Raw genomic sequence first — 57,671 nt, forward strand, 5'->3', positions numbered from 1 at the left:
CCTGTTACTCCATGAACTTCTGCTGTGACATAACTTGATTCCTGCGAAGCAAGATAGACATAAACAGGTGCCAGTTCGGCAGGCTGACCTGCTCTTTTAAGCGGGGTTTGCTGTCCAAACTGAGGTATCTTTTGCTGAGGCTGCCCGCCTGATATTTGTAAAGCAGTCCATATGGGGCCGGGAGCAACACAGTTTACCCTGATACCTTTTTCTGCAACCTGCTTCGCCAGTCCTCGTGTAAAATTGAGGATAGCTGCTTTTGTCGAAGCATAATCAAGCAAATGTGCGCTGGGCTGATAAGCCTGAATGGAAGAAGTTGTTATAATACTGGTCCCGGCAGGGAGCACAGGAAGAGCCTGCTGAACCATCCAGTAAAGAGAAAATACATTCGTTGCAAAGGTTGTCGTCAGTTGTTCCGTCGACAGATTTGCCAGAGATTCCACTGCGACTTGTTTACCCGCAACAAACGCAAGAATATCCAGACCTTCCAGCTTTTTTCCTGCCTCTTCAATGACTTTACGGGCGATAATTTCATCACTGAGATCACCCGGCAACATGAACACCTTTTGACCCGTATCTTCAATCAGGCGAGCAACTTCCTCTGCATCAGACTGTTCAGTTTCAAGATAGTTAATGGCCACATCAGCGCCTTCACGGGCATAGGCTATCGCGACCGCACGACCAATTCCGGAATCGGCACCGGTTACCAGTGCTTTACGTCCCTTCAACCTCCCGCTTCCCCGATAGGTTTCTTCGCCACAATCAGGAACCGGGTTCATTTTATGCTGTAATCCCGGTGAGGGTTGCTTCTGTTTCGGATAGTTACCATTGTCATACTGCGTTAATGGGTTTTGCATCTGATACTGATCTTTCTTTGACATTTTTCACTCTCTTCAGGAACTGAATACCCATTAAGCATAGTCACTGTCGGAAGATATCGCAGGTCCTGAGTTATTTCCCACGTAAAAAACCGATGCCGTCTGGTCAACGATAATATCGGCACGGTAACTATTTAAATTCATCTTATCGATAGTGAGACTATTCTTAATATTCATCATGTGTTTTATCGAAGAATATTTAACACTGCATGTTTCTAATTACCCTGAAAACGTTGGAGAGTAAAAATGACAAATTATCATGCTCCGGATGAAAGGCATTACGACACAACCTACAACACTTTGAATGAGGTGTCTTTAAAACGTATTTCCTGGAGTGCAATTTTCGCCGGTGTGGTTATTTCTATGGTTGTTTATTTATTACTGGCGATACTCGGGACAGCAATCGGTGCCAGTACCATCGATCCCCTCAAAGAACAGGACCCACTGGATGGTATTGCAACCGGAGCTGCAATCTGGACGGGTCTGAGTATGCTGCTTGCTATTGCCGTAGGGGGGTATGCCAGCGGTCGACTTGCTTTTCGTGAAGGAACCATGCATGGCGTACTGATGTTTGGCGTTAACACTCTTATCTGTACCGGTTTTTTGCTCATTGTCGCCAATAGTGCATTCACCGGCGCGGTAAGTGCGATCGGAAGTGGCATACAGACGCTGGGTAGTGGTGTTGCGGCGGTAGCGCCTTCTGTCACGCAGATGGCAAAAGAAAAACTTAACGACAGCGATCTCAATCTAGATGATTTACAGAATCAACTGGAAACCACTTTGCGCCAGACCGGGAAACCGGAGCTACGACCCGGGGCCTTGCAGCAACAGGTACAAACTGAAGGGAACAATGCGCAGAGCCAGATGGCTCAGGGCGGAGACCTCACGCAGTTTCTAAAAGGCCTTGCTGACAGAAACAGTGCAACTTTCCAGGCTGCCGACCGTGATGCGCTGAAAAATATCATTGTCGCCCGCACTGGTAAAAGTGATGCTGAGGCTGAACAAATAGTCGCTCAGACAGAGAAAAATTATCAGGCGGCCCAGGCAAAATATGAAGAACTGAAAAAACAGGCGGAACAAAAAGCACGTGAAGCGGGAGAGAAAGCCGCAGCCGCTACTGCTAAAGCGAGCTGGTTTACCTTTTTCATGTTAATTGTTGAGGCTGTGATTGCGGGTGCCATGGGGATGTTGGGTTATCGTCATCAACCTCGTCGCCTCGTCCTTGATAAGCGTCCGCTTTGAATTTTCAGTGACTATTTTTAAGATATTTAACCTGCTCTCCGGTGAGCACTGGAACCCGCATCAGGTTCATAACCGTGGTCACCGGATTCTCCTATGAAACAGCCTGCTACGTGATTTCTCCCATTCTTGTGCACAGTGTTATGCACCCTTTCTGGGGATAACTAATGTCTGATGTCCTTGAGCCGCCCCAGCATTCTCGTCAAGAACAACTACACTTTTGCTGTGCCTGAACCGGCTTGCGCAGGAGAAATTATGAAAGCACTGACCTATCACGGCCCCCATTCAGTAAGCGTTGATAATCATCCCGACCCCGCCATAGAAGCATCAGACGATATTATTCTGCGGGTGACGGCTACAGCGATTTGTGGCTCGGACCTTCACCTTTATCGAGGCAAAATTCCCACGACAGAACAGGGTGATATCTTTGGGCACGAGTTCATGGGCGAAGTTGTGGAGACCGGAAAGGATGTGACTGCGGTGTCAAAAGGCGATCGTGTTGTCATTCCCTTCGTTATTGCCTGTGGGGAGTGTTTTTTCTGCCATATGCAACAATATGCCGCCTGTGAAACGACGAACTCAGGAAAGGGATCGGCGCTGAATCGAAAGCAAATTACGCCACCGGCGGCCTTGTTTGGTTACAGCAAAATGTATGGCGGCATACCTGGAGGCCAGGCAGAATACGTTCGTGTACCTAAGGGGAATACAGGTCCATTCAAAGTCCCGGATTTGCTGGCAGATGATAAAGTTTTGTTTCTGTCAGATATTCTTCCTACTGCCTGGCAGGCAGTTAAAAATGCCGGCGTAACGCAGGGTTCAAGCATCGCTATCTTCGGTGCAGGTCCGGTCGGTCTTTTGAGTGCAGCCTGTGCGCGCCTGGCAGGTGCGGAACAAATTTTCATGATTGACCATCATCCCTATCGGCTTGCCTTTGCGAAAGAACGTTATGGGGTTATTCCCGTTAACTTTGATGAAGTTGACGATCCTGCTGGTTTGATTATTGAACAATCCGCAGGGCAGAGAGGGGTTGATGCGGTAATTGATGCCGTCGGCTTTGAAGCAAAAGGTAGCCTGACGGAAACAGTTTTGACCAGTCTGAAATTAGAAGGGAGTAGCGGCAAGGCGCTCAGACAGTGCATTGCCGCTGTCCGGCGAGGTGGCACCGTCAGCGTTCCGGGTGTCTATGCCGGTTTTATTCATGGTTTTCTGTTTGGTGATGCTTTTGATAAAGGGTTGACCTTTAAAATGGGCCAGACTCATGTGCATTCATTTCTGCCTGAGTTACTTGAGTTGATTGAAAATGGGTTGTTGCATCCTGAAGAAATAATTACTCACCATCTTCCCCTGAAAGATGCAGCTCGTGGTTATGAGATGTTTGAAAAGAAACAGGAAGATTGTCGCAAGGTTATTCTCATTCCCGGAATGAGAGAGGCTTCCCCTGAACTCTCAAATAAATTTTATAAACCCTGAACGCCTCATTAACGTCTATGAGGCGTGGGATTTAAGTAATAAACCTCAACTGTGGAGAACAAAAAATGCAACTTAAAACTCTCGAAGAGTTATTCAGACACTTGCTTTCAGATACTTATAGTGCTGAGAAGCAGTTAACACGAGCGCTGCCAACACTCGCCCGTGCAGCAGCTGACCCTTCACTTATTGAGACATTTCGCAATCACCTTGAAGAGACCCGCGGACAGATTGAACGTATCGATCAGGTTGTGGAAAGTGTCGAGGGACTTAAACTCTCCAGGATCAAATGTGTGGCCATGGAAGGGCTGATAGAAGAGGCGCAGGAGGTTATTGACGGGGTGGATAAAGGGGCTGTCCGTGACGCGGGACTGATTGCCGCAGCCCAGAAAGTGGAGCATTACGAAATTGCCGCATATGGCACATTATGTACTCTGGCACATCAGCTGGGTTATTCTGAAGCCAAAAAGTTGCTGGGTGCGACACTTGAGGAAGAAAAAGCTGCGGACAGCAAGCTGAGTACAATTGCGGAATCCACGGTCAATCCGGATGCTGAGAAACACCCCGGTTAATACATTAATCGGATTTTATCATCATGGCAAAGTAAGAAATGCCATGCCAGATTTTGAGGCATGGCAATGAAAAGACCTTCAAGCCGCTAGCGCCGTCTTAAGAGAAAAAACGGGTTGAATCCTCGTTCAGGTAAGCAAATTCCCTGCTTTTTCCATGACTTATACAATTTTGATCAGATTGTTTATTGATATTATGATAATGAGATGCCATCCAGGTTTTAAAAAACGGGTTATGGATCATAACACTGAAACTGTTAAACGTTGAACAGCCAAACTTCTTTAAGACACTGAGGCGCAGATCGTAAATGGTTTTAATGTGAAGTTCCATTTTCACACTGATTTCAGCAGGTAACATCTCCATTGTAGAAAAAGCAATAAAGGTGGCTTCTCGTTCAGTGAGGTGAAAATGTGGGTTCTGACTTTCTAAAATAAAACGAGATGTGTCTATGTTATCAAGTAAGCCAATCAATTTTTGAAGTGAGACTGAGATGGATACACGATGGGCAGGAAGCTCGCTGAGAAATGAATAGGGGTTGTCTCTGATAAAAAGAATGAATACCGTATCATAAAAGGAGTCTTTTCTTTCCAGAACCTCGTAATAGTATTCGGCTGTAAAAAAAACAAAATTGGCTTTTAATCTTTTATTATGGACATACTCTTCAACTAAGTTTAGTAATCCTAATCTTAGCCATGAATCCTTGGTCAGAAAAGAAGTCGTATAGGTACATGGATAGTCGTTTATAATAATGTTCACCATGCTTGCTCCTGATAAAAACAGCGTAATAAGCTACATACTCGTTTTTTACGCTCCTGTAGTCTCAACCACCCCTAAGACTAAAAATCGACAGCCTGATAAATTTTACTTAACGTTACATTACGCTTATTTGCATTTTAAAAAATGAAATTTTCTTACACAGCGTCCACTAGGGAATATTACACACTGGCATGCATATTACGCACGAGTGGGTGGTGATATAGAATGGCAGACGTACAGGCGCGGGTCTGCATATCTCTCATGCCAGTTACTTAGCGTTAACTTTGGCTGAATTAATATCCTATTTTCATCATCCTTTCTTCATGCTTCCTGAGCTTGGCTCACTAATTATGTCAATAACACACTACTCACTAATAAGTATATACCATTCCAGTTTGGGCGCACCTGAAACAGCGTATCTGTTACATTTTTTTGCAGTCTAGATGGCACAGTTAAAAATGCCCCCTGAAATACATTAAAAAAATTAACTTAATTTCCTGTGAGGAGCGTATTAGTAAAATGCATGCCCCTGATAATCAGGCATTCGTATGAGTTAAATAAATCATCACACAAGCCTGGACGTATAATAAAGGTTAATGTTTTTAAATACGTACAGGAATTAACTGTTATTAAGGGAGTAATTCATAGAAGAGAATTTTTACACATCAAGTTCTGAATGGATACGCCCGGTGCATCAAGGATGCATCACATGAAGTTATCATAATAACTGAACAGGGTATGAGAAAAGATGAGATGCGGGATTGATAGCTTATAAAGTCCTAGTTGGGGTCCGCTGGGAAAACGGAATCTATGGTCACTCCCGTTTTTGCAACACCGATTTTGACGATAAGTTGGCTTGCTTGAATCTATCCGGCGTCTGAATGGGATTTTATTCCCGCGCCTCGATGAGTTCCGCGCCTGATGAACCTCCAGAAAATATACGGCTTCAATGAGCCTTTCCGTTTTACAGGTTCCTCAACAGGCCGGTGGGCCGTTAGTATCATCAATATCAGTATTCGCAAAACCAGATCAGTGATTCTTTAAACCGGTGTATTTCTGCCGTTATGCTACATAAGTTTGCTGTCGTGCCGTTAGGGCCCAGGCTATTCTGGCCAGCTTGTTTGCCAGAGCACAAGTGACGACAAAGTTGCTTTTCCGGCACAGTAAATCCCTGACCCAATCGGCCAATTTGCCGGACTGGTGTTCCAGTTTTTGTATGAATACCCTGGCACATTGAACCAACAAAGTTCGGATCTTTTTGTTACCTCGCTTACTAATTCCCAGCAATGTCGTCCGACCTCCCGTGCTGTACTGTCGAGGCACTAGCCCTGTTGCCGCCGCAAAGTCACGACTGCTGGCGTACTGCTTCCCGTCGCCAATCTCAGTTGAAATAGTACTCGCTGTCAGTTTCCGACGCAGGGAATGCTCAGCAAGCGCTGTCCAATCTCATCTTCGTCCAACTTTCGTTTCAACTGGGATTCCAAATCTTTAATCTGCTCAACAAGATAGTGATAATGCTGTTGTAATTTCAGCAATAACTGGCTGAGGTAAAGAGGCAAACTATTGTCCTCAAGAATGGTACTCAGTCGGCTAATAACGGCAGCTCCTCGGGGAACGCTAATGCCAAATTCCAGCAGAAAAGCATGCATTTGATTGGTTGTTTTTACCTTATCCTGAACCAGGGACTCTCGGACACGGTGCAGAGCCCGCATTGCCTGCTGAGATTCCGTTCTAGGTTGCACAAAACGCATAGACGGACGCGATGCAGCTTCACAAATAGCTTCGGCGTCGACAAAGTCATTTTTGTTACTTTTAACGAATGGACGGACAAATTGTGGTGATATCAGCTTTGGAAAATGCCCCAACTCTTCCAACTTGCGTGCCATAAAGTGAGAGCCTCCGCAGGCTTCCATTGCGATGGTCGTTGCCGGGCATGTCGCCAAAAATTCGATTAACTTTGGCCGGGTAAATTTTTTACGGTAAACAGCCTTGCCGCGACGATCCTGGCAATGAATATGGAAAGAGTTTTTACCCAGATCGATACCAATGAGCGCAATGTTTTCCATGATAGTTCTCCGAATGAAAGCCTATCCTCAGCATAGTTCCGGGAAGGAGGGAGTGACCATCTCATTAAATATCCTACGCTAAGCCTGTTTTTTAAGTAGGCATGGCAGGCAGCTTTGAGCGAGTGTAGTGGATCGGTAATTCAGGACACCTCGAAATCCTGTTAATGTTAAAGCAGTGAATGTGAGGTGATGCATGATCAAAACTCGTCGGACTAAACTCACATTTTCCCCAGAGTTCAAACTCGAAGCTATCGAACAGGTTGTTAAATACCAGCGAGATGCACGGGAAGTTGCTCAGGCGCTCGAACTCAACCCTGACCATTTGCGCAAATGGATACGTCTGTACAAGCAAGAGGTTCAGGGTATTGAGCCCGTCGGCAATGCCATTACCCCTGAACAGCGCGAAATTCAGCAGCTTAAAGCGCAGATAAAGCGTCTTGAAATGGAAAAAGAAATACTAAAGCAGGCTGCCGTGCTGATGAGCGAAGCTCCCGGAAAGTTATCGCGCTAATCACACGGCTGAAAGCAAAGTGGCCTGTGCAGATCCTTTGTCATTTATTCGGTATTCGCCGTAGTGTTTATTACGCGCAGGTGAAGCGTCCTGTTAAGGTGCAAAGAATTGCACTACGAAGTCGGGTGAGAGCATTCCATGCTCTCAGTCGTGGCGCTGCAGGGAGTCGGGCAATCAGTCAGATGTTGCGCCAGAGTGGCGTTAATGCAGGCCGGTGGCTGGCGCGCCGACTGATGCAGGAATGTGGGCTGACCAGTCTCCAGCCTGTTAAACATCGCTACCGGTTAAATGAAGACAACAGCCCGGCATTACCGAACTTGTTGAACCGGCAGTTTAACCCCTACGCACCAAACCGCGTCTGGTGTGGTGATATCAGCTTTATTCGCCTGCAGGACAGATGGTGCTATCTCGCACTTGTTGTTGATTTATATTCACGCCGGATCATCGGTTCAGCCCTCTCATTAACCGCTGATGCTGATTTGGTGTGCAGGGCTTTGCGTAATGCCCTGGAGACACGGCCGCGTAATGAACGTCTTCTGTTTCATTCCGATCAAGGTGCTCAATATAAAAGCAATAAATACACAACGTTACTCTGGCGCTATGGGGTAATGCAAAGTATGAGTCGCAGAGGGAACTGTCTGGATAATTCGCCGATGGAAAGAGTCTTTCGCAGCCTTAAAAGTGAATGGTTACCAAAAGGTGGTTATGGTGATTTTAGTCTTGCAGTACGCGATATAAACCAGTGGATAAATAGTTATTACAACGTTTATCGCCCTCATACGAACAACGGTGGTTTACCGCCTTGTTTGCATGAAGAAAAGTGGAAGCAGGTTATTCCGGTGTCCTGATTTTGTGATCCACTACAGTACCGGAACAACGTGATTGAGTATGACCACGGCAAACTGAAACGGATAATCAATGCCACACTGGGATTCAAATCAATGAAAACGGCTTACGCCACGATAAAAGGGCTCGAAGTCATGCGAGCGCTGCGTAAAGGACAGGCTGAATCATTTTACTTGGGCCATCCCCTGGGCGAGATGCGTCTGGTGAGCAGAGTGTTTGAAATTTAAAGTCCTTCAGCAACACCAGAGGCTTCACTATCACGATCTTTGCAACAGTGCCGTGAAAATTATGAGTGTTGTAATAGTAGTTTATTTATTTCCTCACTAGGCATAGGGCGGTAAAATAAAAAACCCTGTATTGAGTCAATGCCGGATTTGACGCATTCAGTATATTCCAATTCGGTCTCAACACCCTCAATTAAAATATTGGAACAGGATGTGCGACAAAGGTTAACTACTTGGTTCAGGAATTTCCCTCCATGTGGCAATGATAATCCATTAACTAATGTTCGATCTAGCTTTATTTTATCAAGTTGATATTTTAATAAATATGATAAGGTTGAATATCCACTACCAAAATCATCGAGAGCTATTTTTACTCCTTTTTCTTGAAGATTTGATATTATAGAACCTAGTTTTTCAGGGTTGGATATTTTTTGAGATTCAGTAATTTCAAGCTCCAAATAGCAGCCCGAAGGAATGCCTTGACGCAATAAATCATCCACGATAACCAATAATCTTGGGTCGGTAATTGTTTGTGGAGATATATTAACAGATAAAGTCATTCCTGGCAGAAATGTAAGTTTTTCCCGTGCGTGGGAAATGGCATTTTCCAAAACCCAGAAATCCATCTCTGGCATTATATTTAATTTTTCATAATGAGACAGGAAATATGGAGGCGTTATTTTGCCGTCATGTCCCTTATGACGCAATAACACTTCTAATGCTGTAATTTTCTTGTCAAAAACTCGAACCTGAGGTTGAAAGAAAAGTATAAAATCACCTGATTTAGTTAGTTTTTTGATCTGTAGCTGCGCTTCGATGATTTCATCCAGCTCGTTTAGGTGATGGCTTTTTGATATTAAACCCACATCTAACGATGATTTTGTTATATTGCTACTTGGTAATATTTCTGGTATTGCATCAATAATATTTAAGGTGGTGATTTTTTCCATGATACGGAAAAATGGGTAATAAATTAGAGCGCCAAAAAAAATAATGGAAATATGTAATGCAACGGCGGTTATATTACCACCAGTGGCAACCCAAGAATTAATTAGTGGCGGCGTGGCCCATCCCACAAGGTTATGCATAGGTTCTATCACACCATATGCTGTTGCTGCATATGCGATGTTATAATTTACTAACGGTGTTAATAAGAATGGAACTATCATAATAGGATTCAAAACTATAGGAAACCCAAATATAAGAGGTTCATTTATATTAAAGAAAGCAAGTGGAAGAGATGTTTTGATTAGTTTATTATATTGCTTTGCTCTGGAGAATATTAGGCATATCAGTAAGCTTAAAGTAGATCCTGTGCCACCAGTTGAACACCAAACATCATAAAATGACTGGTTAAGAATATTTAGGTGTGATGTTCCATTCGCCCATTGGGTTATATTTATATTCGACTCCCTAATAAATTCATATCCAATATCTTGAAACATAAGCTGCCCATGAATCCCTAAGAACCAAGAGAAACCTCGGGCTAGCTCATAAAGCATTCCGCTAGAGTAACTGTCAGGATAAATTAAAGATGAAATATATTTAGGGGCATTTGATAGATTTGTCGGCATCAATACCTTGATAGCCAAGCTGAGAAATAAAATAGAAATTAAAGGTGTCACTACAAGCATCATATTGAGTAGAAATTTGTTTGGAAATTTTTCATTCCTCCATGATATTTTTTCAATTATAACATTGACTATTATGGATAAAGCTATTGATATTGGAATGCTTGTATTAAGATAAAATGTTGTTTCATTGGAGAACATCCCTGTAACCATCATTAATGCGGTTAAGTTTGTAGCTATTGATAGGATAAGAGGAGTTTTATTTCTCGTGGACCAATGGAAAGAAAATAACATGTTTATTATTATTGGCATCATAGTTAGCATGCTGAGCTGGAGGTTATTTAACCATTCAGATTCTTTTATATAGCCTAGGTGAAATACTACAGTTGAAATAACAACAATGATCGCTCTAATCATAGAGTATGGCATTATTGACATAGTGCTTGCCACGGTGTTATGAGCTACTCTGCTCTTAGATAAATGTGCGAGTAATGTTATCAATTTATTTCTCTTATTCTCTTAATTTGCTTTTTTATGAGGTTGTTCTTCATCAATGAAATATGCGGTTTTATAATACAATAATTTTTATTCGAATATTTTCATGTGAGTTACAACTACTATTAAACGTATCTTTTTATCTCAAATCTGGAAGTATGTGCTTGAGATCCCCTTTGGATCATCGTAATCTCTTGCTCTGTAAACGAAAAAACCGCGTTGCTGGGCGGTTTTTTCGACGGTTCTCCGTGTCAGCAAACATTTTGAACCGAGGTAACTGGCTTGGAGGAGCGCAGTAACCAAAACAGTTCTTCTAGTTTAGCCTCAACAGGGCTTAAATATCAAGACTCAACTCCTCTAACCAGTTACCAATGGCTACCGCCAGTGGCGATTCGTCGTGTCTTTCAGGGTTGGACTCAAGTGAACAGTTAACTGAAATGGCGTGGTAGTCGGACTAAACGGGGAGTTCGTGCATATAGTCCAGCTTGGAGCGAACCACCTGTCATGAGCTCACTCTATGCTTTCTGAACAATTTAAAATAATATGTTTATATTATTAATAAACCTCTGAATATATCTAATATGAGAAAACTGAAGGTTGTTTTTTAAGCATTTATTTTTTAATGCAGTAAGTCATCATATCATTCTGGCATGATATATTATTCAGCAATGAGATAACAATTCCTGCCATTTTGCTTTGCCTTATAAAGTGCTTTATCAGCGCGGGTTATTATGTTGTTTATGTTGTTTATGTTGCTTCCTGCGTTGCAAATAGAGGCTCCTTGCGTTACTGAAATGGGTTTGTTTCCTATAGATTTAAGGCTGTTTTCATTGATAGCTGTTTTTATTTGATCACAAATCATATCGACCTTCTTGTTGGTTGCATTATTTATTATGATAGCAAACTCATCTCCGCCATATCGAGAAATACTTGCGGCAAAACATTTAATGCAATCCTGAATTTTATCAGCAACAGTTATAAGACACTCATCGCCAGCAACATGACCAAAAATGTCATTTATAGTCTTAAAAAAATCAATGTCGACAAGTATGATTGCAAAAGGTTCTTGTTGAATTACAAATTTTGATATTGCTCTTTTAGTTCATTCTCAAAGCCTCGGCGATTTAAGACATTGGTCAAATAATCAGTCTGAGCATGATAACGCGCATTAAATACTTTTTTTTCTAAAGTTAAAGAATTCGCTACTTCTCTTTTTATTCTTTGTTTGATTAATGAATCACTCGTTTTCACAATAAACCAAATACCTAATATAATAATGAAAATATTCAGGGTTTGGAGTGATCCATTTTTTAGAAATGTAGATAACAGTAATGAGCTGAAAACAGGTAGGCTATAAATGGAAATTAGTTTTAAGGTATAGCCTGATACAACTCCGCAAAATAATATAATGATACAAAGGAAAATAGGTCCGAGAAGACGATTTTCCATAACATAGCAAAAAATAACCCCCCCCAGATTAACCCATTAGTAAAAATAAGAACTGATGCATTCCGCATCCAATTTTTGTCGAGATAAAAAGGATTTAATGTTCGGATGAGCCATAATGTGGAAATGAACAAAATATAGACTAATGCAAATATTTCACTTTGATTTTTGGCTAAAATATTTTGACTTCTATCCAGAAAAATCGCATAAAATAAAACGAAAATAGATAATGTCAATGTAACCATAATAAACCATGTGCCACTACGAGAAATCATGTTACGTCTCTCTTCATCCATGGCTGCATCAGTGTTCATAATATTATAACTCTCTTTACTTGTGCTAATGGTTGTTAACATTTGAAGTGCTTTTATGTTTAAGATTTTTATGCTATCATAAACCCCTTCTATTGGTAATAATTCTTTACACGAATACATACACATAGAATCTTTTCACTCGAGCATTATCCTCGCTATGCAAATAATTACGGTATGCTATCCTGCACGAAGCCGAAGCAGTCAAAAATGAGTATTCTGACACCCTGATATTGTTATCCAATATGTTTTTATAAGCTAAGGTTCATGGCTGTTTTACGACCCCATATAGCGTTAAGATCAGCATTGAGGTCAAATGAGGTTTTAGGCTATGAGCTAATTTAATCTCATGAATGCTGAGCTATTATTGAGCTTTTCACATACTGGAATAAGTATATCATTTATAGAAAATTACAATATCAAAAAACCGCCAACTCGAAACGAGTCAACGGCATTTTAAAATTGATATCAAATCACAAAATCTTCCAAACTCTTGCCACTATCCAAAGCAACCTTCATTGCTTTAGGAGTGCGACCCTGACCAGTCCATGTCTGTTTAATACCATTTTCATCAAGGTATTTGTATTTAGCTGGGCGAGGCTTGATCCTGCCCACGTAATGTGGACACGGCCCTAAGCGAGGTTCTGGTTTTCAAATTGTTCGGGACTGAGACCGCCACAGGCACTGTGTCGGCGCCACCGATTGTAATCACACTCGATATAATTAAACACCGTCGTCCGCATGATTTCCCGGCTGATAAAGCGTTCCCCGTGGATACATTCCACCTTTAGCGAGTGGAAGAAGCTTTCCGCGCAGGCATTGTCGTAACAACATCCTTTGGCACTCATGCTACCGTGCAGATTATGTCGCTTCAGCAGCGCCTGATAGTCCGCCGAACAGTATTGCCCGCCGCGATCTGTATGGACAATGACATTTCCCGGTCGCTTACGTCGCCAGAGTGCCATCTGCAGCGCATCGCAGGCCAGCTGCGCTGTCATCCGCGACGACATCGACCAACCGATGACAGCCCGCGACCACAGGTCAATCACCACCGCGAGGTACAGCCAGCCCTCGTCGGTGCGAAGATACGTGATGTCTCCTGCCCACTTCTGATTCGGGCCACTCGCGTAAAAATACTGTTTCAGCAGATTTTCAGACACCGGCAGGCCATGTTCTCTGTAGCTGACCGGGCTGAACTTCCGGGCACCCTTTGCACGAAGTCCCTGACGTCGCAGGCTGGCGGCAATGGTTTTGACGTTGTACTCAGGCAGTTCGTCAGCGAGACAAGGCGCACCATAACGCTGTTTTGCCTCAGTGAATGCCTTACGGACAGCAGTATCACAGACGAGTCGGAACTGCTGACGTGATGTTATCTGCTGACGACGCAGACGCCATGCATACCAGCCGCTGCGGGCGACCCGCAGTACTCGGCACATGGCTCTGATGCTGAACTCAGCCCGATGATTTTCGATGAAGACATACTTCATTTCAGGCGCTTCGCGAAGTATGTCGCGGCCTTTTGGAGAATGGCCAGCTCGGGGATGCGGATGTTTTCCTGGACTGTTTTATTGTGTGATCTCAAGTTGCTGGCGATATCTTTCCGGACTGATTGCGCCCAGCGACAGCTTTATACGCCGTTCGTTATACCACCTGATGTAAGTATCTACATGTTGCATGAAATTATTCAGCGTCACACCTGACCAGTCCCGACCATAGTACATTTCATTTTTCAGACGGCCGAAGAACCCTTCGCATGCCGCATTATCCGGTGAACAACCTTTGCGAGACATTTAGCGGATAAGACCCGCTGCATTCACTCGCGCCAGCCATCCTGGCCAGCGATAATGCCCACCCCGGTCGCTGTGGATAATCGGACGATCGCTTGTTTTTAGCGTATCGATCGCGTCTTCCAGCATCGTATTAGCCAGCTCTGCATTTGGGTGCGTGCTCAGTGACCAGCTCACAACTTTGCCATCGAAGCAGTCTAACACGGGTGACAGCCACTCTTTTCCCGCTGAGAGTTGGAACTCCGTAATATCCGTCAACCATTTTTGGTTCGGCAAAGCCGCTTTAAAATCTCTGGCGATTAGATTGTCGGGCGCAGAGCCGATTTCTCCGCAGTACGAGCTGTAACGTCGGCGGCGGGGACGACTCACCACAAGCTGTTCCTCGGCCATCAGCCGACGAACAACTTTTTCTGAGAGCAACAGACCTTCGTGTCGTAACATTGCATGTAACCGCCGATAGCCATAACAACGGTAGTTACCATTGAAAATCTCTGCCAGTGTAGTGCGAATGGCCGCATATTTATCACCCTGGCACAGTGCTGCACGATGGTAAAAATAGCTACTGCGGGCAAGCTGTAGAGCACCGAGCAACCTGGCCGTCGGATGTGCGTGTCTCAGGGCATCAACAACCTGTGTCTTTTCCCTGTTTGTCAGGGATTGAGCGCTGATGCCCCGGTCTTTTTTTATCAGTTCTTCCGCTTTATTCAGGATATCCAGTTCCATCTGCTGGCGGAGGATCTGTTGTTTAAGGCGAGTGAGTTCATCAAGCAGTGAGTCACGATCCTTCTCAGTGGAAAGCCCCTTGCGTTTACGCATGGCGAGATAATCCTCGTTACCGATCAGTTCATCCTTCCATTTATATAGCTGCTGGCGGCTGACACCAACCTTTTGCGCGATTTCGCGCGCAAATGCAGGCCGGGTGCAGAGATCGCTGACGGCCTGGCGTTTCACCTCAGCATCAAAGGGAGCATCCAGATTTTTTATACTGGAGAGGATCTGACGTCTACCGGGATGAAGTTCATCCACCCAGCGACTCAGCAACACGTCACTGGGATACCCCAGCGGGCACAGTTGCAAAGATCGTCGCATTGATAAACTTAGCACCCATTTTCACCAGTCATCACGCTACTCATGAACGTATTTAAAGGCCGGCATTTTCAGCGAGACATCATCCTCTGGGCAGTACGCTGGTACTGCAAATATGGTATCAGCTATCGTGAACTGCAGGAGATGCTGGCCGAACGCGGCGTGAATGTCGATCACACCACCAGTTATCGCTGGGTTCAGCGTTATGCACCCGAAATGGAAAAACGGCTGCGCTGGTACTGGCGAACCCCTTCCGGGTTTTGTTTATGGCATCTGGATGAAACCTACATCAAAGTGAACGGCAGATGGGCTTATCTGTACCGCGCAGTCGACAGCAGAGGTTGTACCCTCGATTTTTATCTCTCGCCACGCCGCAACAGTAAAGCCGCATACCGCTTTATGGGAAAGCTCCTGAATAATACGAAGCGCGGGCAAATTCCCCGGCTGATTAATACTGATAAAGCCCCGACATACGCGCGGGCGCTGGCGTTGCTGAAGCGCGAAGGAAAATGTCCGCCGGATGTGGAGCACCGGCAGATAAAGTACCGGAACAACGTGATTGAGTGTGACCACGGCAAACTGAAACGGATAATCAATGCCACACTGGGATTCAAATCAATGAAAACGGCTTACGCCACGATAAAAGGGATCGAAGTCATGCGAGCGCTGCGTAAAGGACAGGCTGAATCATTTTACTTTGGCCATCCACTGGGCGAGATGCGTCTGGTGAGCAGAGTGTTTGAAATTTAAAGTCCTTCAGCAACACCAGAGGCTTCACTATCACGATCTTTGCAACAGTGCCCTGGCGTTCACGTAAGGAAAATCGGGACAAAAGCCGAAACAGTTGGCATATGTCGCTGGAAACTGCGTTATGAGAAGTTTGCCGGGTAACAATAATTGCCTTTGAGAGGCTTGAGCGGAGTGCGGTGAAAGTCGCACGCTCCGTTCTTAGGAGAGCACAGTCAGGCAACTGGCTGTGCTTATCCGACATAACCGCAATGTCCGGGTTCTCCGGGTTCGGTGCATAGATCATGTTGAAGGTGAACAGCTCGTATCCCTGCAGGATGAAACCGATATGCTCAATGACCTGGGTGTAGCCTGGCTGTCTTTTGTCTCTGCTGCTATATTCCCATTCCTCTCTGAGGATAACCGCCCGTTCCTTTTCCCGTTCTGTATCCCAGGCACCGAAGATAACCTGCTGTTCATCATGATTGATAAACGACCAGCTCAATGTCCAATTCCGACAGGTAGCCCCCCGACTCTGAATAAATTGTTTTCGATTCAAAAATCACCTCATGGAGTTGTACGTCGGAATAATTTTTTATTCAGCTGGCGCAAAACTGGTTCTTGTTTAGTGGAACGGGAATAATCATGAGCTGGAGCCAGACGGTAATATGCGCCCATCAATAGCTGTTCCATTGATGCTTTCTCGTTATCTAACTGATATGCCACAAGCCGAAGGTGCTGCATAATGGGAAGATATGCGCTACCTTCACTTTCGGTGTCCGCACTGGGCTCGCTCATCGCTATTTCTTAACCAATTCAATTCGCCCGATGTTTGGGGTCAGTTTGGAGATAGAGAATTATTGTACGGTAAGCCTGTTTTTTGAACAGGGTTACCTATCGCAATGGGGTGTACTCCCGCGCTATACGGCGTTTTCAGGAGATTTGACCTTAATCGGATAACCTAAATGCGATACCGCAAGGGCGACAACTTAAAAGCGATAGCCGCTGACGCAAAATCAATCCGTTACGCATCTCGATTGGTTAAATGATGCGCTTAACGTACAAAAATTTCCGATCTCCAAACAGACCCCAACATATAACCTCTTAAGCGCCTTGGCGGATCAGCGCTGCGGCCATTGGGCTGGCCAAACCATTAAAAGTGGCACTAAACCCCGCCAAACCCGTTGCATAAAACGGGCTAAAATTGCATAGCCCGTTTTCATGGCCAAACGGCTAAAAGTAGCGGTTATTTCATATAGGTATCAAAGCCGAGCTTAAGTGCCACCTGGTTTTCATCCGGAATGCTTTTTCATGTTAATTGTACGCACATCATTCCCCACATACACTTTGCAGATATGGCGATTTGGCCATGGTTCGGATTCCACAATACCGCCGTTGGTTAGATTAAAATCCATATGCCCGGACACGGCAGCGCTGAGAGTGGCGGGAGAGCCATCAACCGAATGGATCACGCAATCCGCGTCCATTTCTATAATGTGCGCGCCAACTTTGTATAGCTGATCGGTGGACTGGTCATCGTTAGCTATTGCTGGCGTAATACCTGCCGCCACTAGGGCGGCTAGCAGAAAATTCTTTTTCATAACTGGTTTCCGGTTAGGCTTCTTCTGACTTCTGTTTTTCTAACTGCTTTTGAAGGCGCGCCAGGCGCTTGGCCTTACGGGCTTCCGCCTCCGCTTCAGCTACACCCCATTGCGATAGGTAACCCTGTTCAAAAAACAGGCTTGCCGTACAATAATTCTCTATCTCCAAACTGACCCCTGTTTAACAGATTCTGGTGCATTTGGGCCGCAAAAACAAAAATCACAGGAAGCCGCCATTTTTTGGCGACTTTTGAATTTGCATGAAGTGCAGTACTGCCAGTTTCAGCCCACATGGGGTTACGAAGTACAATCCCTGTTAATGAAAAATTTAATACGTTAAATCCAGCGATTCAAAACATATTATTCAACAACAAAAAACCACATACCTAACACTTCATGCACGAGCAAAACAATATTATTTATTATCCCTATAAAATAAAAACAACCTATCACTTTTAACAATTATCTTTAACGAGCGATGTATAACTACCGAATGACTTCTGTGATTAAAATTTAATGTCGTGTTAATATTTTCAGTACGTACCATCAGGTCTGGCAAATATTTGCCTTAATTATTTGTACTATTTTGCACAAGTAAAAATTAACTATCACTTATAAAGTGACATTTTATGATGAGAAAACATAATGGAACTTAAGGACAAGTCTTCAGCATCACAGACTCAGGATGAGTCGGAAAACGAGCCGGGAAGCGAAAAACCTCCCACCAGAAGAGCTTCAGTGGTCAGTCACTGGTGGGAGATATCGCAAAGTGAAACCCCACACTTTGAGCGTATAAAAAAATACGTTGCCTTTAACCTTTTCTTTTTTTCACTTTTCATTCTGGTTGAAAAACTCAGCAGCGGACTGCCGATTGCCGATATCTATCTCAGGCTCTATGACCTGACATTACCGCTGATGACCGCGCTGCTGGTATTTTATCGACGAAAATCTCTTCCGGTGCTTACCCTGTTAGTCTTCTACAGCATATATGCACACCCTGTGGTCCAGTCGCTGGCAACCGTATCAGCGTGGTGCGCGGCTTTAATCAGCAGCAGGCTGTATTTCAATGCAACCGGAAAGCGAGGTTCAGTCAGTTTCGGACGCAGCAGGCTGACCATTCACCGCATTGGATGGCTGGTTTGCGTGAATACACTGGTTTACACCCTCATCCACTGGTGGTTATTGCTGCAATTACGGCTCCTGCCTGCAGCTAACGCAGATTTATTCAGCGTCCCGACGCTGGTTAATATGCAGTGGATGATGACCTCCTGTATCACCGGCGTTCCCTTCTGCTATCTCTTGCTCAGAAGCGTGTACAAACCAGCCTGGTTTGTGAGTTATTTAAAGCACATTAAAATGCTGGTCGTTTTCGGCCCCCGCAAGGCTTATCTGCTCACCTGGATTGGTTTACTGGGTGGCATTATGTTCTGCCTGATTTCATCCGAGAACGATGCGCTGATATTTACCGATTACTCACTGCTCTGGCTTCTTCCGGTTATGCTGTGGGGCACGATATGTATCGGCCACGCACTGATTTCCCCGGTATGGGTTTTAATGTTGTTCCTGCTCAGTGACTATGTTGATAACTATATTTCAGTCGGTAAATCCATTACGGTTGAAAACTATTTAGGTCATCTCGCGTTTTCATCGTCGATGATTTTCATTTTTTCACTGACCATCGTCATCGTGGGTGTTCAGTCTGCCCGGGTACGCACATATATCCGTCACCTTAAGCGTATGTCATTGTCAGAGCCCAATACCGGGCTTCCAAATATGCAGGCTCTGAAAAAGGATATCATTCACTCTCCTGATTCTGGCCTGTGCATGATCCAGTGCCCGGAACTCAATACGCTCACGCAAACTCACGGTATCGCTTTTCGCTTTGAATTTGTGAAAGCCCTCGCCGCATTTATCAGACCCTTAATGCGGGAGAATGAGGAGATATATTACACCCCCGGCTACGGTGTGCTCCTGAGGCTTAACAAAGTTGATGCTTATATTATCAACACGTATTTCAAAGCCATATCGTCATTTCGCTTTACATGGGCGGAGATGGAAATTGGCCTGAATCTGGGATTGTCCTATATGCCCCTGAACAGTTGTGTCAACGAACTGTCATCCATTATCGGTCATTTAAATGCCAGCACATTTATCTCTTTGCAACAGGGAAAACCAGTAGCCTTTAATTCAGTTATCCCCGGAGATAATGTGGTCAGCCCTGGCGCAATACGTCATATGCTGCAAAAGGCAATAGACCGGCAGTCATTTATGTTAGTCGCCCAGCCTGTTGTTTCCACCAGAAATAAACCACATTATTATGAAATCCTGATCCGGATGAAGACGATGAACAATAAGTTATTCTTTCCGGATTCATTCCTGCCACTGGCACATGATGCCGGGTTACTTGCCAGAATCGATATGGCGGTGATTGAACAAACGTTCCGTTTTATGCAGTTACGTGAAGCATCACAGCCTCAGAGTCGTTTTTCAATCAACCTGACCCCACAGTCACTGGTAAAAACAGATTTTCTGATGCGGCTGCGAAAATTATTCACACGATATTCCATTAAGCCCGAACGAATCACTTTTGAGATTATCGAATCAGATATGATTGACAGCACGACGGCACTGAAAGTGTTACGCCAGTTACGTCAGTCAGGCTGCAAAATTGCCATTGATGATTTCGGAACTGGGGCGTCAAGCTACTCGCGCCTGAAAAACATGGAGGCGGATATATTGAAAATTGACGGTTCATTTATTCGGAATATTGTCAATCATGAGTTTGATCGCCATACAGTGATGTCATTCTGTGAAGCGGCAAAATTAAAAAATATGGAAGTGGTGGCGGAGTTTGTTGAATCGGAAGAAATAAAACAGATGCTGACGGCAATGGGCGTGGACTGGTTGCAGGGTTATCATACCGGCAAACCCGTACCTGTTGAAGATGTGGTATTTTAATGAAAAAAGAGACGGCATCATCACGCTGTCTCTGACTACTGATAAACGCGTGGAGTTCTGATTCATCTATTTGATTAGTGAATTGATCCTACCCGCAAATAGTGGACACACGACTAAGTGAGTAAACTCTCAACCAGAGGTGACTCATGACAAAACCAGCATCAACAAATAAGAAGCCCCGCAAACAGCACACACCTGAATTCCGCAACGAAGCCCTGAAGCTTGCGGAACGTATCGGTGTTGCTGCCGCTGCCCGGGAACTCAGCCTGTACGAATCCCAGCTCTACGCATGGCGCAGTAAGATTAACAATGCCCGCAGCTCTTCCGAACGTGAGCAGGAAATGTCCGTTGAAATTGCCCGTCTTAAGCGCCAACTGGCGGAACAGGCAGAGGAGCTGGCCATTCTCCAAAAGGCCGCGACATACTTCGCGAAGCGCCTGAAATGAAGTATGTCTTCATCGAAAATCATCGGGCTGAGTTCAGCATCAGAGCCATGTGCCGAGTACTGCGGGTCGCCCGCAGCGGCTGGTATGCATGGCGTCTGCGTTGTCAGCAGATAACATCACGTCAGCAGTTCCGACTCGTCTGTGATACTGCTGTCCGTAAGGCATTCACTGAGGCAAAACAGCGTTATGGTGCGCCTTGTCTCGCTGACGAACTGCCTGAATACAACGTCAAAACCATTGCCGCCAGCCTGCGACGTCAGGGACTTCGTGCAAAGGGTGCCCGGAAGTTCAGCCCGGTCAGCTACAGAGAACATGGCCTGCCGGTGTCTGAAAATCTGCTGAAACAGTATTTTTACGCGAGTGGCCCGAATCAGAAGTGGGCAGGAGACATCACGTATCTTCGCACCGACGAGGGCTGGCTGTACCTCGCGGTGGTGATTGACCTGTGGTCGCGGGCTGTCATCGGTTGGTCGATGTCGTCGCGGATGACAGCGCAGCTGGCCTGCGATGCGCTGCAGATGGCACTCTGGCGACGTAAGCGACCGGGAAATGTCATTGTCCATACAGATCGCGGCGGGCAATACTGTTCGGCGGACTATCAGGCGCTGCTGAAGCGACATAATCTGCACGGTAGCATGAGTGCCAAAGGATGTTGTTACGACAATGCCTGCGCGGAAAGCTTCTTCCACTCGCTAAAGGTGGAATGTATCCACGGGGAACGCTTTATCAGCCGGGAAATCATGCGGACGACGGTGTTTAATTATATCGAGTGTGATTACAATCGGTGGCGCCGACACAGTGCCTGTGGCGGTCTCAGTCCCGAACAATTTGAAAACCAGAACCTCGCTTAGGGCCGTGTCCACATTACGTGGGTAGGATCACCCACATCAGGTTCACGCCAGTGGTCACCGGATTCTGTTTTGAAACAGCCTGCTACGTGATTTCTCCCGGTATTGTGCACAACGTTATGCACCTTTTCTGGGGATAACTTCGGTTCGACAACTTTGCGCCGCCACTGCATTCTCGTTCAGAGCAACTACACTTCTGCTGTGCCTGAATCGACTTGCACAGGAGAAATTATGAAAGCACTGACCTATCACGGCCCCCACTCAGTAAGCGTTGATACTCATCCTGACCCCGGCATAGAAGCATCAGACGATATTATTCTGCGGGTGACGGCTACAGCGATTTGTGGCTCAGACCTTCACCTTTATCGTGGAAAAATTCCCACGACAGAACAGGGTGATATCTTTGGGCACGAGTTCATGGGCGAAGTGGTGGAGACCGGAAAGGATGTGACTGCGGTGGCAAAAGGCGATCGCGTCGTCATCCCCTTCGTGATTGCCTGTGGGGAGTGTTTTTTCTGCCATATGCAACAATATGCCGCCTGTGAAACGACGAACTCAGGAAAGGGATCGGCGCTGAATCGAAAGCAAATTACGCCACCGGCGGCCTTGTTTGGTTACAGCAAAATGTATGGCGGCATACCTGGAGGCCAGGCAGAATACGTTCGTGTACCTAAGGGGAATACAGGTCCATTCAAAGTCCCGGATTTGCTGGCAGATGATAAAGTTTTGTTTCTGTCAGATATTCTTCCCACTGCCTGGCAGGCAGTTAAAAATGCCGGCGTAACGCAGGGTTCGAGTATCGCTATCTTCGGTGCAGGCCCGGTAGGCCTTTTGAGTGCGGCCTGTGCGCGACTGGCAGGTGCGGAGCAAATTTTCATGATTGACCATCACCCCTATCGGCTTGCCTTTGCGAAAGAACGTTATGGGGTTATTCCGGTTAACTTTGATGAAGTTGACGATCCTGCTGCTTTGATTATTGAACAATCCGCAGGGCAGAGAGGGGTTGATGCGGTAATTGATGCTGTAGGCTTTGAAGCAAAAGGTAGTCTGACGGAAACAGTTTTGACCAGTCTTAAATTAGAAGGGAGTAGCGGCAAGGCGCTAAGACAGTGCATTGCTGCTGTCCGACGAGGTGGCACCGTCAGCGTTCCGGGTGTCTATGCCGGTTTCATACATGGTTTTCTTTTTGGTGATGCTTTTGATAAAGGGTTGACCTTTAAAATGGGCCAGACTCATGTGCACGCATTTCTGCCTGAATTACTTGAGTTGATTGAAAATGGCTTGTTGCATCCTGAAGAAATAATTACTCATCATCTGCCTCTGGCAGATGCTGCGCGCGGTTATGAGATGTTTGAAAAGAAAGAGGAAGACTGTCGTAAGGTTATTCTCATTCCAGGAATGAGGACGGCCTCTCCTCAACTCTCCGATAAATTTTATAAACCCTGAGCGCCATAAAACCGCTAAGACGTGTGGCAGTTATATGATTTAACGCAACTCAATGGTGGAGAATATCAATGCAAATCAAAACGCCTGAAGAGGTATTCAAACGTTTTCTCTCAGACAATTACAGGGCTGACCAGCAGTAAATGCGCGCCTAGCCAAAACCTGCCCGCGCTGCGGATGACCCTTCACTTGCTGAATCATTTCGCAGCTACTTTAAAGAGGGGGAGCCTGGAAAACGGAGTTTTTCCCACGTTAAGAGAATTGAGCTTAACGGGAACTTTCTTTCCAGTGAGCAGAAGCTCCTTGCCATAAGGGCTGTACGATGCCCCTTAATTGTGTTGCTTACTTCCCTAGCGTTGTGTATGTAAATGCTCGGTTTCGAACGCTGAATCGCACAGCGCCGACAATTCATGCAGTTCCCTACACGCCTGGCTTAAAAAATAGCCTTAGCGTGGTTTATTTCCCGAATTTCAGGCGGCCCCTCTAAGGCAATTAAATTATTAAATGAAAATCAGTTTTTATAAAATTAATAAATACAGACACAAGAGGATGAAATTACTGGATATAAACTCCAGATAGGCAGACCACATGTACCGTCTCGCTCGCGTAAAAAAAGAATAAAAACTATAATTTTGTTTCAGCGAACTGCTGTTTACTCTACTGGAGTTATCCATGAAAAAGATATCAATGAACGTTTCTAAGGAACAACCAAAAAACCCGGATAAGTCACCTAAAAATGACGAGAAAAAACCTAAACAAAATCAGAAGTAATCTTTTTGTTAGTTTTCGAATTAACACTATAACGTTGGAGGTTTTATGTCTGATCGTCCTGACTTGATAGACCCCGTACCGGTAGATGAGCCGCTTCCCGGAGAATTGATTCCTGATACTCCTGACATTACGAAACCTGGTCATCCGGAAGAACCAGATGTTATAAATCCCAGAGAATAGTTCAGTGCACTACATAGACAGGTCAGTGGTAGTAGAGTTTTTAGTTTTTAACTCAAAAAATCTCTCAGGAACAGGAAATCCGTCTGTTCCTGAGAGTATGCAAATGCACATTCGTTACATGGAAATAATAACAAAAAAGTCAAAATAAATCATGAGATTATTCTGAGTTAATAAGGCAGATTTCTTATATGTCATTGTTTTTAAATATTTAAAAATCATGTCGCGTCCGCTATTTTTGATCTGGGTTTTTACAAATCTACGTTCTGAATCTATCTTTTTTTATTCACCATGCTGAAATCCCTACAGAGAGCCTTAAGTGAGTAAGATTATGCCAGACGCGACCCATTGCATTCCCGAGCAGTTTCTTGAAAATTCAGCTTTAATTAGCATTATTAAAGAAGAATTCAATGCAGACTTGCGGCAGATTTCGCAGAGCGATATCAATAAAGCGCTTACCAAAAAAATGAAAACCGAGACTAATCCCATCCTGGTCGACATATATCGACAGACATTACAATTTTTCAGCTGATCAATTCAGTCCACTCGCTTTCAGTGGGTACAGATTTAATGAAGCAAGTATATTATTCATTTCAGATAAAGGGTTAATACAGTCGAGTGGGTTATAAAAATATTATTCAAAAAAAATCATTCATTTATTTATCAGTAACTCCTCATAATATTTAAATTATCATTTACATCCAGTCAGGGTTTATATTTTATATCCTGAATTTTCTTATTTTCCTTGTACTAAGAACGTTTAATCGCTTTGTTGAATAAATCATATTTGGGGCAAGCATCTTGGTAATCCCCCCATTTTTAACGGAGGTGATAAGTAGAATCAGATCATGCGTTGAATATGCTGCATCGGCGTGAAGCCATTCAGCGCCATATTCGGCGCTCGTGATTATAAAACCATTGCCACCGCGTGGCATAGTCCTGCAATTCATCCAGTGATGTAAACAGGTGCTGTCCCAGCCAGTCGTAACGCACTGTCCGGTTATATCGTTCAATATAGGCATTCTGCTGAGGTTTTCCCGGTTGAATAAAACGCAGGGTTATATTCTGCTTCGCTGCCCATGACATCAGTATCTTGCCGGTATATTCTGGACCGTTATCGCAGCGTATTGCTGCCGGTTTACCTTTCCATTCAATCAGTTGGTCGAGAGTCCTCACCACCCGGTTTGCGGGCAGAGAAAAATCTACCTCATTGGCCAGCGCTTCACGATTGAAGTCATCTATTACATTCAGTAACCGGACTGAACGACCATCCGATAGCTGATCGTGCATAAAGTCCATGGACCAGCATTCGTTACTGTTTTCAGGCACCGCCAGCTTTTCGGGCTTATCCCGTTTCAGTCGTTTTTTCGGCTTTATTCGCATGTTCAGCGACAACTCGCAGTAAATCCGGTACACCCTTTTGTGATTGAACTTAAAGCCCTTTACGTTTCGCAGGTACAAAAAACACAGACCAAATCCCCAGTTGCGCTGACTGCCGGTGATGCGGAGCAGCCAGTCAGCAATAGCAGTGTTTTCTTCATTCAGTTGAGGCTGATAGCGATAGCAACTTTCGCTGACGGCAAACAACTGGCAGGCAAAACGTATGCTGACGCTTCGGTTTCTGACCACGTCCTGTGCCATCTGCTTTCGGAGCGATGGTTTCACCACTTTTTTGCCATCGCCTCCTGAATAATCTCGGCTTTGAGTCGTTCTTCGGCATACATCTTTTTGAGGCGGCGATTTTCGTCTTCCAGTTCTTTCAAACGGGCCATCATGGAGGCATCCATTCCGCCAAAGCGTGAGCGCCACTTATAGAAACTGGCGCTGCTCATGCCATGCTCGCGGCACAGTTCAGCGGCGTTCCGGCCTCGGCTTGCTTGAGGATGGCCATGATCTGGCTGTCGGTAAAACGTGATTTTTTCATAGAGATCTCCCCGGTTCAGATTACGAGAAAATTCTACTTATAAACACACCGGTTTTTCGGGGGGATTACCCCGTCACCGGACTGCTGCGCAGAAGCTATGACCGCATAACCCCTGGCAGCCTGCCCGGACTGGGCCATATCCGAGACAACAAACAGTGGCGCCGTTACCTGGAAGCCCAGTATCAGCGCCACTGGAAAGTCCACTTCGCAAAGAAAACCCGCGGCGCATGGCGCAACGTGAAATACATCGGTCGCTACCTGAAGCGTCCGCCGGTGGCGGCCTCTCAGCTGCGGCACTACAGTGGTGGCGCGGTGGTACACCAGTATTACGACCACCGCACACAGCAGTACCGGCGGCAGAAGCTCTCTCAGGAAGAGATGATTGGGCGCTATATCAGCCACATTCCGTCACGGCATTTTAAAATTGTGCGCTACTACGGCTTCCTGTCGAACCGCAAACGGGGCACGCTGCTGCAGAAAGTGTACGAGGCGCTGAAAATGGAAGAAAAGAAAAAACCTGAGAAACCGGGCTTTGCCGCGCTGTTGAAGGGCTTCCTGGGTAACGATCCGTACCAGTGTATTTTGTGCGGCGACAGGCTGCGCTTTGCCGGGGCACAACGTGGAATGCATGCCACAGAATTACTGTCAGAAAGGCTTCACGGGATGGCGAAAAAACGATGGCTGCAAACAGGGTTTATGGATCAGTTCGCCTGAAAAATGGGTTTCAGGTTAAAAATGGCACTACACGGTCATTTTTACACGTAAACTCACGCAGGTCTGCGTCCTCATTGGGATAATGCGTGCTACTTTTCATGGTCAGGCGCGCTCTAAAGAAGCGATTCAATCTCCTAACCATCAAGAAAGAGCAGCATTGATTCAAAACTCGCTTAAAAATTTGTAAGTGCCCAATCAATCATTTTTTAAGCTTTCTTACGGTTTGGACAAAATTACCGGAGTGTCCAGTTGGCTCATTAATCACGGCCTCGGAGCCTGAGTTGTAAACGCGAGGGTTTATACTCAACAATGTTTTGCTCATCATCAAGTGTCATTATGGATATCTGAGCCTCAGACCAGTAACCCGCATTATATTCATCGGTATATCCATATTTATCTTGTTGCCACCAGGCATTTTTAACTGTGCTGAATATTTTATAATATTTTTCGTCGGCCATATTACCGGCATTTATAGCGGTGGCTACCCAGCATTTAGCACCATCGTAATCATTTCCACCCTCAGCAATGAAAACATTGTTGTTGATATCTATGGCATAAGAGCCTGGTTGTTCGCTACTAGGATCGCGAAGCTCATTCTTCCAGCCATATGCCTTATTATTCCAGATAAGTACAACACCGGATGCAACATGTTCTGGATGCGCTTCACGCCATTTTGCCGCTATCTTTAAAATAGTCATAAAATCATCTCAATCGCTCACTTGCCAGATTATATACGTCGCTGCGTTCACGCTTACCTACGGCCACCACCGCAATAATTAGCTGATCGTCTATTACCTGGTACACTAGGCGAAAACCCGACGCTCTAAGTTTTATTTTGTAGCTGTCTTTTATTCCCCGCAACTTTGCTGAGGGAATATGTGGATTTTCACAACATTTTTTCAGTTTCTTTGCAAACTGCTGTTGAATAGCCTTATCCAGTTTCTGCCATTCTTTTAGCGCATCTTCCCTGAATTTGACCGAATAGCTCATAGATAGCTGTCCAGGTCTATATCGAGCAGCGGCTGGTTACTGCGTTCACTAACCAGTTTCACCAGTTCCTGATCATCCAGGGCATCGAGCATTTTTTCGTACAGTTCAGCGGGAACACAATAGAAAGCGGGCTGGTTACGGTTCAGGATCGCCACCGGATAACCGTCACCGGCACTGACTGTCGCCATCGGGTTTTTTTTTAGTTCACTGACGCTGGCGCTGGTATCACTCAAAATGATGTTTGGCATGGGGTACTCTTAAAGACTGTTTAACAGGTTTTTAAGAGTACCAGCGAAAAGACCTGTTAACAAGTCTCCTTTGTCATTATTCTAACTGGACAGAATTACCTGAGTGTCCAACCCATTGCGGCGCAGGGATAAAGCTGTAAACTTTTTTCTGATGAAAAAAGTAGCCCGTTGGGCATAAGATAACACGGAGCAAACCTTGGCTAAGGTAACCAGAATTCAGGCCGGAAGATACGCAGTAGATGATGGGCGTTGCATTATAAAAAATAACTCTGGGTGGCTTATTGTCGATGCTAATGGCGCTCATGATTTTGGACCTGTCCCCACATTAGCAGCAGCTAAGGAATATGTTGAGTCTGGTACTGTTACTCTAAGGCAGCACAATTTCTCTACATCTCATGGTCGAAGACAAAGTAAAAAAGAGTTTAATGCGTATTTGGCATCTGAAGCTAAACATGGCAATCCAATGCCAGCCATTCTTTGGGTAATTGTCCTTTGCATCATCTGCGGCATTGTAGTGGCAGTTCGAGGTTATTAATCTTGGACAGAAACACCTTAATGTCTAGCGGCGCGGGGAATTAAACGATGAGCAGAAAAAAGGCCGCTAAGCAGCCTGTTTATCTTAATGGGGTTCCGGCGTACAACCCCATTCTATTTATCAGGGGTGTACCCATTGCAAAAAGTACAATACTGACTTGTATAACGTAAATAACCGATTAATCTTTCTTTAACAGCAGTAAAATAGTTATCTGAATACTTCATATTCATCGTCTAAAAGTATTTCCAAATCCCCAGCGCATAGATAGTTTATTCATTAACACACATATGATATTACCTGTTGTTGATAATTCTTGTTCAACTACTAATTTAATGAGATCATATGTTAAAAGATATTGTTTACATTGATTTCTAATTATTACTCAATAAAAATGAATGACTGGCACAACCTCCTTATTTGCTTTCAGGAAAAAAATAGCTTTCGGGCGATGCTTATTTTACGGGATAAATCTGAGTTTGCCGCCCGTAAAATTCTGGAAAAGGCCAGAATAGTCATCCCATCTTGTTCAGGTAAATTATTCTGGAAATGGGTTCAGGATTTTATATTCAAAGCGTGCAAGCCATCGCAGGAATATTATGAAAATAAATCTCCAACCGTATCTGCACAGCATAATCCTGTCTCTGCCTGTCAGACTCAGCCCGGATGCAATGGACAGGATAAAAGTGGTAGCGCTGATGGCCATGATGCTGGATCACATCAACACGATTTTTCTGCCCCCCCCTGGCCGGAACTATATGCCATCGGCCGGATGGCATTTCCGCTGTTTCTGATGGTCTGGGCCGTGAATGTCCGTCAGCAACCGGGAAGATTGCAACACCGTGCGAACAGGTTGTGGATATGGGCCGTCATCACACAACCCGTCTTTGCTCTGGCGTTTCACACTCCGCATCCCTGGTACGCCCTGAACATTCTGTTTGTATTCGCGGGTGTCACGCAACTGCTGGCACTGGATCACACATATGGACACCCGGGACGGTTCGCCGGCGTGATACTGCTTGTGCTCCTGGTTTATCCGTTATCACTCGCCAGTTATGGTCTTCAGGGATTGATGTTAGCCCTTTCACTGGCCGTGTTTTATTCCACACAAACTCTCCGCGAGAAACAGGGAGCCGTTCTGGTTGCCTTTCTCTCACTGTGTACACTCAACGGCATAGGTCACCTAGCAGACAAACCCGCAGAAGCACTTCTTTATGCGGTACTGCCGACCGTACTGTTTCCTCCCGTGGTCCTTTCACTTGCCTCCCGGTATCAGCCTACGCAAAACATGCGCTTTTTGCCTCGCCGGTTTTTCTACTTCGCTTATGGCGGCCATCTTTTACTACTTGGTCTGATACATCTGTTAATGATGTGACGAAATCGAGCACCCACCTGAGTTCTGAGTTAGTTCAGTGGGCGTATTGTATGCCGCTACGCGGCATGGAGGCGCCAGCCGGTGTCACTTAATCGCATCGATGCTGAACGGCGCCGGTTACGCGGCGTAGCCGCCCTGTACTGATAGTTCCCACCAATCGCCCCCTCCGCTCTGCCCAGCCATACCCGCAGACCACTATGAAGAACCTGCTTTGCGCCGTCGGAGTGGTCCGGGCAGTGCCCGGGCGTATCTCCGCGTTAGCGCCGTTAGGCGCTTACGGGCGTGTACTTCAATCCTGAAGCAACGCTACTCACAGCCACTCAGGGCCTAGTTACAACATCCATTATAAAGCCACTCTGTTCCGGGCCTGTGGCCCGGGGCGACGGGGCTTTGCAGTGGGATAGGTTTCGCACGGGGTAACAGATAACAAAGGACGGGACCCGCCGCATGCGGTGGGGGGTACTTTAAAGAAAAGTGATAAGGGTAGCTGGAGGGATATTTGCCCCGAGCAAAGCAAGGGGAGGTACTTTCGAGTGTCATGCGAAGCTGACACGAAATATACTCCCTTTTTAGGGCTTATTTTGTTCAGAAATAACGTTCGAAGTTAATAATATTCTGGGGGTGTTATTCGAATTTAACTGCATGAAAGATGAGCGATACCTGTCTTTTGTCGGCACAGGCGTCTCAGAGCGTGAGTCAGGTGAAATCATGGAGTGAAAAAAGGGACGGGTGATGGCTTTAAAAGGAGGAATTTCTGAATGGCAGGCAGCAGAAAACCCGCGAAGGACGCGGTGCTGTAAAAGGAGGGGTAAACGACAGTCGTCAGTGTGCCCCGGCTTTCTCCAGGAGGAGCCGGTAATACTTCTCTTTATCCAGACGTTTCAGGTCAGGATGTTCGTGCTCGACCGCACGTTCGATCTCCCGTACACGATACAACGGTGCGTCAGGGCTGGTTGACCAGCGCACCCACGCCTTCCAGTGACGATCGTTCTCTGAAGACTTTACGACACGCCGCATTTTCTGGTCCAGCGCATCAATCTGCGCCCCCAGGTCCTGCGTCACACGTCGCTTTTCTTCCCTCAGTTCCGGGCTGACCACCCAGCGCTTGATTTTGCGCAGACGGTTTTTAAGCGAATGGTGCCTGTCGATATCGATACCCATACGCGCCATCTTCAGCAGGTGGCGTTCGTAACGCAGACTCAGCGACTCAGCCAGCCCCTGAGCAATGGCCCACTGCCGGTATTTGTGCAGCCACTGCCGAATTTCGTCCACGGTAATGCCCCGTGAAGTGAAAAACTTCTCGGTCAGGAAGATACGCATGGGTTTGTACTGGCCAGAATCGGTGTCATGGTCGCGGTGGATCACCAGATAGTCGAGTTCTTCCTGAACCCGCAGCGCATGCAGCAGAACGTCATAGGCCAGACGGCCATTTTCATAACGATGCAGCACACCCATCCGGCGCGCCAGCTCCTCAACCGGCAGCATGACTTCAAACATATAGTCGCTGTCAGGGTTGTAATCGCAGTTGGCCGCAAGCGTCAGTGAGAGCGCCGTTAAGGCTTCTCGGCTTTCCTGACGTGTGCTCACGCGCATGGGTTTCGGGGTAAAGGCACTGTCGAACAGTCGGGTCCAGGGCGTGTAGCCGCGACGACGCAGCGACACCAGTTCCGGATTCCGATTCCAGTCGTGGCTCTTCAGACGCGCCACCACTTTAGCAGCCATTCCACGGGGCGTACTGCCGGTGAAAGCAGGCTGATAATTACGATGCGTTTTGGACTGCCCCTTACGCAGACGATTGGCTTCGCCACGCCGGGAGGGACGGTACTGGGGTACGGGCGCAGCCCGCAGGTGAATAACCTGGTTAGTCACACCCGCCCGAACTTATGGCGGGCAGGGGTTGTCTTCTGTTTTGCATGCGTTATAATCCATCTCAGGCCAGCGCCTGCTTTTGGACCCCCTGATATCTGCTGCTTCCGCCAAGTTGCTGTGCAGATTTCGGGGGGTTTTTGCATTCAGGCTCCGGCGATATCGCAGAAGCCTTCTCCCGGACGATTTACGGATACGTCCAATCCTGTGTCCTTTCTCCCACCGGGCCGCATTTTTCCGATGGCAGTTTTTGCGTTTCCCTTCTCGTTTCACCCCACCACAAGGTGTCTCTGTCAATACCGGTCGTACCGGCTCACAGAAATTTACGTTAAGGAAAAAACGTAATACTTTTAGTGTGAAACCTCACCACAAGGCCCACAGAGGATTCCGAGTTTACCGTTTTGTCTGGCTGAATTCCAGCAGGTATGCGCGCGAAATCACCGATTGGATCTGAATTTCAGGCATGGATCGGATTTACGGCGAAAATGGATCGGGGGAAAAGACACATCTGTGATGCGGTGCGGGAGTATTCTGGCGGAATGCACCCCCGCAGCCCTGGCGTATCAGTATGACGACGTCCAGTCCTGACCGACATCCCAGCGTGACTGCCAGTGTGTCAGGTAGTTCTGAGCCAGCGCCGGCATGTCCTGAACCACGAGTACGTTTTCAGAATTGGCGCGGGCAGCGGCCTGCGTAAAGTTAAAAGAGCCGGTACTGACCGTTCTGCCATCCACGATGATCACTTTGTCGTGCATGATGCGCCAGGCGGTGACGGTACGCAGTGCAATACCCGCATTCACCAGCGTATTCATCGCCGCGAGGCTGGCCCTGCCGCGATTACCTTCCGCATCGAGCACCACTTTTACGTCCACCCCCCGCGCTCTGGCGCTGATCAGTTCCCTGACCACATCTGGCGACGTGAACGTGTACCCCATCAGCCGGATACTCTCCCCGGCACCGTGTAAAGTCCGTAGTACAAGCTGCTGTGCGCTGCCTTCCGGTGAAAAACCGGTATTGACGGTCGGAGCCGCCTGCAGTTGCAATGTGACGAGCAGCAGTCCGGTCACCAGAAGAGGGCGTGAGTAATAAAAGGAAGGGAGCATGATGATGTCCTGTGTGTTATCAGAAACGCAGGGGGCGGGAAAAACGGACGTTTTACCCGCATCCGGGGTTGGCCAACGGCGTCCCGCGCCGGCGGCAGGGTGTTTTACTGGCGGGCTTTATCGATGGCGGCTTTCAGCTGTTCCACTGTGGCTGTGCCGGGAAACACCGTAATGTTTTTCGGCGTGGCCTGTCTGACCGGCATCACGATAAGACCCGGTGTCCCGGTCAGACCCAGTGTGCGGGCCAGTTCATCATTTCGCGCAAGTGCGGCCATCTGATCGCCCTCCGGGAATGGTTTTTTACCCAGTGCCGCCCGGGTAGCCTGAGAAATATCATCCAGCGTGAGCGCCCCTTCGATATTCCCGGTGTCATAAATACCGTTGTGATAGGTCAGGTAGGCGTCAGGACCGGCAGCTTTCCATATCGCCACGCCCCGTTCAGCTGCTTTGCGCGAGTTTTCAAAACGGTCACCAAATATTGGCCACTCCTTGAAGAGGTACCGGACTGAGGACTGCTGTTTCATCACTTCCTCTATGACAGGCGCCATATGGCTGCAGTGCACGCACTGGTAATCAAAGAATTCAATCACAGCCACCGGGGCATCTTCCGGCCCGATGACCGGCGTATCCGGATCGGTAAGCAGCGCGTTCTGATTGTCCATCACCTTTATCGCAAATGCCTGCTGCTGGCGCTCACGCTGCTGTGTCTGCAGTTTCTGGCTCACCTGGACCAGAATCTCAGGATGCGACACCAGGTAATCAGCGGCAATTTCGCCTATCCGGGCCTCCTGTGCCGGGGTGAAGAGTGGTGGCGCCGAAGCCGAGGCCGCTGTAACCAACGCGATGTATGATGTAACTACTATGCTTAATAACTTTATCTTTTTCATGAGAGTTCCCGGGATTAACGTTCTTTCTGAATGGTTTTTGTGAGGGTCTGTTCTGCTTGTTCGGGCATACGGCCGCGCTCGCTGTTCACGCCCTGACGGACGATGTCCCGCTCCTGAGCGGCAAGGTCGCTGACCACCCGTGATGCTCTGTCGTGTTCATGTGCAGAGTTATCTGGCTGGATATTCTCGCTTCTGACCTGGTCTGCCAGCGCCTGTTCCCGACCGTCTGAACGGTCACGGCTTCGCACACTCGCCAGCACACTGTCGTCAGGTATCTGCGGCTCGGGTTTCACCGGATTGAGCTCTTCCGGCCGCAGTTTCACCACGTCCTCCGGCGGCAGTACAATGCTGATATTGTCACCCTGTTGTTGACGGGCGGCCTCCTGTGCACGCACCTGTTCAGCCTGTTTCAGCTCGTTCTGGCGCTGCAGTTCCTCCTGACCGTTGATGCCGGTCAGGGTAAGATGCCGTTCATCCTCCTGACGTACCCCGCCGGTCACCTTCAGCAGATGGGCCGAGGGGGACTCGGGACCTGTCTGCCACACAACGCCATCCCTTGGGTTTTCACGGACTGCTTCCAGTGCGGCCGCCAGCTCGCTGACCACCAGGGTATGACCCGACTGGCTACGCTGAAGTACCGCACCGCGCGCCTGGCGGGTCATCACCATCCGGGTATCGCCGTGCGTCAGTCGCCCTTCAGGACTGGCGACCAGCGAGACCAGGGCCAGTCCGGCGCTTTTGCCGTTGTTGTCATAGACGGGCAGCGCCAGTGCCGGCTCAGGAAAACGCCGGGTGGCCGGGATAATTTTCGCCGTGAGGCTGCTCTCCCCCATCCCCTGATGGCGAATCCAGGCGCGACCAATGCCGGTCTTCGTCACCGCCTGACCCATTGCCCAGATAGCCTTCGCCTGCTGACGCTGCGTTTCCGGTGCCAGCGCGTCGTGCGCGGTTTTAATGTCCCGTTCAGGTGAGGTGACGGCTTTCGTCCAGTCGGCTTTCCCGTCGGTGTAAATCTGGACGTGTTCTTTGGCACGGGAAGCGGAAATATAGAACGCCCGCCGGGTGGCCAGCGCCTTTCTCCCTTCACTGGTGCCTTCCAGGGAAATGACGTAATCGGTGCTCGCCCCCTGTGCACCGTAACCGGTCACCGCCCAGGCATAGTCGAGGTGCTGCTGTGCCCGGACGTCTGTCGGGTTAATCGTCACCACGCCGTTCGCCCCGCGAAGCCGGATATCTCCGGTGTCGCTCACGGCATCGACCGTAAAACGCTGGTTAGCCGTCTGCCCCTGCTCCCGGTCGGTGGCCGTGAAACGCAGCAGGTCACCCTGGCGTACTTCAATCTCGTTGCGCTTAAACAGCTGCACGTCACCGGTGATCAGCTCTTTTGGTGAATACAGCCCGATTTTCCCCTCCTCATCCCGCACGGTCACGGTGTTACCGTTGCGGTCAACGGCCAGCACATCCTGGTAGCGATCGCCACGTTTCACGACCATCCCCGACTGCCAGGCTGTCGTTTGGTTGAACTCATGGCGGGTATGGGTAATTTTATCGAGTACCGGCACGGTAATGGCTTTTTTGCCCAGTTCGCCCCGTTCGGCCAGCTGCGCATGAATACCGGCGTTGACTGCCTGACGGTCAGCGTTCAACTGGGTGATGATGAGCGTTCGCGCCCGTGCCGCCGGGGTGCGGCCCGTCCAGTCATTCACAATATCTGTCACTGGAGTATCCGTTTCCTGAAACGCACTCTCTGGCGCTTTTGCGGTCGCTTCACGGCTGATACGGTCAGCTGGTTGCGTTTCGATCCGCTTCAGGGCCGCATCGATACGGTTGTCGATGATGTCGTGAACCGCCCCCCGCAACTGCACATCTTTCTGACGCACAATTTCTTTCATGATGGCCACATCCATCGGGCTGCGCTCCTGCATCAGCTTAAACGGCGCGCCGGAGTCGACCGCTTCAAACTGGTCAATATCCCCCATTGAAACGGCGCGCCCCCCCCCGTGAGCAATCGCCTGAAATAGCGCTGCCGTGTCCTGGTTCCCGGCCATCGAGGACTCATCAATCAGGAATACCTGTCCTTTGTAGTCGGGCTTCTCGCCGGCAGCTGTCGCCTGGTCGTGCTCGACAATAAAAGATTTGATGGTCTGGGCACGCACACCCACATCGCTCATTTCCTTCACGGCCTGATGCGTCGGGGCAAGTCCGGTCAGTGACGGTCGGGCCTCTGCCGGCAATGTCTCCAGCGCGGCCACCACTGCCTTCATCTGGGTGGTTTTCCCCACCCCGGCATACCCCTGAATACCGGTGAACTGGTCAGTGCTGCCCAGTACCAGTGACGTGGCCTGTTTCTGCCCGGTCGTCAGCCCATTGAGGACGTCCCCAGGCACCTGGTCCAGTAGTGGCTGCTGCGTATTTTTCCCTTCATCCACCACCCGCAGTATCGCTTTCTCCATTTCCCAGGTTGAGCGGGCAACAAGCATGGGTTCACCGCCCACGTTCACCGTCATCAGCTCACCGTTTTTCACCATCCCGGAAATTTCATGACCAATATCGTCAAAGTTGGGATGATACTTCGCGGAATCTTTCGCCAGCGTCAGCTCGCTGAACGTCACGCCACGCTGGTCATTCACCGCTCGCCACACCGCCAGACCCGCGTCGGTTCTCACGTTGTCATGCAGGCTGCCGACAGCCTCACTCACATCCTCCTTCCCGCTGAGGGTGCGGACAAGCTGCACGGGCGTTGCACTGGTTTTCATCCGCTGCAGGCGAGATTCGGCTTTATCCTGCACTTCGGCGGTAAACACCTCTGCGCGATGGCCACTTTGTGCCAGCGAGTTCATGGTCTGGCTGGAAATGTCCCGGGTGTTCAGGGCGGCCAGCACTACGCCCGTATCGTTATCGCGTCCACCCGGTGCGCTGACGTAAGCGTGTGTGATGTAGAGAGGCCCATCTTTCGGTAATGTCAGCCTGTCGTCACCACGTCTGACCTCAATGCCTTTCTCGCTGATGCCCGTCACTTCTAGGCGGTCTTTCGCTTTCAGGTTGTGCTCCCTGTCGCCGGCCACACTCAGCAGGCGTTCTCCGGCCGCCACGTTCAGTGTTTCACGATTAAACAGACGCCAGTCCGGGGTCACGTCGCTGATTTTCATGCGTGTCAGCACGCCGTCACCGTCAATCAGGGACAATACACGCGTGTCCTCGTGGACACGGTCAATCACGTAAGACTGGCGTTCTTTCGCGTCGCTGCGGTCCTCGAGCACCATCCCTGCCCGATAAGAGCCGGGCATACGACGGGTTTTACTGTCGAGCCACACGGGCTGACGCGCTTCGATATCCACACCGTCGCGGGACAGCTGCCCGGCATTCTGGAGCGCATCGCGGATGAGTCCGGTCAGGTGCGTCTGTTCCCGCTTCCCGACCACCACGGCGGTCACGTTTTCATCCCCCTGACTCAGGTCTGCAAAGCGGGTGGCCAGCGCCTCATAACGATCACGCTTGTTCGGAATACTGACCACTTCGGCTTCAAGCCCGGGCGCAGGCTCAGTCCGGCGCGAACGGGTCACACCGGCTGATTCCAGCACCGACATGGCATTCCCGTTGGCCTGACGGCTGGCGCTGTCGAGAAAGACCAGTTGAGCATCCTGTGCACGCGCTTCGCCCAGCAGCACCAGTGTTTCCTTCAGCCCCAGACGTTCAGCCCCCTCGATAATGAGTGTGCTCTGGGGTTTAAGATGAAAATCCCCGCTCAGCACATGCTGTCGACTGACCAGCCGGTCACGCAGCGTATCGGACTTCGCCAGCGACGTGGCACGTTCGGCGGAGCTGGCCAGCACCTGTACTTCACGCCCCTGAGCCGAGGAAATATCGGTCAGTTCGCTCGCCAGTTCACGAATACCCGCCACACCTGACGGCGCATTCATCAGGACAAGAGCATCTCTTTCAACCACTTCCAGCGCGGGTGGCGCATAGTGTTCGGGTCGGGTAAAGCTGACCACCACGGTAGATTTAAGATGCTCCTGGCTCAATGCCTGAATGGAGAGCTCATCCAGCAGGTGAATACGGGAGGTAAACACCCCTTTTTCGCTGTCCAGCGGCACTATCATGCCGTCCCTGAGCGAGGCGTCGATTGCCTGACGTATCACCTTCATCTCCGGCAGTTGTTCGCTAAGTTCGGCGGTTGTCAGCAACAGTTCACCGAAGGTGAAGCGCGTTTTACTGTCACTGAGCTGTGAAATGGCCAGCCGTACCGCCTCCATCACTTCCGGTACCGGTTGAGGGGGTTCACTTCTGCCTGCTTCGCGCTGATCGGCCGTTTTTTGAGGGGGGTTTACGTTGGCCATACCCGACTGTCCCTTCTCTGGCACTGTCGGCTGTGCGGTGTTATCAACGGAGACACCCTGCTCCGGTTGCTGGCGCACTTCCCGGGTCGCTTCTTCACGCGGCACCACACTTTCCTGGTATGCCTTCAGGTCGTAACCCTTCTCTTTCATCTGACCGACCCAGCGGTCCATCAGGCGCAGACGGGACGGGTCAGTTTTTGCCTGACGGGTGTCTTTGGCGGCCACATCACGGCTGCGAAGAGTGGCTTCCGCCCCGATGGCCCCCTGGATTTCACGGCCACGCGAGGAGAACTCTTCACGCACCTCCTCCGGTACCCCTTTGATCTCCCACATGCCGTGTTTACCGACCTCTTCCACCTCATGACCGAGCGCTTCAACACGTTCGCGCAGGGCACTGCGATAGATTTTGCCGAGTGTCACCTGCATTTTCATGACGGTCTCAATAAAACCGGCGTTGTGGATATAGTCGGTGGCCAGTGCTTTCCATTTGCCGTCATGTTCGGTCATGTTGGCAATCAACACGTGGGTGTGCAGCTGTGGGTCGAGATTACGCGAGGTGTCGTGAGTGAAAGCGGCGGCGACCATTTTCCCGGTATGAACAATAGAGGTGACACCATCGGTTGTGCTTCGTGCAGAGATCAGTTTTTCCACATACCCGGCAGCCACCTGAACGGCATGGTTGTGTGCGTCCACCATCTCTTTATCGCCCCCAATCAGGCCCAGAATTGACACACTTTTGGGGGCCGAAAAGGTCAGGTCATGGCCCGGTCGGTGAACATGGTTGCCGTGGATCTCTTTGCCCAGGCGAGAGCCGTCTGGCAGACGGCCCTCGAGCACACCGGTCAGGGCATCACCCCGGACACTCCCCTCCAGTCCGAGGGCTTTGGCCCCTTCACCCAGCCACAGACTCTGTAGATTGCCAAGAAAATAGTAGTTATCGGAATTGCTGTAGTAACCGGCGGCGCTGCCTGCCGATGCTACGGGGGCGACTGACATCATAATTCAGGCTCTCTGTCATGGTAGTCGTGGTCGTAGTCGCTGTAGCCCGGATCGTCCGGGTCACGGTGACGTAAAATGTTCTCTTCGTCCTGCGCCAGCTGGCGGTTGACGCGGTGAAGATCAGTCGGACTTTCCGGTGTGGCACTGTGACCTGCCGTCGTGACGATTAAACCGCCGTCACCACGCTCAGAAAGGTGCATATCAAGGTTCATGGATTCGCCGCCAGCTTCGGTATCTGGATCGGCTTCATTTGCGTTGTTAGCGCCCGATATCAGGCGGCGCTGCAGCATGTCCAGCGCTCCTGAAGGTGAAGGTTCAGAAGGGAGCGCCCGGTTTCTGAGTTTTAAAAGGGCTGAAGGAATATCTTCCCTCGTCGTTACAGATCGGGCGCCTGCTTCAGGGGGGTGTTGTGTGCTATGAAGCGGGACAACGTTATTTGACTCAGGTGCAGTGACCAGTGATTTGACTTCACTGTGCTTTCCATGCGTTATGGCTGGCGCTTCGGGTTTCGCGGGTGCACTGACTTCTGTCACGACGGACGCGGGTGTGGCCTTTTTCAGTGGTGCTGCGGCAGCAGATGCGGTAACAGCAGGCTTCGGCACGGATACTGCCGATTTGGGTGACGGTACAGCGGTAGCGGCCGGGGATATGGTGGTGTCGGTACTGCCCTGCTCGAGAACTTCATCTCCGGTCGGGAACGCAAGGCCAGCGACGGAGGCCGCTCGCTCATTTTCGTGGATCACTTTCTCCAGCTCAGGGCTCAGGGCGTCACGGATGTTGCGCTCTATCAGGCCAGGATGATGTTTCGTCTGCTCACGATATTTTAGCTTCAGGCGCACCACCGGATATTCCCCCGGCAGCCGTATGTAAAAGCTCAGGTTAGGCAGACGCATCACCTGCTCGTAGTCGACAATCGGGTTATTCACCTCATCCTTACCGAGCGACACGCCATCACGCACCTGGTCGAGACCGTAACTGTTCTGCTCACGAATTTTGCGCTTACGCTGGTTGCCCAGCTCTTCTTCCACCACTTTGGCCATCTCAGCACTCGGGGAACGGCCATACATTCGAGTGTTCATCAGGTCAAAAATACTTTTCGCCAGTTCACGGCCGTAGACGTGGACCAGCTGCGCCATGTTCTGCATCCCCAGAACAAAACAACCGCCGAACTTACGGGCTTCAGCCAGGGTTTCTGCCAGCTCAGGGATACGCTGCAGGCTCGGGGTCTCATCGATGATGAACCAGACGCGGCGCTCACTGTTTTCTCCCATGCTCTGCAGCATCATGGTGGCCAGCGACACCCACAGTGATATCAGCGGACGTACGCTTTTACGGTGGCGGGCCTGAGTCGAAATAAAGAGCCAGCTGCTGTCATAGTCTTCTTTTGTCATCCATTCACGGATGGTAAAGGGGGGTTTGACACCGTCATCCAGCCCCTGCAGGTAACGCAGCGATTTGGCGTAGTTCGTCACCACCGAACGGATGGAAATGGCGGTTTTTTCGATTTTTTCCTCAACCAGATTGGCTGAAGGTGTATTCGCCAGATAGTCGCGCAGACTTTTCATGCTCAGCGACAGCAGGGTCTTGAGGAACTTCTCAATACTGCGCTCAGGATCTGCTGACATACGAATAGCGAGATCCGCAAAGATGGTGCGCGAACTGGATACCCAGAACGGGTCCGATTCGCCTTCAACCGGTATCAGGCTTGCGGCCATGTTGTCGTAGTCGACCGCATCAACGCACTCACCCCACAATTGCCAGTTGGCGCAACGTTCGTCGTGAGCGTTAAGAATGAAGTCAGTGGCTGGGTTGTAGTGCGTTTCGGTGAAAGTACAGCCTGAATCGTAGATAATCGCCCGGTCGCCACGCTTTCGGATGTAATCCAGAAGCCAGCGGATGAGTGTCGATTTACCGACGCCAATCGTGCCATGCATCAGGAAGTTCATCACCTCAGCCATCCTGACCATATGCAGGTCACCCACGCGCAGATCGGAGAGTTCGCCGTTTTTACGCAGCAGCTGGTTGACCTCTGCGGGCTTGTCGGTCAGCAGCATGCCGGAGAGATATTCATCCTCACTCTCCCGGCGCCCTATCCCCACGATGTACCAGCTCACGGCCATAAACACCGCCAGGCTGAATACGCCGCTGCCCAGTCCCGCCCACTGCAGGTAGTCAAGGAACTGTTCACCCATTGCCGTCATGTACGGGTCGGTAAAGATCTGCACAAGGGTCATTTTCAGAACCATCGCCGTCTGAGTCGGGGCGTACCAGTAATGAATGTCATAGAGTTTTGGAGCGCTGGCAGGCATCAGCTCAAAAAAGCTGCTGTTCATCCAGGCGAACCACCAGAGAGAGCCGTTATCCAGCGTTTCCTGGGGAATGCGCCATAAGAAAATGGCGGAGGCCAGCACAGCGAACAGAATGAAAATCCAGAAACCTATCCAGTTATTCACCTGAAGGAACATGCGCCAGCGGTAGGCGGTCATCTGCCCGCCCTGGGTGAGATTTTTACCTGCAAAGCTCATAGAAAATGTCCGGCAGTTATCGCATCGCCAGAAGGGCAATGTGACAAAGTGAGAGGTTATGAATGAAATCCCGGCGCTCGCCGCAGACAGGGCTGCGCCTGCGCAGTCATGCGAGGAAGCGAAATTTCACGGTAATGACAGAAAGCACTGCTGCGCCTGCCTTAACAGAGGAACGCGCTTAACATGCTGAAAACGAGGAGGAACGGCTGTGACGGGCGCCACAGCCGCAGGGTATTAGAGGATACCCGTAATGGATTTAGCCAGCTGTGCTTCGAGAACCGGTTTAGCTTCTTCGAACTTGAGATTCACCTTGTTAGCATTGGATACCACGCGGGTCTGGTATTTGGCGCGGTTGCCCTGCTCTGTGCTGGTCTGCACTTTCGCACCGGACGTCCCCTGCTTCAGCGCCGCAATATTGTCAGTGGTGACGGTAGCCTTACTGCGCTCGGCAATTTGCAGATCGGTCACCATCGTGTAGTTCACGTCCTCGACCATGGAATCCGCCGCCAGACCAATCAGGCCGCTTGCCAGACCCACACCGAGGGTCGCCCCTGCAGACGCTGAGTTATAAGCGGTGATACCCGCGCCCAACGCAGCACCAGTGGCGGCTCCCTCATAACCCGTGCTGAGGAAACCCTGAGAAGCACGGAGGTCCATCTTCTCGGCTTTCAGCACATTAGCCTGAACCCAGTAATAAGCATCATCTGGTGAGCGCGTGACGTTGTAACCTTTTGCTTTCAACGCATCTGAAATCTTCGCTTCCAGGCCGGACATATCCTGGTCGGAAGTATTACGCACCTGAAGGTATACGCTTTTCTCTGATGACGGCTCCAGCCAGACAGTCTGACTCATCTGGGTTTTGACATCGAGGTTGCGCTTTTTCACTGCGGTAGACATAGCACCACAACCAGACAGTGCAATAGTGGAAGCCACTAAGCCAACGACTGCATATTTTTTAAATTTCATCTTTTATCCTTTGCATAAAAAAACGTCCTGTTAACGGCGTAGCGCTAACAGGACTATTATCGGCAAAATTGTTTATAGACTTAAAAAGAATATTTGAGCTATTTGATATTCATCACATCGGTACTAAGGATATTTTCTAATTACCATGAATTATTGAACTCGAGGCTATAGACCCCTCCTTCAATAACCACGGTTAGGATCATATGTGCTGGAGGGTTCGTTGAAGTTTGTACCAAAGCTATTTCCATGAATATCCAGGCCTGAAATCCCCCCAACCATCGGCATGCCAGTGGAAGGATTGACGATAATTGTGGAATTGTAATCAGGGATATTGGAGCCATAGGTCATAGGTATGACAGGAGAGTTACTATCAAATCCTTTTATCGAGCTTGAATAAAATTCCCCAATAGGGGTATTACTATTCTTTGAGGCTGAACAAAATTTCTGCACTTCACTATCTGATAACCGGTTTGCCTTTCCACCCTTGATTCGATAGTAAGCACCTGTATCTTTATCTTGTAATACAACTGAGTTTTTACCTGCCACAGTAGTTGCAAAGATAAATGCAACAATCGTATGAACAGCAGCCCCAGATATAAGAGCTGTCTCAGCATCTTTCCCAACATACAATGCAAGGAAAATAAGGGAGCAGGAAAGAGTAACACTGGAGATCAGCACAATAATTTTGCTTATTTTCTCCCTACATTTTTTTAATTGGATTAAGCAAGCTACATATAGGAGCGTAGCAAAAAAGGAAAGTAGGGCTCCTTTCAACCAAAAGTCACCGTTAATAACATACTGCATATAAGCGATATACAATATATAGATACATGTTGGTAGCCAACAAAAGTAATTTTTTGTCTTAGTGTTCATTTGTCATCACCCCCCTGTTCCTGTTCTCGTCCTTAACTCTTTAATCCTATTTTCCAACTCATCTGGCTTAAGGTCATTAAACGGGTTTAATTTGCTTGATTGTTCAAGTTCCGCTTCTGCTCTTCCAAGCTGGAATTTACCTTGTGCATTCGCATCTTCTCCTTTAAGAATATCACTGGATGCCTGAACAGTGGATCGGTTTTTATCAATTTCCCCAGCAGATTCATTGATATTCCTCTCGTTTTCAGATCTTTGTTCCGCAACCCGGCGTTGTATCTCATTTTGTGGTCCAAAACCCTGACCAGATTGCTCATGAATTTTCGCCTGGTTTTGCTTAAAGTTACTCTCCATTTCACTTTCGGGAACACGCTCACCCTGCACAACCCGGCCCGGTTCGCTGGTTATATTCCTGATCGTAGACTCCGTATTGCCCCCACCGACGGCATGACGTTCTTCGTGAGCGGCGCGTGTGGTATCACTCGAATGAGTACCGACACGTTGCTGTGCTGCCGATTCGGAATGCCCCCCAGGCGCTACGGTTGTTGTGACTGAAGTCGGATAATCAGGGCGCGAAGACCGGACCTCTGCATTATTACCCTGTATTGACTCACCACCTGCATAGTGACCGTTTCCGCTCGCCACAGTCTCACCTGACACCGTCTGCACTGCAGCTCCATTGTATGTCCCTCCGGAGACCTGCCCTTGCTGATTCACCGTGCCACCTTGCGATACAGCCGTGGAGTTATCGCCCTGAACCGGCTGTACGACATGCGCACCACTGAACGCAGCATGCTCATTGCCGCTGACGAGGTCTGCGCGTCCCTGCTGGTAATCTCCGGTTATTTCAGGTTTAAGTCGCTCATTCACAAACTCCATCGCTGCTTCGCGGGCACTTGGTGCGCTGGTCAGCATCGTCTGCGCTTTGTCACCGTATTTGTTACCCGCCCAGTCCACAAACTCCTGGGTGTAGTTGGTATCGAGGCTTGCACTTTCGTTCTGTGCCAGCGTTGCCATCCGGCTGAACTCGTTACTGTTAGTCGCACTGGTTGTGTACTGATGGTACTGACTTTGCGCATCGTTAAGCGTTGCCGCGAACTGCTGCACATTGCTGGTACCCGCGTTCTCGGTATGATTTGCACCCTCCGTTACACGGCTGCTGGTGACCATATCCATACCCTGTCGGAAGTCGTTAACCGCCTGACTGTTCTTGTCATGACGCATATCCTGGCTGTGTGAATCAGAATTCTGAACGCCACGCGAGCTGCCTGTACTGTGACGAAGCTCTGCTCCAGCACTCCCTTCGACTCCTGCTTTAACAATCCCGAGATTAAGTCCTCCACCTGCGGTGGCTTTGACACCTGCAGTCATGGACCCTTGGTTGCTGATATCCATAAGTGAGTTATAGGCTTCCTGCGTAGAGATGTTATTGGCTTTGGCATAACTCTCTGCCGCCGACATCATCATGCTTGCCCCGCGCGTCGCATTTGTTGCCTGGCTGTTTTCACTGCCACTACTCAGTGAACTACTGGTACCACTCTGGTTGGACAACTGCGAGAGCTGTGACCAGCCGCTGGTCACGCTGTGGTTGTAACCGTCCAGTGCTGTCTGTGCCTGCACCTGCGACTGCCGTGCGGACTCCTGGAACCCGCTACTGGCCAGCTGGCTGAGTTTCATATTGACCGGAAGATTCGACATCGCACCGGAACCGTCGATAACCGTGTGGCCGCCCGCTGTCATGGTCTGGGTCGAGCCGTTATCAGCCTGCCACGTCTGCTGGCCCTGACGCTGCACCAGGTTGGAGTCCATCTTGTTCTGACTGAGGTTGTCCATCGACATGTTATTAAATGACCAGTTGCCATCCGCGGTCGTGGCAGAGACACCGGCCGAGGTAAACGCCGCCGAGCTGAGTACACTGCCTGCCACCTGTGAGCCGATGGCCGACGCGCCTTTAGTCAGATAGAACGACAGGACCGGGATAGACAGCGCCAGATATCCTGCAAGATTTGCCACATCAGAATGCTGTAATGCCACAATATTTTTGTTGGCCAGCACCAGGGGAGTCCCCCCCGTTTGCGACTGTAGCCAGAAGTTAGAGGCGTAGTTCAGAATGGCGAACATAATTGGCCACATCTGGAAATAGATGAATCCGCCGATGTAAATCTTCAGGGTATTGAGCCCGAACATACTGTGGTTCGAAGCCGCCAGTGCAATCATCAACGGGAACAGACACACCAGAATGAGCATCAGCAGCGACTGCGCAAACGGCAACGTTCGGGTGGCCAGTTCATTACCCGCCGCCCAGCTCAGACGCTGTTTGGTGGCCGCGTTTTCCGTGGCAAGATTCAGCAGGTTGGCGGTGTCAGAAGAACGCGCAGCAAAACCTTTAATGCCCTGACGCACAGCACTGTTGGTGATGTTGTTCTTCATGATCTGCGCCGCCGTCATGCCACCGGCATAAAAGTAGCCATAGCTCTCCCCCATCGCAGTCGACAGCAGACTGGCCCCGTTCAGCTTGTTGCCAAACACCTTACGCGTCAGCCAGGTAAAGGTGGCACTGCCCGGGCTGGCCTCTGTTGTCGCCAGCGTTCTGATTTCCCCCGCCGCCTGCTGGCAGGTCAGAAACTGGCGCGTCGTGGAGGTCATTCTGAAAATGCCCCGCAATGGACTCGGATTACTGGTAATAAGCGTCAGTGGGTCACTGGAATTGAGCAGCTGGTTAACGGTGTACTTGCCGTTGAGCAGAATGTCGCCAATGACACAGTTTTCCACATAATCCGGCAGCATCTGCGCCAGCTCCGGGTTCTGTGTGGTGAAGTCGCTGGTTTCCGCCACAATCTGGGAGCCGAACAACATGCCGGTTTTGCTGTAGGTCACCGAGTCAGGACGCGCCATCAGCGAGTCATACAGCGTCGTTAACTTAAAACCGATGCTGGTCGTCAGCGACGCGATGGCCGCAAGGCCGACCGGCACATTGTCTGTTTTCCAGACCGCTGCAGGATCAGAGATATCAATAACCTGTACGGAACGTTTCGGGACCACCAGAATAGTGGTGACCAGCATAAAGATGGCCAGCCACTGCACAAACACCATCGGGTTACGTTGTTTAATGAACGTCACGACGACCGCGAGCACCGCAAAAGTACCGGCCATGCGCATCAGCGTACTGAAGGTGTTGGAGCCAATGAGGGTGACCACGGCGTCCAGCGCCGTTTTCCACATCCCCCCGCCATATATTGTGTAGATCTCAAGCATCAGCGATCACCCCAGTGGTAGTTGCTCTGGTAAGAGCCTGAAACGATGGTGGATACCTGCTGTTGCAGGTACTGCATGTTGCGGTCAATCCCGTCGAGTGCGTTCTGGTCTGCCGCCGACTGCAGCTTCATGTCAGCCAGCAGCCCCTGTGCATGAATAATGTTGTCGCGCAGTCTGGCAGCCGCCTCTTCCGGGAAATTTTTGCCAGCCAGTGACAGGCTCGCCTGTTTGACCAGCTCCTGCAGGTACTGGATCATCAGGTCCTGCGCGATGAAGTCAGAGACCTGCAGCAGGTAGGTTGCACTCATCCCCATGCTTTGTGCGTTGGTCAGATACTTCAGGACCGGTACCGACGTCGTGTTAATAAAACCTTTTTCCTGATCGGTCAGCGCCTGGTCATCAACCAGCTTGTTCTGCATCGAGAGCATCAGGTTTTTTACCAGCGTCACCAGCCCGTTCGCTTCTGTGATGGTCAGGTCCTTCACGGTCGGTGCCAGACACAGCGTGGCTTCATCACAGCCATACACCTTCGCCGTACCGCCCCGCATCAGCACTTTTATCAGGTCACGGTTGTCGACAAGAGGGGTCAGGATCGTCACGTTGCCTGCGCTGTTGAAAATGATGGAGCCGACCGTGCTCATCACCAGTTCCTTCAGCGCCCGGTCATTGGCCAGCAGTCCGTTCTTGCTCAGCGTGTCCCAGATAAGGTTTTTGTTCTTCAGCACCTGGTCTTTCTGTTTGTCGGTTGCCCGGCCAGTCACATTGTCGCTCTGCCCGCCGACCGTACATCCCTGACGGGACGCCGCCCAGTCCGAAAACATATTGGTTTCACCCGCGATGTCCTGACAGATTTTCTGTTGTGAAACCTGAGTGACCGGCCACAGACCGCCGATGATGCCCTGCGCAGCCTGACATGAACTCATGTTGGCGGAGTTCACGTCGCTTGCCAGCTTCTGTAGAAAGTCTTTTGCCTGCTTCAGCTCCGGCACCATCGTCTGCAACGCCAGGTCAAAGGCATAACCGGCCGCATTGCTCATGATTTGTTTAACGAAGCGCTGGATTTCCGCGCCACTTATCATGGAGAACGCCCCCAGATAGGCATCAATACCGCCGCAGCCGGCATTCAGGGACGGCAGCTGCATCGAGATAAGCTGAACGTTTTTCACCGGGTTACGCAGATACACCGAGCCACCCGAGAAGTACCCTGCCGCCTGCCCTTGCCAGGCCTGTGCCTGTGAGACGTTCCCACTGTAGCCGAGGCTGCCGAAAAAACCGTTCAGATCACCGTTCACATCAGCCTGTGCGGGCTGTACAGCAAGGCCCGTCAGAAAAATTCCAGCCGCCGTTATCAGAGACTTAATCATGCCGCACCTCCCTTTTCTGCATGTTGTGCAGCGACGTGGCACTGAATAACAGCCACACGCTTTCGGTACGCGGTAACGCATACGTGTAAGTAGTCATTTTGTCGTCCGGTTGTATTACTGAGGAGTGACCTGCGCACTGGCTGGCATCGGCGGCAGTGTTTTCGGGTCGACGTTATCGATATCCGCCTGAATCAGGCTGGCCCAGCGGCTTTCGAGTACCGGAATATCCATCACACCCTGAGTCAGCGGGTAGGCTTTCAGGGTGTTGACGTTCACCACAAATGCCGTGGGTGTGGCGATGGGCAAGCCGTTACCAAAGAAGGTGACAATTTCATCGGCAATCGGGGCCGCCGGATCAAGTTTGCGTGGGATAAGCGGATTGGGATACGAGCCATCCCCTCCACCGTCCAGGGTGTAGGGATACACCCGGATATTATGCTGGTCAGCCCAGCTCTTCAGCAGCGGATCGAACTTTGCGCTGTACTGACAATGGGCCTGCATAAAGAGCACGACCGCATAATCCTTCATATCAGCACGTCGCCCATCCGGCAGTTGCATCAGACTCGGGGGCTTCACCGGGTTGGATACGGCGGGGGTGACAACCGGTGCTAACGCCCCCGCCTTCCCTGCCTCAAGGGCCATGATTTCCTCCCGAATCCCGGCATGAGCCAGCGTGGGCAGTACCAGCAGCAGCGCGACAAGGTGAGTTTTACATTTCATGGCGAGCCCCCTCGTTTTGTTTTGTGCGTCTTTCTCTTAATACACGAATGACAGTATGGGCAACCAGTGCCCCCGCTATCGCCCACAGGCCATAGCTCAGCCAGACCAGGCCAGTTTGCGTCATGGTGACGGACACCGTCTTCAGCTCGCTAAGCACAAGCGACATCGTGCCCCAGAAAATCAAACCCGCCAGCAGCATCACGTTCATCAGGTCAGTCCTTTTTATGCAATACACTTCTTATATCGGGAGAAAAGTCAGTCTTACGCGACCGGCTCAGTTTCATAAAGCAGACGCCTGCCCCACACAGCGCGGCAGTCAGCCATAAGGCAACCAGTATGGAATCAGCTGGCCGGGTCCAGAACTGGCTGTCGACCGGCGTCATATGACACAGAGAAAAATGAGGTGGCATATCCGGTACCACCGGCATGTCAGTATCACGTTGAATGGGACTCACCACCTTGCGGGAGGGTTCTACTAAGACACACTGCATCACCTTGCCGTCCGGGGCGCCGTCCGTAAGGAGACGCGCCGTATTCAGAAATTGCTGTGAAGGTGAGCCGTTCAGTACGATCAACATCGCCAGGGCATACAGCAATAAGGCAGGACCGGCGATAAAGGAATAAAACGCCAGACGCCCTGCATCCCGGAGGAGGGTTAACACATCATTTTTCATAAAATTCCTTACGACTGAGGTCTGAAGCCGGTGGCCACATTCAGAAAACGCTTCGACAAATCGTCCTGGGTCATAAAGCCATACGACAGTGGGCGGTAGTTTTTGCTTTTCGGGTCAACCAGAAACAGCGCCGGGAAATGTGAGATGTTCATCGCGCGGGACTGACCGGTGTCCGGTCGGCTCTGAGGCAGGGTTGCCGCGACCTGTCCGTCGACCGATACCGGGATCAGCGATATGCCGTTGGTTTTTGCAAAATCCGCCACCACACCGGCCATCTGTACATCAATCGGGTCACTGCCACGGTAGAAGTAGAAAAGGCCGTACTGCTGCGCCAGTTGCTCTACCGCATTTTGCTGTGTCTGCTGGTCACGGGTCTGCACAAACGGGGCCATGCTGTTGTAGTGCGGGTATTCCAGGTTGTAGTCGAGATCGGGGTGACTGAGCTGCGCGGCAGCAAAGGACTGACTGAACATCGATCCCCTGTCGGTCCAGAACTTCTGCCAGCGCAGGAACGTGGCCGTATTTTCCCGGGTGGGGTAAAGGATGGCGCGGTTAAGCGCCTCCATCGTGTAGCCCTTCAGTACCTTTGCCTGCTCAATCGCGGACATTTTACTCAGATCCGGGATGGTCTGCGGCGGCGCAGAGGGCTGGGGCTTTTTGGTTTTGTCCGGGGGTGTTTTCGGTTCGTTATACCAGGACCAGCCAGTAAACGGGTCAGCAGGCGTCACTATCTCCTCCGCAATGACCTGCAGACTGGTCACGGCCATCAGCAGGCCGCACAGCAGTCTTTTCATTTTGCGCCTCCCTGCTGATTCACCTGCGCGGCGATCCTGTCTTTGACCTGTTTGACCATCGCGTCCGTATCAGGGATTTTCTGGTTATTCATCAGGTCTTCATAGAAATCAGCGAAGTTAATCAGGTCAAAATTAATCTTCTGGAGCTGGGGAATGGTGATACCTGAGCAGTTCGGGGAATCCCCGCTGCCAAAGTTAATACCCAACTGATCACGGCGACCCTGTTCCTGAATGATACGGGCCAGCTTGCCACCAAAGACACAGTAGACCTTACTCTTCTGAATGCATGCCCCCAGGACTTTGTGGTCACATCGCTCTCCCACGCTGACGATGACTTTTTTCGCTTTCGCTTTACCGAGGGCCATTTCATCGCTGTTGCAGGAGGAAAGCCCGACATCCTGACCCCAACCTGAATCTTTACAGCAGTTAGAAAAACCGGCGAAGGCTTTACGACAGCTCATTGCGTTGCCGCTGAAGGCTTTCACATTGATATCATCCTGACTTTTCTTAACGTCATCACCGGCTGACGCCAGCCCGGCCAGTTTAGACACGGCCAGGTCAAACCCGTTATCTCCGGCACCCGTTGTCTCGTCACAATCCCCTGACTTACAAAGATAATCCCCTCCGCAAAGCAACCCTTCGGACTTATGCACGGTCTGGCACTGGTAGGTTAACTCGGCATGGGCACACTTGCCGTTCAGGGTCTCTGTACAGGTTGAGCCTGACTGCGTACAGGACGGATTATTCATCAGGGCGCTACAGGTTCCCTGCGTTTCATCACTCAGAACATAGGTGTCGGTATACTGCCAGCAGTCGCTGTAGACGTTGTACGTATTGCCATCCTTGACCACCTGTCGGTATCCGCCACCGGCAGTGCAGGTTGAGCTGATTTGTTTTCCGGCGGGAGTTTCCGTCTCGCAGCTTGTTGCCCAGCTAACCTGTGGGCTGAAATTTTTCACCGTGACACGAATGGTCAGGGTCATCGTGAAACTGAATGTCCCGTTGTTATAGTTGGTCGCGTTGGTCTTCGGCACATCCATATAGCCGATGATAAATTTTACCGTCTGACCGTCGGTCATCGTGTACGAAGGGGTAAAGCTATGGACGCCACGGTCCTGGGAAATCGTGGTGTTAAAGGCATATAAACTGACGGCGCTTGTTGCCCAGTACTTATTGTAATTATCTACCGAACCCGAAATAACCTCGCCGCCATACCCTGCCGGGACAATAAAATCGGCAGAGGTCGAGTTTGACGTATAAGGGGCAAAGTTCAGGCTGCGTGAATTAATTGTCAGCGTCTTAATTGTTGAGCTTTCGGTATAGATACCATCCGGTGTGGCGTTGCGCTGGCAGGTCTGTGTGACCCCCAAATCCCGCGAGCAGGTGAAGTTTTCAAAGGTCGACTTGGACACCGTCGTGGTTGTGCACTGTGGGTTCGAGCCATCCACAACCGAACCGGCCGTCGCTTCCGCATCTTTGCCGACAGTAATAAAGGAAGCGTTCGGATCAATCACCACCGGCGGGTTTTTATTGCCTGCATCGATGATGGCCTGACCCGCATCATTACTGCCGATGGCTGCCTGCCCTTTCCCCCCAATCCCCCCGTCGCCACCCTGCACCCCACCGTAATAGCCACTTTCTGAGGGGTTCGCCGTGTAGCCCGGAATAGCACTGGTGACGGTACCGGGATTTTTCAGGCTCCCGGTGCCCTGCGAGGCATTGCCTTTCCCGAAGCTCGCCCCGTCCTTAAAGGCATCGTTGGTCGCATCCGCAAACGCCCCCCCGGCCAGCATACAAAGGGCGATAAACAGTACCTTTTTCATGGCTGCCCTCCCAGTAGCTGGCGGGCCGTGGCGGCACACTCGCCGCGCTCAACCACTTTTTCCAGTGCCGCTTTTAGCGGCAGACTGCCCCGGACAATGTCAAAATGGCCCGGGCAGGTGACGACAAGTGCGGGCACCGTGGTAATGCCGTAGTCGCGGTAAAGCGTGGGATCAATCTGAACGCCGATGTTTTTATCTTCTTTCGATAATTCAAACATGAGCGACGCCGTCTGGCGCATATCGTTATTCACCAGCCCTCTGAGCGTTGCCGGGATACCATAGCGGTGGGCATCCTGCAGCATAGGCAGTAAGCCTTCCCGGGGAATACCCAGACTGACAAAATACAGCGCAGGGAATGACTTCTTCTCAGCAGCCTCCTGCTGCGCCTGCTGATGACCGATATCCTGCTGTAACTTGTCGATCAGATCCTGCTGGTCGGTCGGCAGCTGAAACGACTGGTTGCGCATGGCATCCTGAAACGTCTGCAGCGAACTCTGCTGTTGTTTCAACCAGGTCATATCCTGTGACGAAACCGGTGTTTGCTCGCTTGCCAGGACGACAGGTGCGCAGGAAAGCAACCCGCTCATGAGCAGAAGCTGACATAAGGCAGTTTTCATATTAAGACCTCAGGTATAGGCGCAGTTACGTTTACGCCACAGGAGATAACCAAAGTTTTTCTTTGACTGGGGGGAGTTATGCGTGCTGCCCCAAATCTGGGTGCTGGCACCAAACGGATAACAGCTGTTGGTGGCGGGATACATGTTCACCATCTGATATCGCCATCGTTCTTTGGGAATAATCGGTGACGGGTACTCATGGCAGACCGCCACATCCGCCCCCACCGAATTCCAGACCAGCCCCTCTCTGTGCATTTTGAACGCCATCCTTTCGGTGACGAGAAGCGAGGACTCAAGAGGGGAAAATTCACCACTGGTGAAACCGGTAAACGGATACATGCTCCCCTGACTGCCGGCGCACCAGAATAAAGGCGCAAGGGGCAAACCTGCCGAGCTGGACACCGCGTCAGCCGCACACGCGCCCTGTGCGATAAGGTTATTAAACAGCGCGGCTTCCGGATTGAGGATCATGGCCAGCGTACTGTCATTCCATGTCGGGTCGACTTCGGAAAGGTAGGCGATGTCCATGTCACCGGTCTGCATACATCCGGCGGTCGTGATGATGTTAAGCCAGTAAACCAGCGGATATTTATACCAGTGCACATGGTAGAACGCCCCGGCGGCCGGTCGGTCACTTTGCCCCGCTGTTCCCGTCCCGGTGCGCCCCAGGTCGATTTTAAATCCCCCCATATTGACCATCACACCCGGCTCCCGGGTGACGTCCACCATAGCCACGGGCTCCCAGAATCCAATCGCCAGGCCAACACGGTACAAAATCCCCATCGGGCAGATCTGGATGGGTGAGGCCGGATTCGAGGTGTCTGGCTGAGGGCCGGTGGCCAGCTGAATGCTGCCCAGCGACATCGGAAACAGACATTTCCAGCAGACATCCGAAATGGGGTTCACCCAGCGACCATCACCGGCATTACTGGTGGCAGCGGAGGCAGAAGACAGCGAGGCAGCCCAGCATACTGTCGCAAGGATTATCCCGGTCAGGCAGGCTCTGAACGTCATGTTGCCTCCCGCAGCCATTGAGGTTCGGCATCCCAGGCTGAAATCTGTAAAGCTGTCGGGGGGCACCAGAAACGGTCACGGGTCACCGTCACCGGTCTGATATTGTCAGGGTGAGTCATGGGATATCTCCGGGCAAGCCGCAGCCACCGTTCCGGCGGGAGGGCTAAGAGGAAAAGTCAGTCATCTCTGGCGTGACTGGCGGCTTTAATAATGACGTCCAGGCGTTGTTTTGCGCTCATTTCATACAGGGCAAGAATGGCACCGCGCAGTACAGCGGAGGGCTTGTACAGCGGGTTGTCACGGAGGATCTCTTCCAGTTGCCTGGCTGAGACCTCATCATGACGAACAGATGAGATGGTGACATTCCGGCCCTTTTCACAGTCAGGGTCTTTTTTCATGGTGTTACCTTGTCGGGGTTAAAAGAAAACCGGTGCGCCATTCAGGCTGAGGCGGCGCGCAACGCAGTGAGCACCGAACATCCTGAATGGCGTGGCGGTTGGATCAGTGTGATTGAACAGGGAGGAGGAAGACAAAAGCGTGTCCGATGTTATGGTCATAACAGACGCCCCTTACACGCCGGTATCAGCAATATTGTCACGTCGTGTGATATACCAGCCCAGACTCTCATTCCCTTCCGTCAGCAGAGCAAGTAACTGTTCTGAATACCCGTCTCTGGCAGCGAGTCTGGCCTTTTCTGCCACCACTATCTCCGGTTGTACCGGCACCATGTGGCGCTCCCGGGCCATAAACACCATAAAGGCCACCTGCTGCTGACTGTGTTTCGTCAGTGGCGCGTGCAACGCTTTATCCGTGGTAAACACGTAACCTTCAATGAGCAGCGCCTTTTCCAGCTCGGCCAGTAAACACTGGTAGAGCGAACCGTTGGCAAACTGGTAAATCCCATTCGCATGGGCAGCGCTACCAAACGGAGGCGGGAAGGAAACAGCCGTTCCCTGCCCACCCACCGGGGATACAGCTTTGAGCTGCTGTGACGCATGAAATAACTGAATGCACAGCCACACGCACAAACTCAGCCAGATGACGCCGATCAGAATGAGCATCCCGAGGGGCATCACATCTGACACGCTGAGTGTGTCCGACAGATGTCCGTATGTCGGGGCGTCACGGGGAACAGGGGGAGAGGCCATAATCCGGGTTATCGCCATGAACCCATCTCCACCATTCTTTCCTTGATGAGACCCACAAGATATTCCGGGAAACGTTCGTCACGCCCGTCTGGCTCAACCAGTTCCATGTTGTTTTCTGAAAGCCACCTGAACCATGCCTGGGTGGCAAAGACCGGATGCCATGACTCAATTTCCGGATACAGGGCTTTGAGCCTCTCCGCTGTCCCCTGACGGGTTATGTGGTTACTAGATTTGCCCTTTTTTTCCTGACCACGGGTGGCATTGCGCAAGTCGGGAAACAGATCACCTAATGTGGTTGCGGTCATTTTTTTGCTCCTGTTACCGGAATTTCTTCCACTTTCAGCACGTGGCCATCACGGGAAATACGGGCGGGGGTATGTTCAAATCCAAACTTGCGGGTCAGGACACCGGACTGGTCGAAGAAAATACGTTCATCCAGCGCATCACTGGTTTCTTTGATATTGCCGTTCACCAGGATCACCTTAATGTTTGTCTGGCCCGCGATTTGCTGACGGGTCCAGTCCAGCTGTGCCTTGTCATCACCGTCGATAAAGTAGAGCACCTGACTGAACGGGACTTTATCCAGTGGGTTCACCTTATCGCCCTTACGGGCGATGATGTTGCCCTGCATATCGGTAATGCTTTCCTTCACTGTGAACGTCGGATCAAAAACAAAAGTGCGGTATTGCACCGCTTTGCTCAGCCCCTCCACCGGTGCCGGGCGAACAGCATGTTTCTTCACTCGGTCCGTGGTTTCCTCACGTAGCCGGTCAAGTTCTCCGGACTGCTCCATCCCCTTCAGCCGATGCTGGATGAAATCCAGCATGTCCTGCTCAGCAGGCTCAAACACATTTCCCCAGGTTCCCAGGTCTTTCGCCCCGCTACTGGCAGACAACACCAGCAGCAGGGCAGTCAGTGGCAGTCGTTTTCTCACTGGCCCTCCTGAATACGTCTGGCAATGTCGCTGCGAATATCTACCGTAATGTCCTTCAGTGGGCTCATGACGGCAGGCTTAACCAGCACGATGGCGTTGTGAGAAGCCTGCCAGTCACTCAGACTGTCGTTGAGCGCCACGTTAAACCGTGTCGTCAGCGCCTTTGCCTTCGCCTCATCAAGCTGCAACTGCGCAGATTGCTGTATAAAGAGATCAACCGTTCCTTTCATATCAAACACCACCATTTCCGGAGTGGTCGACTTCAGCAGCCCCCAGGCAATCCCGGTCATGACCAGCTGAGAGACCAGCATGCAGGCGGCTATTTTCATGCGCCGGGCCGTCAGCCACTTACCCATCGCCACTCCCCCCCGGACGGTATCCCCGTCAGTCGGCTTTTCATTGTTTTCACTCATGCGGCTTTCACCCATTCTTCAAGTTCAAGGAGTTCCGGGCCGTATTTCTTCTCGGCCAGCAGGTAAGCGGCTTCTTCGGCTGTGGCTCCCGCCCCCTGTGCGTTCTGCATAAAGGCGAAGTCCTCACCGCGCGAGCTGAACATGGCGCGAGTGACAGGGTCGACAAACAGACGGTGGAAGGAGCTGAATTCCCCGGCACTGATAAGCAATGAGCTGTAGCCGGTCTGCAGCGCGGGCTGGAAGCCCCGGATAACTTCTTTTTCCATGTCAGAGAACTGGTCAGGGTTATCAGACAGGTATTGTTTAAACGCTTTCGCATCCTGCAGCAGGGTGATTTTGGTGGAGCTGTTGTTCCAGGCGGCTTCCGCTTCCTTACTGGCGCTGAAGTCCTTGATACCCTGGGTGATGGTGATAAACGAGCCCCGGTGGCGACGCACGGTACGGTAGCCGGTTTCGATGAAGCGCGCGGCGTGCGGATTGGAACCGCCGAGCAGTCGCCATGCCTCATCGATGATGCAGACTTTTTTCAGGTCACGCGGGCTGTGGTACATCTTTTCCTGAATGGCCAGAATGAGCGAGAACAGGATGGAAGACAGCAGCTTCGGTTTGTCCTCAAGACTCAGCAGTTCCAGCACGGCAAAGCGAGTTTCGCCATCCAGCGTAGGATTGTCAGCATTGAAGTATTCGCCGTCCGGCCCCCAGGTACAGTAGGTTTCGAGCAACATGGCGAGCTCTGCCAGGCGGGCAATGATGGTGGGCTTGTCGGCAAACGCTTCGTTCACTTCCGGACTGGTCAGGTAGTTGTGAACGTCATCGATACGCGCCTTGCGCTGCTTTTTCCCCCACGCATCCATGACCGCTTTCTGCAAAATAGCCTCACAGACGCCATCAAGTGCCTCGCCGGGGCTGGCCAGCACCGTCAGCAGACGTACAATCCCTTCAGCGGAGTGATTGATATCTTTGATGTTGGCAAACGGGTTAAAGCGCAGCTTCGCGCCGTCCAGGTACACCCCGCCGGCCTGATGGCAGTAGTTCTTGTAGCTGTCACCCATATCAATAACCCAGGCAAAGCCGCCAGCGTTCAGCACGTCGCGCAAAATGCCCTGTGTCAGAAAGGATTTGCCTGCACCGGAGGTACCCGTGACCGCGATATTGAAGTTGGTGCTGCCGTTCTCCTCTCCGAACATGTCAAAGAAAGCAACCTGGTTGCGGTAGGTTGGCAACGGCATTCCTACGTGTGATAACTGGCGTTCGGCCACGACCGGCATCAGGTTCACCGCATTCCACGATTTGCACCGCAGCGTGGCCCCGGTCATCTTCATGTCTTCCCACATCCCTTCCTGCATCACAAAC

44 protein-coding genes and 7 pseudogenes (2 of these 51 only partly in view) are annotated in these 57,671 nt (G+C 50.0%); 13 read left to right on the plus strand and 38 right to left on the minus strand.

Annotation, left to right across the window (positions count from 1 at the left end; genetic code table 11):
• Positions 1-857: the 5' portion of an SDR family oxidoreductase gene (locus AB1E22_RS00330; protein ID WP_367593599.1), read on the minus strand. Its footprint begins 19 nt before the window's first position; 857 of the gene's 876 nt are visible here — the first part of the coding sequence; the start codon lies at positions 855-857; its stop codon lies beyond the left edge, outside the window.
• A 267-nt stretch (positions 858-1,124) separates the two neighbouring features.
• Between AB1E22_RS00330 and AB1E22_RS00335 the strand changes: the two genes are divergently transcribed.
• The 3 genes from AB1E22_RS00335 to AB1E22_RS00345 all read left to right on the plus strand — a co-directional run bounded on the left by AB1E22_RS00335 (position 1,125) and on the right by AB1E22_RS00345 (position 4,156).
• A complete protein-coding gene (locus tag AB1E22_RS00335; protein WP_367593553.1) occupies positions 1,125-2,120 on the plus strand; it encodes a hypothetical protein in 996 nt (331 codons plus the stop codon).
• 252 nt (positions 2,121-2,372) lie between these two features.
• Complete coding sequence (locus AB1E22_RS00340) at positions 2,373-3,587, plus strand: zinc-dependent alcohol dehydrogenase (RefSeq protein ID WP_367593554.1); 1,215 nt, start codon at positions 2,373-2,375, stop codon at positions 3,585-3,587.
• Between the two features lie 65 nt (positions 3,588-3,652).
• Positions 3,653-4,156, plus strand: coding sequence for a YciE/YciF ferroxidase family protein (locus AB1E22_RS00345; protein WP_367593555.1), 504 nt, complete (start codon positions 3,653-3,655; stop codon positions 4,154-4,156).
• A 97-nt stretch (positions 4,157-4,253) separates the two neighbouring features.
• Here the strand turns inward: AB1E22_RS00345 and AB1E22_RS00350 are convergent, their stop codons facing one another.
• On the minus strand, positions 4,254-4,913 hold the full coding sequence (locus tag AB1E22_RS00350) for a hypothetical protein (protein WP_367593556.1): 660 nt from the start codon (positions 4,911-4,913) through the stop codon (positions 4,254-4,256).
• A gap of 1,059 nt (positions 4,914-5,972) precedes the next feature.
• Positions 5,973-6,976, minus strand: a pseudogene (locus AB1E22_RS00355) (IS110-like element IS4321 family transposase).
• Between the two features lie 193 nt (positions 6,977-7,169).
• On the opposite strand from AB1E22_RS00355, the gene AB1E22_RS00360 reads away from it, so the two are divergent.
• Both AB1E22_RS00360 and AB1E22_RS00365 read left to right on the plus strand, forming a co-directional pair.
• Positions 7,170-8,335, plus strand: a protein-coding gene (locus AB1E22_RS00360; RefSeq protein ID WP_367593557.1) for an IS3 family transposase whose coding sequence is annotated in 2 segments (ribosomal slippage) — positions 7,170-7,434 and positions 7,434-8,335 — 1,167 coding nt in all. Because the reading frame shifts where the segments join, the coding sequence is not laid out codon by codon here.
• Positions 8,336-8,347: 12 nt separating this feature from the next.
• Positions 8,348-8,560, plus strand: a pseudogene (locus AB1E22_RS00365) (DDE-type integrase/transposase/recombinase); the annotation flags it as partial.
• A gap of 59 nt (positions 8,561-8,619) precedes the next feature.
• Here the strand turns inward: AB1E22_RS00365 and AB1E22_RS00370 are convergent.
• From AB1E22_RS00370 to AB1E22_RS00395, 6 genes and pseudogenes are all read right to left on the minus strand, one after another.
• Positions 8,620-10,566 carry an EAL domain-containing protein gene (locus AB1E22_RS00370; RefSeq protein WP_367593558.1) on the minus strand — a complete coding sequence of 649 codons (1,947 nt, stop codon included), beginning with the start codon at positions 10,564-10,566 and terminating at the stop codon, positions 8,620-8,622.
• A gap of 715 nt (positions 10,567-11,281) precedes the next feature.
• Positions 11,282-11,713, minus strand: coding sequence for a GGDEF domain-containing protein (locus tag AB1E22_RS00375; RefSeq protein ID WP_367593600.1), 432 nt, complete (start codon positions 11,711-11,713; stop codon positions 11,282-11,284).
• The gene (locus AB1E22_RS00380) at positions 11,698-12,072 is read right to left on the minus strand and encodes a hypothetical protein (RefSeq protein ID WP_367593559.1); all 375 of its coding nucleotides are present in this window, start codon (positions 12,070-12,072) and stop codon (positions 11,698-11,700) included. Before AB1E22_RS00380 ends, AB1E22_RS00375 begins: the two co-directional genes overlap by 16 nt.
• 776 nt (positions 12,073-12,848) lie before the next feature.
• Positions 12,849-12,980 (minus strand): annotated as a pseudogene (locus tag AB1E22_RS00385) (H-NS family nucleoid-associated regulatory protein); the annotation flags it as partial.
• 32 nt (positions 12,981-13,012) lie between these two features.
• Positions 13,013-13,900 (minus strand): annotated as a pseudogene (locus AB1E22_RS00390) (IS3 family transposase); the annotation flags it as partial.
• A 45-nt stretch (positions 13,901-13,945) separates the two neighbouring features.
• A pseudogene (locus tag AB1E22_RS00395) lies at positions 13,946-15,229 on the minus strand (IS3 family transposase); the annotation flags it as partial.
• A 69-nt stretch (positions 15,230-15,298) separates the two neighbouring features.
• On the opposite strand from AB1E22_RS00395, the gene AB1E22_RS00400 reads away from it, so the two are divergent.
• Positions 15,299-16,003 (plus strand): IS6 family transposase, encoded by a 705-nt coding sequence (locus AB1E22_RS00400; protein WP_367593560.1) that lies wholly within the window; start codon positions 15,299-15,301, stop codon positions 16,001-16,003.
• Positions 16,004-16,328: 325 nt separating this feature from the next.
• The gene (locus tag AB1E22_RS00405) at positions 16,329-16,622 is read left to right on the plus strand and encodes a hypothetical protein (protein ID WP_367593561.1); all 294 of its coding nucleotides are present in this window, start codon (positions 16,329-16,331) and stop codon (positions 16,620-16,622) included.
• 649 nt (positions 16,623-17,271) lie between these two features.
• Here the strand turns inward: AB1E22_RS00405 and AB1E22_RS00410 are convergent.
• Together AB1E22_RS00410 and AB1E22_RS00415 are read right to left on the minus strand one after the other, a co-directional pair.
• Positions 17,272-17,580, minus strand: coding sequence for a hypothetical protein (locus AB1E22_RS00410; RefSeq protein WP_367593562.1), 309 nt, complete (start codon positions 17,578-17,580; stop codon positions 17,272-17,274).
• Between the two features lie 13 nt (positions 17,581-17,593).
• Complete coding sequence (locus AB1E22_RS00415; RefSeq protein WP_367593563.1) at positions 17,594-17,749, minus strand: hypothetical protein; 156 nt, start codon at positions 17,747-17,749, stop codon at positions 17,594-17,596.
• 476 nt (positions 17,750-18,225) lie between these two features.
• Here AB1E22_RS00415 and AB1E22_RS00420 point away from each other — a divergent pair, with 476 nt between their 5' ends.
• The 3 genes from AB1E22_RS00420 (at position 18,226) to AB1E22_RS00430 (ending at position 23,278) form a co-directional block, all read left to right on the plus strand.
• Positions 18,226-20,538: an EAL domain-containing protein gene (locus AB1E22_RS00420; protein ID WP_367593564.1), complete on the plus strand. Its 2,313-nt coding sequence runs from the start codon at positions 18,226-18,228 to the stop codon at positions 20,536-20,538.
• A 146-nt stretch (positions 20,539-20,684) separates the two neighbouring features.
• Positions 20,685-21,835 (plus strand): IS3 family transposase gene (locus tag AB1E22_RS00425; protein ID WP_367593565.1). Its coding sequence is split into 2 segments (ribosomal slippage): positions 20,685-20,943 and positions 20,943-21,835, totalling 1,152 coding nucleotides; the frame shifts between segments, so codons are not numbered across the junction.
• Between the two features lie 228 nt (positions 21,836-22,063).
• A complete protein-coding gene (locus AB1E22_RS00430; RefSeq protein ID WP_367593566.1) occupies positions 22,064-23,278 on the plus strand; it encodes a zinc-dependent alcohol dehydrogenase in 1,215 nt (404 codons plus the stop codon).
• Positions 23,279-25,064: 1,786 nt separating this feature from the next.
• On the opposite strand, the pseudogene AB1E22_RS00435 reads toward AB1E22_RS00430, so the two are convergent.
• Positions 25,065-26,147 (minus strand): annotated as a pseudogene (locus AB1E22_RS00435) (IS3 family transposase).
• Positions 26,148-26,219: 72 nt separating this feature from the next.
• On the opposite strand from AB1E22_RS00435, the pseudogene AB1E22_RS00440 reads away from it, so the two are divergent.
• A pseudogene (locus AB1E22_RS00440) lies at positions 26,220-26,861 on the plus strand (IS91 family transposase); the annotation flags it as partial.
• A gap of 257 nt (positions 26,862-27,118) precedes the next feature.
• On the opposite strand, the gene AB1E22_RS00445 reads toward AB1E22_RS00440, so the two are convergent.
• The 3 genes from AB1E22_RS00445 to AB1E22_RS00455 are packed head-to-tail and all read right to left on the minus strand — an operon-like array spanning position 27,119 to position 28,099.
• Entirely contained in the window at positions 27,119-27,559 is a 441-nt protein-coding gene (locus AB1E22_RS00445) for a hypothetical protein (protein ID WP_367593567.1), read from the minus strand.
• A 4-nt stretch (positions 27,560-27,563) separates the two neighbouring features.
• Complete coding sequence (locus AB1E22_RS00450) at positions 27,564-27,851, minus strand: type II toxin-antitoxin system RelE family toxin (RefSeq protein WP_367593568.1); 288 nt, start codon at positions 27,849-27,851, stop codon at positions 27,564-27,566.
• Positions 27,848-28,099: a type II toxin-antitoxin system Phd/YefM family antitoxin gene (locus tag AB1E22_RS00455; protein ID WP_154156394.1), complete on the minus strand. Its 252-nt coding sequence runs from the start codon at positions 28,097-28,099 to the stop codon at positions 27,848-27,850. The genes AB1E22_RS00450 and AB1E22_RS00455 overlap by 4 nt, the downstream gene beginning before the upstream one ends.
• Before the next feature lie 196 nt (positions 28,100-28,295).
• On the opposite strand from AB1E22_RS00455, the gene AB1E22_RS00460 reads away from it, so the two are divergent.
• Both AB1E22_RS00460 and AB1E22_RS00465 read left to right on the plus strand, forming a co-directional pair.
• Positions 28,296-28,634, plus strand: a complete 339-nt coding sequence (locus tag AB1E22_RS00460; protein WP_367593569.1) for a hypothetical protein — start codon at positions 28,296-28,298, stop codon at positions 28,632-28,634.
• Between the two features lie 391 nt (positions 28,635-29,025).
• Positions 29,026-30,006 carry a TraX family protein gene (locus AB1E22_RS00465; RefSeq protein WP_367593570.1) on the plus strand — a complete coding sequence of 327 codons (981 nt, stop codon included), beginning with the start codon at positions 29,026-29,028 and terminating at the stop codon, positions 30,004-30,006.
• 822 nt (positions 30,007-30,828) lie between these two features.
• Here the strand turns inward: AB1E22_RS00465 and AB1E22_RS00470 are convergent.
• The 23 genes from AB1E22_RS00470 to traC all read right to left on the minus strand — a co-directional run.
• Positions 30,829-31,875, minus strand: coding sequence for a Replication protein (locus AB1E22_RS00470; protein ID WP_367593571.1), 1,047 nt, complete (start codon positions 31,873-31,875; stop codon positions 30,829-30,831).
• A gap of 560 nt (positions 31,876-32,435) precedes the next feature.
• Positions 32,436-32,975 carry a phospholipase D family protein gene (locus tag AB1E22_RS00475; RefSeq protein WP_367593572.1) on the minus strand — a complete coding sequence of 180 codons (540 nt, stop codon included), beginning with the start codon at positions 32,973-32,975 and terminating at the stop codon, positions 32,436-32,438.
• A 104-nt stretch (positions 32,976-33,079) separates the two neighbouring features.
• Entirely contained in the window at positions 33,080-33,862 is a 783-nt protein-coding gene (locus AB1E22_RS00480; RefSeq protein ID WP_367593573.1) for a thioredoxin domain-containing protein, read from the minus strand.
• 14 nt (positions 33,863-33,876) lie between these two features.
• On the minus strand, positions 33,877-39,201 hold the full coding sequence (gene traI, locus AB1E22_RS00485; RefSeq protein ID WP_367593574.1) for a conjugative transfer relaxase/helicase TraI: 5,325 nt from the start codon (positions 39,199-39,201) through the stop codon (positions 33,877-33,879).
• Entirely contained in the window at positions 39,198-41,726 is a 2,529-nt protein-coding gene (traD, locus tag AB1E22_RS00490) for a type IV conjugative transfer system coupling protein TraD (RefSeq protein WP_367593575.1), read from the minus strand. Before traD ends, traI begins: the two co-directional genes overlap by 4 nt.
• A 234-nt stretch (positions 41,727-41,960) precedes the next feature.
• Entirely contained in the window at positions 41,961-42,692 is a 732-nt protein-coding gene (gene traT, locus AB1E22_RS00495) for a conjugal transfer complement resistance protein TraT (RefSeq protein WP_034500146.1), read from the minus strand.
• A 180-nt stretch (positions 42,693-42,872) separates the two neighbouring features.
• Positions 42,873-43,565: a hypothetical protein gene (locus AB1E22_RS00500; RefSeq protein ID WP_367593576.1), complete on the minus strand. Its 693-nt coding sequence runs from the start codon at positions 43,563-43,565 to the stop codon at positions 42,873-42,875.
• Between the two features lie 6 nt (positions 43,566-43,571).
• On the minus strand, positions 43,572-46,817 hold the full coding sequence (traG, locus tag AB1E22_RS00505; RefSeq protein WP_367593577.1) for a conjugal transfer mating-pair stabilization protein TraG: 3,246 nt from the start codon (positions 46,815-46,817) through the stop codon (positions 43,572-43,574).
• The gene (gene traH, locus AB1E22_RS00510) at positions 46,817-48,181 is read right to left on the minus strand and encodes a conjugal transfer pilus assembly protein TraH (protein ID WP_367593578.1); all 1,365 of its coding nucleotides are present in this window, start codon (positions 48,179-48,181) and stop codon (positions 46,817-46,819) included. Before traH ends, traG begins: the two co-directional genes overlap by 1 nt.
• Positions 48,182-48,295: 114 nt before the next feature.
• Positions 48,296-48,901 (minus strand): type-F conjugative transfer system pilin assembly thiol-disulfide isomerase TrbB, encoded by a 606-nt coding sequence (locus AB1E22_RS00515; protein WP_367593579.1) that lies wholly within the window; start codon positions 48,899-48,901, stop codon positions 48,296-48,298.
• Positions 48,891-49,109 carry a hypothetical protein gene (locus AB1E22_RS00520; RefSeq protein ID WP_367593580.1) on the minus strand — a complete coding sequence of 73 codons (219 nt, stop codon included), beginning with the start codon at positions 49,107-49,109 and terminating at the stop codon, positions 48,891-48,893. The genes AB1E22_RS00515 and AB1E22_RS00520 overlap by 11 nt, the downstream gene beginning before the upstream one ends.
• Positions 49,110-49,113: 4 nt before the next feature.
• On the minus strand, positions 49,114-49,575 hold the full coding sequence (locus tag AB1E22_RS00525; RefSeq protein ID WP_367593581.1) for a hypothetical protein: 462 nt from the start codon (positions 49,573-49,575) through the stop codon (positions 49,114-49,116).
• Between the two features lie 8 nt (positions 49,576-49,583).
• A complete protein-coding gene (gene traF / locus AB1E22_RS00530; RefSeq protein ID WP_367593582.1) occupies positions 49,584-50,369 on the minus strand; it encodes a type-F conjugative transfer system pilin assembly protein TraF in 786 nt (261 codons plus the stop codon).
• A complete protein-coding gene (traN, locus tag AB1E22_RS00535) occupies positions 50,366-52,192 on the minus strand; it encodes a type-F conjugative transfer system mating-pair stabilization protein TraN (RefSeq protein WP_367593583.1) in 1,827 nt (608 codons plus the stop codon). The genes traF and traN overlap by 4 nt, the downstream gene beginning before the upstream one ends.
• On the minus strand, positions 52,189-52,809 hold the full coding sequence (gene trbC / locus AB1E22_RS00540; RefSeq protein WP_367593584.1) for a type-F conjugative transfer system pilin assembly protein TrbC: 621 nt from the start codon (positions 52,807-52,809) through the stop codon (positions 52,189-52,191). The genes traN and trbC overlap by 4 nt, the downstream gene beginning before the upstream one ends.
• Before the next feature lie 9 nt (positions 52,810-52,818).
• Positions 52,819-53,823, minus strand: a complete 1,005-nt coding sequence (gene traU / locus AB1E22_RS00545; protein WP_367593585.1) for a conjugal transfer pilus assembly protein TraU — start codon at positions 53,821-53,823, stop codon at positions 52,819-52,821.
• Between the two features lie 176 nt (positions 53,824-53,999).
• Positions 54,000-54,221 (minus strand): hypothetical protein, encoded by a 222-nt coding sequence (locus AB1E22_RS00550; protein WP_367593586.1) that lies wholly within the window; start codon positions 54,219-54,221, stop codon positions 54,000-54,002.
• An 18-nt stretch (positions 54,222-54,239) separates the two neighbouring features.
• On the minus strand, positions 54,240-54,380 hold the full coding sequence (locus tag AB1E22_RS00555) for a hypothetical protein (protein WP_367593587.1): 141 nt from the start codon (positions 54,378-54,380) through the stop codon (positions 54,240-54,242).
• Positions 54,381-54,392: 12 nt separating this feature from the next.
• Positions 54,393-54,989, minus strand: coding sequence for a hypothetical protein (locus AB1E22_RS00560; protein WP_367593588.1), 597 nt, complete (start codon positions 54,987-54,989; stop codon positions 54,393-54,395).
• Positions 54,980-55,276: a hypothetical protein gene (locus AB1E22_RS00565; RefSeq protein WP_367593589.1), complete on the minus strand. Its 297-nt coding sequence runs from the start codon at positions 55,274-55,276 to the stop codon at positions 54,980-54,982. Before AB1E22_RS00565 ends, AB1E22_RS00560 begins: the two co-directional genes overlap by 10 nt.
• On the minus strand, positions 55,273-55,905 hold the full coding sequence (gene traW / locus AB1E22_RS00570) for a type-F conjugative transfer system protein TraW (RefSeq protein ID WP_367593590.1): 633 nt from the start codon (positions 55,903-55,905) through the stop codon (positions 55,273-55,275). The genes AB1E22_RS00565 and traW overlap by 4 nt, the downstream gene beginning before the upstream one ends.
• Entirely contained in the window at positions 55,902-56,318 is a 417-nt protein-coding gene (gene trbI, locus AB1E22_RS00575; RefSeq protein ID WP_367593591.1) for a type-F conjugative transfer system protein TrbI, read from the minus strand. Before trbI ends, traW begins: the two co-directional genes overlap by 4 nt.
• A protein-coding gene (traC, locus tag AB1E22_RS00580) for a type IV secretion system protein TraC (RefSeq protein ID WP_367593592.1) crosses the window boundary here: on the minus strand, positions 56,315-57,671 show its 3' portion. 1,244 nt of this gene lie beyond the right edge of the window; only the last 1,357 of its 2,601 coding nucleotides appear in the window; its start codon lies off the right edge, out of view; the stop codon is at positions 56,315-56,317. The genes trbI and traC overlap by 4 nt, the downstream gene beginning before the upstream one ends.

This window comes from Buttiauxella gaviniae, from assembly GCF_040786275.1.
GTDB lineage: Bacteria > Pseudomonadota > Gammaproteobacteria > Enterobacterales > Enterobacteriaceae > Buttiauxella > Buttiauxella gaviniae_A.

Excerpts from the sequence above, each read along its gene's own strand:
- AB1E22_RS00400 (WP_367593560.1), top strand. The coding sequence starts at position 15,299 with ATGAACGTATTTAAAGGCCGGCATTTTCAGCGAGACATCATCCTCTGG.
- AB1E22_RS00410 (WP_367593562.1), bottom strand. The coding sequence starts at position 17,580 with ATGAAAAAGAATTTTCTGCTAGCCGCCCTAGTGGCGGCAGGTATTACG.
- AB1E22_RS00475 (WP_367593572.1), bottom strand. The coding sequence starts at position 32,975 with ATGCTCCCTTCCTTTTATTACTCACGCCCTCTTCTGGTGACCGGACTG.
- traN (WP_367593583.1), bottom strand. The coding sequence starts at position 52,192 with ATGAAAAAGGTACTGTTTATCGCCCTTTGTATGCTGGCCGGGGGGGCG.
- AB1E22_RS00420 (WP_367593564.1), top strand. The coding sequence starts at position 18,226 with ATGGAACTTAAGGACAAGTCTTCAGCATCACAGACTCAGGATGAGTCG.
- AB1E22_RS00340 (WP_367593554.1), top strand. The coding sequence starts at position 2,373 with ATGAAAGCACTGACCTATCACGGCCCCCATTCAGTAAGCGTTGATAAT.
- AB1E22_RS00500 (WP_367593576.1), bottom strand. The coding sequence starts at position 43,565 with ATGAACACTAAGACAAAAAATTACTTTTGTTGGCTACCAACATGTATC.
- AB1E22_RS00445 (WP_367593567.1), bottom strand. The coding sequence starts at position 27,559 with ATGACTATTTTAAAGATAGCGGCAAAATGGCGTGAAGCGCATCCAGAA.
- AB1E22_RS00455 (WP_154156394.1), bottom strand. The coding sequence starts at position 28,099 with ATGCCAAACATCATTTTGAGTGATACCAGCGCCAGCGTCAGTGAACTA.
- AB1E22_RS00465 (WP_367593570.1), top strand. The coding sequence starts at position 29,026 with ATGAATGACTGGCACAACCTCCTTATTTGCTTTCAGGAAAAAAATAGC.
- AB1E22_RS00550 (WP_367593586.1), bottom strand. The coding sequence starts at position 54,221 with ATGAAAAAAGACCCTGACTGTGAAAAGGGCCGGAATGTCACCATCTCA.
- traD (WP_367593575.1), bottom strand. The coding sequence starts at position 41,726 with ATGAGCTTTGCAGGTAAAAATCTCACCCAGGGCGGGCAGATGACCGCC.
- AB1E22_RS00335 (WP_367593553.1), top strand. The coding sequence starts at position 1,125 with ATGACAAATTATCATGCTCCGGATGAAAGGCATTACGACACAACCTAC.
- AB1E22_RS00370 (WP_367593558.1), bottom strand. The coding sequence starts at position 10,566 with ATGTCAATAATGCCATACTCTATGATTAGAGCGATCATTGTTGTTATT.
- traT (WP_034500146.1), bottom strand. The coding sequence starts at position 42,692 with ATGAAATTTAAAAAATATGCAGTCGTTGGCTTAGTGGCTTCCACTATT.
- traU (WP_367593585.1), bottom strand. The coding sequence starts at position 53,823 with ATGACGTTCAGAGCCTGCCTGACCGGGATAATCCTTGCGACAGTATGC.
- AB1E22_RS00515 (WP_367593579.1), bottom strand. The coding sequence starts at position 48,901 with ATGAAATGTAAAACTCACCTTGTCGCGCTGCTGCTGGTACTGCCCACG.
- AB1E22_RS00480 (WP_367593573.1), bottom strand. The coding sequence starts at position 33,862 with ATGAAAAAGATAAAGTTATTAAGCATAGTAGTTACATCATACATCGCG.
- AB1E22_RS00450 (WP_367593568.1), bottom strand. The coding sequence starts at position 27,851 with ATGAGCTATTCGGTCAAATTCAGGGAAGATGCGCTAAAAGAATGGCAG.
- AB1E22_RS00430 (WP_367593566.1), top strand. The coding sequence starts at position 22,064 with ATGAAAGCACTGACCTATCACGGCCCCCACTCAGTAAGCGTTGATACT.
- traF (WP_367593582.1), bottom strand. The coding sequence starts at position 50,369 with ATGAAAAGACTGCTGTGCGGCCTGCTGATGGCCGTGACCAGTCTGCAG.
- traI (WP_367593574.1), bottom strand. The coding sequence starts at position 39,201 with ATGATGTCAGTCGCCCCCGTAGCATCGGCAGGCAGCGCCGCCGGTTAC.
- AB1E22_RS00560 (WP_367593588.1), bottom strand. The coding sequence starts at position 54,989 with ATGGCGATAACCCGGATTATGGCCTCTCCCCCTGTTCCCCGTGACGCC.
- trbI (WP_367593591.1), bottom strand. The coding sequence starts at position 56,318 with ATGAGTGAAAACAATGAAAAGCCGACTGACGGGGATACCGTCCGGGGG.
- AB1E22_RS00345 (WP_367593555.1), top strand. The coding sequence starts at position 3,653 with ATGCAACTTAAAACTCTCGAAGAGTTATTCAGACACTTGCTTTCAGAT.
- traG (WP_367593577.1), bottom strand. The coding sequence starts at position 46,817 with ATGCTTGAGATCTACACAATATATGGCGGGGGGATGTGGAAAACGGCG.
- AB1E22_RS00405 (WP_367593561.1), top strand. The coding sequence starts at position 16,329 with ATGCTCAATGACCTGGGTGTAGCCTGGCTGTCTTTTGTCTCTGCTGCT.
- AB1E22_RS00525 (WP_367593581.1), bottom strand. The coding sequence starts at position 49,575 with ATGAAAAATGATGTGTTAACCCTCCTCCGGGATGCAGGGCGTCTGGCG.
- AB1E22_RS00350 (WP_367593556.1), bottom strand. The coding sequence starts at position 4,913 with ATGGTGAACATTATTATAAACGACTATCCATGTACCTATACGACTTCT.
- AB1E22_RS00520 (WP_367593580.1), bottom strand. The coding sequence starts at position 49,109 with ATGAACGTGATGCTGCTGGCGGGTTTGATTTTCTGGGGCACGATGTCG.
- AB1E22_RS00555 (WP_367593587.1), bottom strand. The coding sequence starts at position 54,380 with ATGACCATAACATCGGACACGCTTTTGTCTTCCTCCTCCCTGTTCAAT.
- trbC (WP_367593584.1), bottom strand. The coding sequence starts at position 52,809 with ATGAAAACTGCCTTATGTCAGCTTCTGCTCATGAGCGGGTTGCTTTCC.
- traH (WP_367593578.1), bottom strand. The coding sequence starts at position 48,181 with ATGATTAAGTCTCTGATAACGGCGGCTGGAATTTTTCTGACGGGCCTT.
- AB1E22_RS00565 (WP_367593589.1), bottom strand. The coding sequence starts at position 55,276 with ATGACCGCAACCACATTAGGTGATCTGTTTCCCGACTTGCGCAATGCC.
- AB1E22_RS00380 (WP_367593559.1), bottom strand. The coding sequence starts at position 12,072 with ATGGAAAATCGTCTTCTCGGACCTATTTTCCTTTGTATCATTATATTA.